55 protein-coding genes and 1 pseudogene (2 of these 56 cut by a window edge) are annotated in these 57,671 nt (G+C 38.3%); 32 read left to right on the top strand and 24 right to left on the bottom strand.

Annotated features, from left to right (window positions below; all coding sequences use genetic code 11):
• Positions 1–5, bottom strand: partial view of a GTPase HflX gene (gene hflX / locus ACE3RB_RS04580; protein ID WP_002982307.1) — the 5' portion only. 1,219 nt of this gene lie to the left of the window's left edge; the window shows 5 of its 1,224 coding nt (coding positions 1–5); the start codon lies at positions 3–5; its stop codon lies beyond the left edge, outside the window.
• A 193-nt stretch (positions 6–198) separates the two neighbouring features.
• On the opposite strand from hflX, the gene ACE3RB_RS04585 reads away from it, so the two are divergent.
• The 4 genes from ACE3RB_RS04585 (at position 199) to ACE3RB_RS04600 (ending at position 4,478) form a co-directional block, all read left to right on the top strand.
• Positions 199–906 (top strand): LytR/AlgR family response regulator transcription factor, encoded by a 708-nt coding sequence (locus ACE3RB_RS04585; protein WP_374463126.1) that lies wholly within the window; start codon positions 199–201, stop codon positions 904–906.
• A 146-nt stretch (positions 907–1,052) separates the two neighbouring features.
• On the top strand, positions 1,053–1,526 hold the full coding sequence (locus tag ACE3RB_RS04590; RefSeq protein WP_374463127.1) for a T9SS type A sorting domain-containing protein: 474 nt from the start codon (positions 1,053–1,055) through the stop codon (positions 1,524–1,526).
• Positions 1,527–1,532: 6 nt separating this feature from the next.
• Positions 1,533–4,055: a beta strand repeat-containing protein gene (locus tag ACE3RB_RS04595; RefSeq protein WP_374463128.1), complete on the top strand. Its 2,523-nt coding sequence runs from the start codon at positions 1,533–1,535 to the stop codon at positions 4,053–4,055.
• A 6-nt stretch (positions 4,056–4,061) separates the two neighbouring features.
• Positions 4,062–4,478 carry a hypothetical protein gene (locus ACE3RB_RS04600; RefSeq protein WP_374463129.1) on the top strand — a complete coding sequence of 139 codons (417 nt, stop codon included), beginning with the start codon at positions 4,062–4,064 and terminating at the stop codon, positions 4,476–4,478.
• A gap of 103 nt (positions 4,479–4,581) precedes the next feature.
• On the opposite strand, the gene ACE3RB_RS04605 is transcribed toward ACE3RB_RS04600, so the two are convergent.
• Positions 4,582–5,016, bottom strand: coding sequence for an META domain-containing protein (locus tag ACE3RB_RS04605; protein ID WP_232722592.1), 435 nt, complete (start codon positions 5,014–5,016; stop codon positions 4,582–4,584).
• Between the two features lie 86 nt (positions 5,017–5,102).
• Between ACE3RB_RS04605 and ACE3RB_RS04610 the strand changes: the two genes are divergently transcribed.
• The 3 genes from ACE3RB_RS04610 (at position 5,103) to ACE3RB_RS04620 (ending at position 9,219) form a co-directional block, all read left to right on the top strand.
• The gene (locus ACE3RB_RS04610; protein WP_050791163.1) at positions 5,103–7,307 is read left to right on the top strand and encodes a S46 family peptidase; all 2,205 of its coding nucleotides are present in this window, start codon (positions 5,103–5,105) and stop codon (positions 7,305–7,307) included.
• A gap of 77 nt (positions 7,308–7,384) precedes the next feature.
• The gene (locus ACE3RB_RS04615; protein WP_374463130.1) at positions 7,385–7,861 is read left to right on the top strand and encodes a DUF1905 domain-containing protein; all 477 of its coding nucleotides are present in this window, start codon (positions 7,385–7,387) and stop codon (positions 7,859–7,861) included.
• Positions 7,862–7,992: 131 nt separating this feature from the next.
• Positions 7,993–9,219 (top strand): spondin domain-containing protein, encoded by a 1,227-nt coding sequence (locus ACE3RB_RS04620; RefSeq protein WP_374463131.1) that lies wholly within the window; start codon positions 7,993–7,995, stop codon positions 9,217–9,219.
• 71 nt (positions 9,220–9,290) lie between these two features.
• Here ACE3RB_RS04620 and ACE3RB_RS04625 read toward each other — a convergent pair whose 3' ends face one another.
• Positions 9,291–12,395: an amino acid adenylation domain-containing protein gene (locus ACE3RB_RS04625; protein WP_374463132.1), complete on the bottom strand. Its 3,105-nt coding sequence runs from the start codon at positions 12,393–12,395 to the stop codon at positions 9,291–9,293.
• A 543-nt stretch (positions 12,396–12,938) separates the two neighbouring features.
• Here ACE3RB_RS04625 and ACE3RB_RS04630 point away from each other — a divergent pair.
• Positions 12,939–13,871 (top strand): MBL fold metallo-hydrolase, encoded by a 933-nt coding sequence (locus tag ACE3RB_RS04630; RefSeq protein WP_374463133.1) that lies wholly within the window; start codon positions 12,939–12,941, stop codon positions 13,869–13,871.
• 30 nt (positions 13,872–13,901) lie between these two features.
• On the opposite strand, the gene ACE3RB_RS04635 is transcribed toward ACE3RB_RS04630, so the two are convergent.
• From ACE3RB_RS04635 to ACE3RB_RS04655, 5 genes are all read right to left on the bottom strand, one after another.
• Positions 13,902–15,437 (bottom strand): YifB family Mg chelatase-like AAA ATPase, encoded by a 1,536-nt coding sequence (locus ACE3RB_RS04635; RefSeq protein WP_374463134.1) that lies wholly within the window; start codon positions 15,435–15,437, stop codon positions 13,902–13,904.
• A gap of 417 nt (positions 15,438–15,854) precedes the next feature.
• The gene (locus tag ACE3RB_RS04640; RefSeq protein ID WP_374463135.1) at positions 15,855–16,817 is read right to left on the bottom strand and encodes a T9SS type A sorting domain-containing protein; all 963 of its coding nucleotides are present in this window, start codon (positions 16,815–16,817) and stop codon (positions 15,855–15,857) included.
• A gap of 43 nt (positions 16,818–16,860) precedes the next feature.
• Positions 16,861–18,252 (bottom strand): porin family protein, encoded by a 1,392-nt coding sequence (locus ACE3RB_RS04645; protein ID WP_374463136.1) that lies wholly within the window; start codon positions 18,250–18,252, stop codon positions 16,861–16,863.
• On the bottom strand, positions 18,245–18,856 hold the full coding sequence (locus tag ACE3RB_RS04650) for an RNA polymerase sigma factor (protein ID WP_374463137.1): 612 nt from the start codon (positions 18,854–18,856) through the stop codon (positions 18,245–18,247). Before ACE3RB_RS04650 ends, ACE3RB_RS04645 begins: the two co-directional genes overlap by 8 nt.
• A 56-nt stretch (positions 18,857–18,912) precedes the next feature.
• A complete protein-coding gene (locus ACE3RB_RS04655; RefSeq protein WP_374463139.1) occupies positions 18,913–19,491 on the bottom strand; it encodes a DUF4840 domain-containing protein in 579 nt (192 codons plus the stop codon).
• Positions 19,492–19,814: 323 nt separating this feature from the next.
• On the opposite strand from ACE3RB_RS04655, the gene ACE3RB_RS04660 reads away from it, so the two are divergent.
• Complete coding sequence (locus ACE3RB_RS04660; RefSeq protein ID WP_374463140.1) at positions 19,815–20,297, top strand: hypothetical protein; 483 nt, start codon at positions 19,815–19,817, stop codon at positions 20,295–20,297.
• A gap of 140 nt (positions 20,298–20,437) precedes the next feature.
• Here ACE3RB_RS04660 and ACE3RB_RS04665 read toward each other — a convergent pair whose 3' ends face one another.
• From ACE3RB_RS04665 to ACE3RB_RS04690, 6 genes are all read right to left on the bottom strand, one after another.
• Entirely contained in the window at positions 20,438–21,853 is a 1,416-nt protein-coding gene (locus tag ACE3RB_RS04665; RefSeq protein WP_374463141.1) for an efflux transporter outer membrane subunit, read from the bottom strand.
• Complete coding sequence (locus tag ACE3RB_RS04670; protein ID WP_374463142.1) at positions 21,840–24,911, bottom strand: efflux RND transporter permease subunit; 3,072 nt, start codon at positions 24,909–24,911, stop codon at positions 21,840–21,842. Before ACE3RB_RS04670 ends, ACE3RB_RS04665 begins: the two co-directional genes overlap by 14 nt.
• A gap of 29 nt (positions 24,912–24,940) precedes the next feature.
• Positions 24,941–26,059: an efflux RND transporter periplasmic adaptor subunit gene (locus tag ACE3RB_RS04675; protein WP_374463143.1), complete on the bottom strand. Its 1,119-nt coding sequence runs from the start codon at positions 26,057–26,059 to the stop codon at positions 24,941–24,943.
• Between the two features lie 223 nt (positions 26,060–26,282).
• Entirely contained in the window at positions 26,283–26,693 is a 411-nt protein-coding gene (locus ACE3RB_RS04680) for a LytR/AlgR family response regulator transcription factor (protein WP_374463144.1), read from the bottom strand.
• Complete coding sequence (locus ACE3RB_RS04685; protein ID WP_374463145.1) at positions 26,653–27,042, bottom strand: LytR/AlgR family response regulator transcription factor; 390 nt, start codon at positions 27,040–27,042, stop codon at positions 26,653–26,655. The genes ACE3RB_RS04680 and ACE3RB_RS04685 overlap by 41 nt, the downstream gene beginning before the upstream one ends.
• A complete protein-coding gene (locus ACE3RB_RS04690; protein ID WP_374463146.1) occupies positions 27,039–28,157 on the bottom strand; it encodes a sensor histidine kinase in 1,119 nt (372 codons plus the stop codon). Before ACE3RB_RS04690 ends, ACE3RB_RS04685 begins: the two co-directional genes overlap by 4 nt.
• Positions 28,158–28,385: 228 nt before the next feature.
• Here ACE3RB_RS04690 and ACE3RB_RS04695 point away from each other — a divergent pair, with 228 nt between their 5' ends.
• The 7 genes from ACE3RB_RS04695 (at position 28,386) to ACE3RB_RS04725 (ending at position 34,344) form a co-directional block, all read left to right on the top strand.
• Positions 28,386–29,210, top strand: coding sequence for a universal stress protein (locus ACE3RB_RS04695; protein WP_374463147.1), 825 nt, complete (start codon positions 28,386–28,388; stop codon positions 29,208–29,210).
• Positions 29,211–29,527: 317 nt separating this feature from the next.
• The gene (locus ACE3RB_RS04700) at positions 29,528–30,073 is read left to right on the top strand and encodes a hypothetical protein (protein WP_374463148.1); all 546 of its coding nucleotides are present in this window, start codon (positions 29,528–29,530) and stop codon (positions 30,071–30,073) included.
• A 10-nt stretch (positions 30,074–30,083) separates the two neighbouring features.
• The gene (locus ACE3RB_RS04705; protein WP_374463149.1) at positions 30,084–30,728 is read left to right on the top strand and encodes a hypothetical protein; all 645 of its coding nucleotides are present in this window, start codon (positions 30,084–30,086) and stop codon (positions 30,726–30,728) included.
• 13 nt (positions 30,729–30,741) lie between these two features.
• Positions 30,742–31,512 (top strand): sensor histidine kinase, encoded by a 771-nt coding sequence (locus ACE3RB_RS04710; protein WP_374463150.1) that lies wholly within the window; start codon positions 30,742–30,744, stop codon positions 31,510–31,512.
• A complete protein-coding gene (locus ACE3RB_RS04715; protein WP_374463151.1) occupies positions 31,509–32,153 on the top strand; it encodes a response regulator in 645 nt (214 codons plus the stop codon). Before ACE3RB_RS04710 ends, ACE3RB_RS04715 begins: the two co-directional genes overlap by 4 nt.
• A 267-nt stretch (positions 32,154–32,420) precedes the next feature.
• On the top strand, positions 32,421–33,263 hold the full coding sequence (locus ACE3RB_RS04720) for a caspase domain-containing protein (protein WP_374463152.1): 843 nt from the start codon (positions 32,421–32,423) through the stop codon (positions 33,261–33,263).
• A gap of 70 nt (positions 33,264–33,333) precedes the next feature.
• Positions 33,334–34,344 carry a serine protease gene (locus ACE3RB_RS04725; protein ID WP_374463153.1) on the top strand — a complete coding sequence of 337 codons (1,011 nt, stop codon included), beginning with the start codon at positions 33,334–33,336 and terminating at the stop codon, positions 34,342–34,344.
• A gap of 119 nt (positions 34,345–34,463) precedes the next feature.
• On the opposite strand, the gene ACE3RB_RS04730 is transcribed toward ACE3RB_RS04725, so the two are convergent.
• Positions 34,464–35,954 carry a 3-coathanger stack domain-containing protein gene (locus ACE3RB_RS04730; RefSeq protein ID WP_374463154.1) on the bottom strand — a complete coding sequence of 497 codons (1,491 nt, stop codon included), beginning with the start codon at positions 35,952–35,954 and terminating at the stop codon, positions 34,464–34,466.
• A gap of 163 nt (positions 35,955–36,117) precedes the next feature.
• Here ACE3RB_RS04730 and ACE3RB_RS04735 point away from each other — a divergent pair.
• Together ACE3RB_RS04735 and ACE3RB_RS04740 are read left to right on the top strand one after the other, a co-directional pair.
• Positions 36,118–36,626 (top strand): annotated as a pseudogene (locus tag ACE3RB_RS04735) (hypothetical protein).
• Positions 36,623–36,970 carry a tRNA-binding protein gene (locus ACE3RB_RS04740; protein WP_002982221.1) on the top strand — a complete coding sequence of 116 codons (348 nt, stop codon included), beginning with the start codon at positions 36,623–36,625 and terminating at the stop codon, positions 36,968–36,970. Before ACE3RB_RS04735 ends, ACE3RB_RS04740 begins: the two are co-directional and overlap by 4 nt.
• Positions 36,971–37,026: 56 nt before the next feature.
• Here ACE3RB_RS04740 and ACE3RB_RS04745 read toward each other — a convergent pair whose 3' ends face one another.
• Entirely contained in the window at positions 37,027–37,797 is a 771-nt protein-coding gene (locus tag ACE3RB_RS04745; protein WP_374463155.1) for a DUF4382 domain-containing protein, read from the bottom strand.
• A gap of 79 nt (positions 37,798–37,876) precedes the next feature.
• Between ACE3RB_RS04745 and ACE3RB_RS04750 the strand changes: the two genes are divergently transcribed.
• The gene (locus ACE3RB_RS04750; protein WP_374463156.1) at positions 37,877–38,578 is read left to right on the top strand and encodes a 3'-5' exonuclease; all 702 of its coding nucleotides are present in this window, start codon (positions 37,877–37,879) and stop codon (positions 38,576–38,578) included.
• A gap of 3 nt (positions 38,579–38,581) precedes the next feature.
• Positions 38,582–38,908, top strand: a complete 327-nt coding sequence (locus ACE3RB_RS04755; protein WP_002982214.1) for an SUF system Fe-S cluster assembly protein — start codon at positions 38,582–38,584, stop codon at positions 38,906–38,908.
• Positions 38,909–38,961: 53 nt separating this feature from the next.
• Here ACE3RB_RS04755 and ACE3RB_RS04760 read toward each other — a convergent pair whose 3' ends face one another.
• Together ACE3RB_RS04760 and ACE3RB_RS04765 are read right to left on the bottom strand one after the other, a co-directional pair.
• Positions 38,962–39,798 (bottom strand): sulfurtransferase, encoded by an 837-nt coding sequence (locus ACE3RB_RS04760; RefSeq protein WP_374463158.1) that lies wholly within the window; start codon positions 39,796–39,798, stop codon positions 38,962–38,964.
• Positions 39,799–40,021: 223 nt separating this feature from the next.
• On the bottom strand, positions 40,022–40,870 hold the full coding sequence (locus ACE3RB_RS04765; protein WP_374463159.1) for a hydroxymethylglutaryl-CoA lyase: 849 nt from the start codon (positions 40,868–40,870) through the stop codon (positions 40,022–40,024).
• 186 nt (positions 40,871–41,056) lie between these two features.
• On the opposite strand from ACE3RB_RS04765, the gene pepT reads away from it, so the two are divergent.
• The 7 genes from pepT to ACE3RB_RS04800 all read left to right on the top strand — a co-directional run bounded on the left by pepT (position 41,057) and on the right by ACE3RB_RS04800 (position 47,359).
• Positions 41,057–42,304: a peptidase T gene (pepT, locus tag ACE3RB_RS04770; RefSeq protein WP_374463160.1), complete on the top strand. Its 1,248-nt coding sequence runs from the start codon at positions 41,057–41,059 to the stop codon at positions 42,302–42,304.
• A gap of 5 nt (positions 42,305–42,309) precedes the next feature.
• Positions 42,310–42,876, top strand: a complete 567-nt coding sequence (locus ACE3RB_RS04775; protein WP_374463161.1) for a hypothetical protein — start codon at positions 42,310–42,312, stop codon at positions 42,874–42,876.
• A 231-nt stretch (positions 42,877–43,107) separates the two neighbouring features.
• The gene (locus tag ACE3RB_RS04780; RefSeq protein ID WP_374463162.1) at positions 43,108–44,343 is read left to right on the top strand and encodes a hypothetical protein; all 1,236 of its coding nucleotides are present in this window, start codon (positions 43,108–43,110) and stop codon (positions 44,341–44,343) included.
• Between the two features lie 153 nt (positions 44,344–44,496).
• Positions 44,497–44,748 carry a hypothetical protein gene (locus ACE3RB_RS04785; protein WP_374463163.1) on the top strand — a complete coding sequence of 84 codons (252 nt, stop codon included), beginning with the start codon at positions 44,497–44,499 and terminating at the stop codon, positions 44,746–44,748.
• Between the two features lie 153 nt (positions 44,749–44,901).
• The gene (locus ACE3RB_RS04790) at positions 44,902–45,495 is read left to right on the top strand and encodes a porin family protein (RefSeq protein WP_374463164.1); all 594 of its coding nucleotides are present in this window, start codon (positions 44,902–44,904) and stop codon (positions 45,493–45,495) included.
• A gap of 78 nt (positions 45,496–45,573) precedes the next feature.
• Complete coding sequence (locus tag ACE3RB_RS04795; RefSeq protein WP_374463165.1) at positions 45,574–46,635, top strand: sensor histidine kinase; 1,062 nt, start codon at positions 45,574–45,576, stop codon at positions 46,633–46,635.
• Positions 46,625–47,359: a LytR/AlgR family response regulator transcription factor gene (locus ACE3RB_RS04800; RefSeq protein ID WP_374463167.1), complete on the top strand. Its 735-nt coding sequence runs from the start codon at positions 46,625–46,627 to the stop codon at positions 47,357–47,359. Before ACE3RB_RS04795 ends, ACE3RB_RS04800 begins: the two co-directional genes overlap by 11 nt.
• A 58-nt stretch (positions 47,360–47,417) precedes the next feature.
• On the opposite strand, the gene ACE3RB_RS04805 is transcribed toward ACE3RB_RS04800, so the two are convergent.
• The 5 genes from ACE3RB_RS04805 to ACE3RB_RS04825 all read right to left on the bottom strand — a co-directional run bounded on the left by ACE3RB_RS04805 (position 47,418) and on the right by ACE3RB_RS04825 (position 52,367).
• Positions 47,418–48,326, bottom strand: coding sequence for a DUF6268 family outer membrane beta-barrel protein (locus ACE3RB_RS04805; RefSeq protein WP_374463168.1), 909 nt, complete (start codon positions 48,324–48,326; stop codon positions 47,418–47,420).
• A gap of 85 nt (positions 48,327–48,411) precedes the next feature.
• A complete protein-coding gene (locus ACE3RB_RS04810; protein ID WP_374463169.1) occupies positions 48,412–49,647 on the bottom strand; it encodes a multidrug effflux MFS transporter in 1,236 nt (411 codons plus the stop codon).
• Between the two features lie 167 nt (positions 49,648–49,814).
• Positions 49,815–50,636, bottom strand: coding sequence for a helix-turn-helix domain-containing protein (locus ACE3RB_RS04815; protein ID WP_374463170.1), 822 nt, complete (start codon positions 50,634–50,636; stop codon positions 49,815–49,817).
• Positions 50,637–50,731: 95 nt separating this feature from the next.
• Positions 50,732–51,784: a thiamine-phosphate kinase gene (gene thiL / locus ACE3RB_RS04820; protein ID WP_374463171.1), complete on the bottom strand. Its 1,053-nt coding sequence runs from the start codon at positions 51,782–51,784 to the stop codon at positions 50,732–50,734.
• Between the two features lie 91 nt (positions 51,785–51,875).
• Positions 51,876–52,367, bottom strand: a complete 492-nt coding sequence (locus ACE3RB_RS04825) for an acyl-CoA thioesterase (RefSeq protein ID WP_374463172.1) — start codon at positions 52,365–52,367, stop codon at positions 51,876–51,878.
• A 114-nt stretch (positions 52,368–52,481) separates the two neighbouring features.
• Between ACE3RB_RS04825 and ACE3RB_RS04830 the strand changes: the two genes are divergently transcribed.
• Genes ACE3RB_RS04830 through ACE3RB_RS04845 form a run of 4 tightly spaced genes read left to right on the top strand, consistent with a single transcriptional unit; the run spans position 52,482 to position 56,600 of the window.
• Positions 52,482–53,684, top strand: coding sequence for an NAD(P)/FAD-dependent oxidoreductase (locus tag ACE3RB_RS04830; protein WP_374463173.1), 1,203 nt, complete (start codon positions 52,482–52,484; stop codon positions 53,682–53,684).
• A 32-nt stretch (positions 53,685–53,716) separates the two neighbouring features.
• Positions 53,717–55,018, top strand: coding sequence for an alpha/beta fold hydrolase (locus tag ACE3RB_RS04835; protein ID WP_374463174.1), 1,302 nt, complete (start codon positions 53,717–53,719; stop codon positions 55,016–55,018).
• Positions 55,019–55,044: 26 nt separating this feature from the next.
• A complete protein-coding gene (locus ACE3RB_RS04840) occupies positions 55,045–55,683 on the top strand; it encodes a DUF2306 domain-containing protein (RefSeq protein WP_374463175.1) in 639 nt (212 codons plus the stop codon).
• On the top strand, positions 55,680–56,600 hold the full coding sequence (locus ACE3RB_RS04845; RefSeq protein WP_374463176.1) for a YARHG domain-containing protein: 921 nt from the start codon (positions 55,680–55,682) through the stop codon (positions 56,598–56,600). Before ACE3RB_RS04840 ends, ACE3RB_RS04845 begins: the two co-directional genes overlap by 4 nt.
• Before the next feature lie 17 nt (positions 56,601–56,617).
• Here the strand turns inward: ACE3RB_RS04845 and ACE3RB_RS04850 are convergent, their stop codons facing one another.
• Positions 56,618–57,019, bottom strand: a complete 402-nt coding sequence (locus ACE3RB_RS04850) for a DUF2809 domain-containing protein (protein WP_374463177.1) — start codon at positions 57,017–57,019, stop codon at positions 56,618–56,620.
• Between the two features lie 122 nt (positions 57,020–57,141).
• Between ACE3RB_RS04850 and ACE3RB_RS04855 the strand changes: the two genes are divergently transcribed.
• Positions 57,142–57,671, top strand: partial view of a hypothetical protein gene (locus ACE3RB_RS04855; protein ID WP_374463178.1) — the 5' portion only. Its footprint extends 301 nt past the window's final position; 530 of the gene's 831 nt are visible here — the first part of the coding sequence; it begins with the start codon at positions 57,142–57,144; the stop codon falls past the right edge of the window.

The raw sequence follows: 57,671 nt of genomic DNA on the forward strand, positions 1-57,671 counted from the left end.
AGCATTAAGTTCTGTCTATGTTTATGATTTTTACAAGTTAATATTTTTCAGAAAAAAAACAAAATCAATTTTTATTTAATAACAGATTTTAATATAAATTTAAGTTAACTGATGGAGGATGTATAAAAAATCAATAACTTTATATAATAAATTTCTGATTTTTAATTATTTAAATCAAAAACTAATCTCCGGAATATCATGATTACGCATATCAGATGTATGATTATTGATGATGATGAACTGGACAGGCTGGTTCTTCAGCATTATATCAGGCAATATCAGAATATTGAAATTGTTGCCTCTTTTGACTCTGCAGAAAAGGCTATTCCTTATCTTGACCTTCCTGTTGATTTTCTGATTACCGAAACTAATTTAAATGGTATGAACGGGCTTGAATTCCGCAAACTGGCCCATAAAATCCCTGCGTGTATTTTTGTAAGCTCACATCCCGAACTGGCTGCAGGGGCCTTTGAAATCAACACTTTAGATTTTATTACCAAGCCTCTTACCGCAGAACGATTCCATTATTCTATGGAGAAGCTTTTTGATTTTTTTGAAGTAAAGGAAAAATGCGAATGCTACGATGCCATGACAGGTGAAAACTGCCTCAAGATAAAAGAAGGCGGACATGTTTATCAGATTAAGATGAAAGATATCCTGTACCTGGAAGCTCTGAAAGATTATACGAGGATCATTACCCTGGAAAAAAATCACTGCATTTTAAATTCCCTGGGAAGTCTTCTGCAAAAAAACTGTTTTGATTCCTTTGTCAGAATCCACAGAAGCTATGCCGTCCCACGCCATCTTATCCGTGGGAAAAGCTGTCATGAAATAGAGCTTGCCCATCAAATAAAGCTACCTATCGGCCGAACCTACAAGGATAATCTTTCCTTTTTTAATCCTTAAAAGTTTATACAAAGATTCAGCTGTTATTCATACGATTATTTCTGCCGTTGGTCTATTTTCCTGTCATCTGATTGAGATTCGTGGTAATTTAGTCTTCCCAAATTCCCCTCAGAAAACACATCTATTAATCACCAAAACTGTTATCCATGGAAAGAATATCTATTTACTGTATTATTCTGTCTGTCTTTTCCATCCCTATACTGCACGCTCAATCTGCAGTTCTGGCAACCGGACTGGATACATCAGCAGCTAATGGTTTTGTTTCTTACAGCGTAGGCCAGCTGGCTTATCTGGAAAAAGGAACAGGACAAGTGCTGGAAGGCGTTCAACAGCCTTACGAAATCATCACCCTTACCACCATTGAAAATTCTTCTGAATTGTCTGGCATTTTGCTCTATCCCAATCCTTTCAGAGATTATCTGTATCTGGATTTTACCTCAAATAATTTTAAAGGATCAGAATATCAGCTATTCGATGGCCAGGGAAAACTGGTAAAGAAAGATAAGATTTCACAATCAAAATCTGAGCTTAATTTCTCCTCACTTCCTTCAGCCATGTACATCATCAGGATTACTCAAAATGGAGAAAATATTAAAACTTTTAAAATCATTAAAAAATAAAACGCCATGAAAAAAATATTATCACTGTTCTGGATCCTGGCCGGTTTCTTTATGGGACTTTCTCAGGCTCCGGAAAAAATGAGCTACCAGGCTGTCATGAGAAACGGTTCCGGACAACTTTTAGCCAATCAAGCTATTGCTGTGAAAGTAAGCATTTTACAGGGATCTCCCGCCGGAGCCGCAGTCTACTCTGAAAGGCTCACCGGGAACACCAATGCCAACGGGCTTATCAGTCTTGAAATAGGAACGGGAACTGTACTTACCGGAACATTCTCTACCATTGACTGGCCCGCAGGAAGCTATTATTTAAAAACGGAAACAGATCCTGCCGGAGGAATCAACTATACCATAGCAGGAACCAGCCAGCTGCTGAGTGTGCCTTATGCTATGTATGCCAAATCTGCAGGTGGCGGAGGCGGAAGCTTTGTCATTCCTTACAGCACAAGTGTTAATAATGCTTCTACTTTATTTTCATTGATCAACGATGGAGATGGTGCTTCCCTTGAAGGAGTAAATAATACGACCACATCAAATATTTCTGCAGTAAGAGGAATTGTAAACAGTGCTTCTCCCGGTGGATTTTCCAGTGCTGTACGTGGTATTAATAACGGAACAGGAGGACTTGGAGTCGGGGTTTACGGAAGCCAGGCCGGAAGCGGATGGGGTGTATACGGAGTTACCCCAAATGGATTAGGGGTATATGGTAATGCCAGTGCTAACGGAATCGGGGTTTATGCCAACAGTAATACAGGAACCGGTCTTACTGCTACCAGTAATAACGGAATTCCTGTAAGCATCTCAATTTTCAACAACGCGAATAATAATGTTGCTCTCAGTGCATCCAGTGTAGGGAATGGTACGGTTGTAAATGTTACCACTTCAGGAAACGGAGCCGGAGTAAGAAGTTCTACAGCAGCTGGATTTGGGGTACACGGAATGACTTCTGCAGTTACTTCAGCCGGGGTAGTAGGAGATAACAACGGAGGCGGCGAAGCAGTAGTGGGCAGAACTACCAGTGATATTGCAGGAGCTGTGGTAGGCAGAAATGACGGAGGTGGATATGGTGTGAGAGGTTTTGTAGCCACCAATACGTCCGGAACCGGTATCGGTGTTTACGGGCAGGTAGGTATCAATAACAGTACAGGACGTGCCGGACGATTTGAAAACTTTAACCAAACGAATATCACGGGAAATACCGTTGAAGTAGAAACCAATGGAAACGGGAACATTCCGGATAACACTCAGGGAAATGCAGCTTCTTTCCGGGTCAATAATACCAATAGTGTGGGAGCAGCCGTAAGAGGAGAGGTTAATACTATTTTCGGGAATTTTGGTGCGGCCGCTATTTTTGGAGTTTCTTCAGGTACAGGAGGACGTGCCGGTTTATTTTATGCATCAAATCCTGCAGGAAACGGAGCTTCATTAATTGCGCTTACAGATGGTAACGGAAATGCAATTACCGCTAATGCCGGTAAGGACGGAAACGGAGTCGAGACCAATATTGATGGGGCCGGAAATGCTCTTTATGCTTGGGTACCTTCTTTTTCTACAGGACGTGCCGGAAGATTTGAAATTTTCAATGACGCTAATACAAGTGATGTAATAACAGCGAAGACGGTGGGAAACGGTATTGCAGGTAATTTTAAAGTAGATAAGGTTACCGGAACTTCGCCTGCGGTGAGAGGAGAAGTCAATTCACAGTTTGCCAATTTCGGTACGGCAGGAATTTATGGAATATCTTCCGGTACGGGAGGATATGCAGGGTTATTCCACGCCAGTAATCCGGCAGGTAATGGACCTGCACTGATTGCCATTGCAGATGGTAACGGTAATGGTATCACCGCCAATGCTTCCAATAGCGGAGACGGAGTGGAAGCCACAGCAGACGGAACAGGAAATGCCATTTTTGCATGGATTCCTAATTTCGGTAATGGCCGGGCTGCAAGATTTGTTAATTTCAATACAGCCAATACAAACCCGCCTCTTACAGTAGAAACCCATAGCAACGGATCTATTGCGGTATTTAAATCTGGAAATCCGGGAACAGTAAATGTGGCCAGAATCAATTCTGCCGGGCAAGGATTTTTTAACGGAGGTACACAAAACAGTGGTGCTGACGTTGCCGAAGCATTTGATGTCAATGGGAAAATTTCTGAATATGAGCCCGGTGACATTCTTGTAATATCAACAAAAACAGACCGGACTGTTGAAAAGTCTTCAACTCCCTATTCAAATCTTGTTGCCGGAGTGTATGCCACAAAACCTGGTGTACTTCTCACAGAGGAAAATATAGAAACTGATATTTCCAATAAAGCTCCCATGGGAGTCATTGGTGTCATTCCTACCAAGGTATGTCTTGAGAACGGAAAGATAAAAAGAGGTGACTTATTGGTAACTTCATCTATGCCAGCTGTTGCAATGAAGGCCAGTATTAAAAAGGTAAAAATAGGGCAAGTCATCGGAAAAGCGCTTCAGGATTATGACCAGAAAGAGATCGGAAAAATTCAAGTATTAGTCAACATAAAATAAACCGTCATGAAAATAGCATATATTATCCCGTTATTATTTTTAAGCACCATTATCTATGCTCAGGAAAATAAAAAGGTCGCTCCTAAAGAAGAAGATCAGACACTGGTTGTAAAGCAGGCACAGGAACAGCAGGCTAAACTCATGCAGGAAGCTAAAGAAAATAATGAAAAAACTACTTTAAATACCGGACTCCCTTCTGATCATGGGCTAGCTGTTAAAAAACAGGATTCCAAACCCAAAGCTTCTTCCGGTAATTCGGAAAATCTTCTTCCCAATACGGCAAGTCTTGAAGACATCAAAAAAACAATTCCCAACAGACAGGCATATCACAATATAAATTCTAGGAACACAAAAGCGACTGTTACCGGGCTGCCCAACACAGCAACTCTGGAAGAAATAAAGAAAACTATCCCTAAAAACTAATAACTCTCAAAGCTAATAACCGCAAAAAAGCTGATAACCAAACTAGATTTTTCAAACAAAGAAGTCCGCCAAAGAGCGGACTTTTTATATTAATGTCTGGCTATTAATCCCAATCAGCAGCTACAAATCTCATTGTATGACCGTGATCATCGGACAGAGTAAGGAAATGTCCTTCGACAGAATACCTGGTCATGGTTTCAATTTTTTTCTGAAAAGATGTTTCAAGATCCATATCCTGACAGGCTTTCATCGTACTGACTCCTTTTGAAATCTTTACCTTTCCTCCTTTTTTAAATTCAGATATAAAAGACATTTGATTACATCCCATATAAGCACTCCCCTGAATTTTACCATCAACAATAGCAGCCGTAAGATTCATTTCTGCTTTGTGGGCAATAAGCTGATCTTTTGAAAAACCATCTAAAGAAATCAACATCCACTGTCTTTGGAGAGATGGGTTTTTATCCGGTATTGCAGAGCAATTCAAAACAACTCCTAAAATTAAAACTGCAAAAAGTGGTAATAGTATCTTTTTCATGCGGACTATCATCCCATTTTCGTACCATTCCGGGACAGAATCTCGTAAAAATTAGTAAATTAGCGACACAAAAATTATTTTATAAAATGAAAAGACTATTTCTACTATTCACTTTCTTACTGGGCTTTGCTCAGATGAGGGCGGATGAGGGGATGTGGCTGCTAATGCTCATCAAAAGACTTAACGGTGTTGATATGCAAAAAGAGGGTCTGCATCTTACGCCTGAAGAAATTTATTCAGTGAACAATTCAAGCTTAAAAGATGCGATCGTAAGTTTCGGTGGTTTCTGTACAGGAGAGATTGTTTCTGATAAAGGACTTATATTCACCAACCACCACTGTGGCTACGGTGCTGTTGCTGCGGCTTCCACACCGGAAAAAGATTATCTGAAGAACGGTTTTTGGGCAATGAAACAGAAAGACGAATTCAATGCAAAGGATCTTTATGTAAGATTTTTAGTAAGAATGGATGATGCTACCAAAAGAATCACATCCAAGCTAAACAACAATATGACCGGAGCAGAGAGAAAAGCTGTTATTGATGCTGAGACTAAAGCCATCCAGACAGAAAACTCTGAAAACGGAAAATATACTGTAGTAGTTAAAGATTTCTTCAACGGAAATGAATTCTACTATTTCGTGTACCAGGATTATAAAGATATCAGATTGGTAGGGGCTCCGCCTTCATCATTAGGAAAATTCGGAGGAGATACAGACAACTGGGAATGGCCAAGACATACTGCGGACTTTACGGTTTTCAGAGTGTACGCAGATGCTGCAGGAAACCCTGCTGAATATTCTCCAAGCAATACTCCACTGAAGCCTAAGCATTTCCTTCCGGTTTCTCTTAAAGGAATTAAGCCTGGTGATTTCTCAATGATCTTAGGATATCCTGGAAGAACAAACCGTTACCTTACTTCTTACGGAATTCAGCAGATGGTTACTAAAGATTATCCGGCTTGGGTTGAAGCTTCTAAATTGGCTATGGATGTCATGAAAAAGTACATGGATAAGGATAAGGCAACTCAACTTAACTATGCTTCTCAATATGCTTCAGTAGCTAACTACTGGAAAAACAGACAAGGAACTATTGACGCTGTAGAGAAAAACGGAACTATTTCTGACAAGCAAAAAATTGAGGAAACTTACAACAGATGGGCTGCAATGCCAGGAAATGATGAGTATAATGGCGTTTTAGAAGATATCGCTATCTACTACAAACAAGTATCTGACAGAAATGTTGAAAGAAACTATGCTACTCAGTTTACAAGAAATGCCAAATATATTACCCTTGCGGCTCAGGTAGGATCTGTTCTTAAAGCGTATGCTGCTCAGGATATGCAGGGAAGATTAGCAATGAAAGCTAAAACTGAAGCGGCAATAAAAGCGGCTTATGAAAACTTCAATCCAGCTTTGGAAGGAGAAATGCTTGCTGCTATGACAAGCCTTTACCAGGCAAGAGTTAAAAACCCGGACGTTGCTTCTGCTACTATTTTAGGATTGGATGCCAAGACTGTTTCTAATCTGGCATATTCTTCAATCTTCGCTAATAAAACTTCTGCTACGAACTTCTTATTGAATCCGGATGCACTGAAGCTTGATGCTGATCCGCTTTGGAAGGCAGCTAACGGAATTGTTGCTGATCAAAAGATAAGTACAGAAAGATTCGTTAAAATAGATGACAACTTTGCAAAAAACAACCGTCTGTTCTTAGCTGGTTTAATGAAAGCTATGCCTGAGAAAAAATTCTATCCGGATGCCAACTCTACAATGAGATTAACTTACGGTACAGTAGATAAGTTACCTATCAGAAATGACAGAAACTATTTCGGGATTACTGATAACTACTATACAGATATGACTGGTCTTGTTGGAAAATACAAGAAAGGTGATGAAGAGTTTGATCTTCCTCAAAGAGTGATCGACCTTTACAACCTTAAAGATTTCGGACAGTATGCTGATGCTGCAGGGTATATGCCTGTAAACTTCCTTTCTAACAACGATATTACAGGTGGAAACTCCGGTTCTCCGGTAATTGATGGTGACGGAAACCTTATCGGTATCGCTTTCGACGGAAACAGTGAAGCATTAAGCGGTGATATCGTTTTCGAGCCTGAATGGCAGAAAACAATTAACGTAGACGTTCGTTTCGTTCTTTGGACAATTGATAAGTTTGCAGGAGCAAGAAGATTAATTGATGAGTTGAAACTTGTAAGAGGAGAAAACACTCCTGCTGATACAAAAACTAAAAACTCAGGGACAACAACAATGCCTAAGAAAACTAAAAAATAATCTTATCTGATATATTTTTAAAAACCGTGAAATTACTTTCACGTTTTTTTTATTTTTGACTATTAAAATATTTCATCATGAATCCTAAACCTATTGAATTTACAGCTATTATTCAGCAAAACGGAGAAATGAATGCTGCGTTTGTAGAATTTCCGTTTTCTACGGAAGAACTGTTTAATAAAAAAGGACAGGTAAAGGTTAAAGTCCTGTTTGATAATAAAGTTGAATACCGTGGAAGCCTGGCCAAAATGAAATCCGATTGCCATATTTTAGGTCTGACGCAGGAAGTCAGAAAACAGCTTGGTAAAACTTTCGGAGATGAGGTTTCTGCTTCTCTTATGGAAGATAAAGAAGAAAGAGTGGTTGAAATTGCAGATGATATTGTCTCTGTTTTTAATGAAAACCCTGAAGCAAAGGCTTTATTTGATAAGATGAGCTACACCCACAAAAAAGAATATATCCGCTGGATAGAAGAAGCCAGGAAGCCGGAAACCAGAGAAAACCGGAAGGTAAAAATGGTTCAGATGATTCTGGATGGGAAAAAGGGGATATAAACCATTCTGCTTCCACTCCCGAAAGCTGTACACTAAAAAAAATTGAATAAAGAAAATATTTTTTGTCAGGTTCTTAAAAAGTAGCCGACTATAGTTACAGATATCAATTATAACTATAAAAATTTACTTTTATGAACAAGTTTATTTTCAGAACATCGGTTTTAGCGGCAGCTACTCTAGCTGCATTTACTCTTTCTTCGTGCAGTGATTCGGATAATGACACGATGACAGAAATGCCTTTTCAAAAAACTATCACTTTTGAAAATGTGGTAACTCCTAAAGATTTTGTAGAAAGCGGAAGTTTTCAGGGAACAGGAACCCCTCCTATTATTCTGCCCGGACAGTCTGTTTCTGTTACATTCAGTGCAGGAAAAACACAGGCTTTAATGTTTGCCACCATGTACGGGGCTTCAAAAGACTGGTTTTTTGCTTCCCAGCAGCCAGGTATCAAACTGTTTGATGCCAACGGAAATGCTATCACCGGAGATGTTTCTTCAAGTGTCCGATTATGGGATAACGGAACGAAAGATGATATAACAGGACAGGCAGAAAGCAAGCCTATTATGCAGGTTCCTAACGTAAATGCTTCACAGCTTATGAAGCTCAATCTTGCTTACAATGATGTAACCTCAGAATTTACGCTCACCATTACCAATACATCTGGCGGAACGGCTAATGAAACTCCTTTTTCTCCCGGAGTATGGGCAGTTTCCAACTACAATGGCTCCCAGTTGCTTAACAACGCTCCTTTTTTTACTCCTAATGCTTTATCAAATCCGGAAATCACAGATATTGCCCAGATGGGGAATATCAGTAAAATGATGGCGAAACTGAATGCCAACACAGGAATTATGACCGGCCTCTCTCCTGCTTTGGTAGTTGTTTACCGTGGTGACAAAAATCCTATTTATGAATTAGGTCAAACTGACAGCGGAATGGGATTGAAAGATATTGCACAGTTTGGAAATGTAAGCAAGCTTCAAAACAGCCTTAAATCTCTCTCTGCCGTAAGAGGTGTATATGTTGCCGGGAACGCTCCTGTAGCACCGGGAAGCAAAGTAACAACAAGCTTTAATGCTGAACCAGGGGACAAAATAGCTTATGTAACCATGTTTGGGTTTTCCAATGACTGGTTTTATGCCAATGAACAGAGCATTGATGCCAACACCAAGGGAGACATCAGTTCAAAAACTTCATTATTTGATTCCGGAACAGGTATTGACCAATATCCGGGAGCCGGAAATCATCAGGCATTATTCGGCGGCACTCCGCAGAGTGAAAATAAGATTATTTCAAAAGTAGGAACCCACTATCCTGTTCCCGCTGTTCAGAATGTGATTAAAGTAACCGTTAATTAATTTTCAGGCTTAAAAGATCATACAATTAAAAATTCCAGGCAGCTGTGCCTGGAATTTTAATATCAGTAATGTTATTCAACCGGAATTCCCAGATATTTTAAATAGGAATCCAGTATTTTTTTATCAAATACCGGCTCCTGAATTCCGGAACCTTCCAGAAATCGGATCACATTGGAACAATCCCATATATAGGTATTCTGATAAAGCTCTACTGTTGATAAGCCTTCATGCATATTGTCCCTGAAAAGGCTTGTTAGTGGGTACAAACGGTTTTTACTGTCATCCTCCCATTGTTTTCGCCATTCTTTGTAAGGAAGACCTTTCAGTGTAAACGGATAATACTGTTTCATCAATCCGAAGAAATCTTCCAGCGTAAGATTTGTTTCCGGGCGGGCAATTAAGTTGAACTTCTTGCCTATCGCTTCTTTATTCTTTGTGATATGAGCCATTGCTTTGGTCATATAATCTACCGTGATGAGTCCTTCTCTAAGCTCTGTTAAAGCAGGATAAGATTTGAATTCTATACAATTTTTCACTAATCCCGACCACCATTGATAGGACGCACTTGCACCCGTTTCGCTGTGACACATTGCATATCCCAAACGATAGGTGATTAACGGAAGGCCTTCTTTAGCGGCTAAATCTGCTACGGCCTCCATCACCCATTTGCTTCTTACATACCCTATATCTTTACTTACGGACATTAAGTTCTGTTCGATATCATCAGACTCAAGCATCACTGTTTTTCCTGTAAATATATGCCCCCAGCTGTATACTGAGATTGTGGACAACAAAGCAAGACATTTTGTTCTTTCTGCTCCTGCCAGCTTTATGATTTCTCTTAATCCTTCTACATTCGGGGCTTTCATATAGGAATAGGGTTCAATGAAATTTACTGAGCTTCCGGAATGGTAGATCACATCAACCTGTTTTGCCAGCCTGGTGAATATTTCTTCTGATAACCCTAAAGAAGGCAATGCCAGATCTCCTATCACAGGAATAATCCTCAGTTTCTGTTCTTCTTTATGAGGAATGTGATATCGTTTAAAACATCTTTCAATCTTTTCCATTGCAGCAAACTCATCCTGAGCTCTTACAAGGCAATAAATATCTGCATTGGTAGTATCCAGAAGTTCCTGTAAAAGATGAATCCCTACAAACCCTGTAACTCCCGTTAAAAATATTGTTTCTGGATTTTCTACCTGCCCGGGATCAAACCCTCCCGCAAAGACAGTTCCGGGAGCCAGATAGACATCTTTCTGTAATTCAACATACGGCTCCACATCTTCTGCCGGAACCGCATCTCTCATTTCTCTGGACCTGGCTATAAGAACCTCTGACAGTTGCTGCAGTACCGGATACTGATAGATATCCCGCAGATAAACCTTTACATCAAGCTTTCTTTGTAAAGTGACAGCAACGGTTGCTACCAACAGGGAGTTTCCTCCGATATCAAAAAAATTATCTGTAATATTAATAACAGGACGTTCCAGAGCAGAAGACCAGACATCCACAATGATCCTTTCGGTCTCATTGGTTGGCGGCTCAAATGAAATTACGTCTTTTACTTCCTGATCAGCCAGATCCTTTAATGCCCTGGTATCTGTTTTTCCATTGGCTGTTAACGGAATGGCATCTATAAAAATAATCTGTGCAGGGATCATATAACCCGGAAGCTCTTCCTTCAATGCATTACGGATTGAAGAAATATCTGTTACCATTTCAGGTTTTAACACAATAAAAGCAATCAGATATTTGGTGCTGCCTTCCGTTTCCTTTCCAATGACCACAGCTTCTTTGATTTCTTTCTGTCCGATCAGTGACCGTTCTATTTCTCCCAATTCAACTCTGAATCCACGAATTTTCACCTGATTATCAATCCTTCCCAGAAATTCAATCTCACCATCCGGTTTCCATCTGGCCAGATCTCCGGTACGGTAAAGCTTTTCTGTTTCCCTGAACGGGTTCATAATAAATTTGGAACGAGTAAACTCTTCGTTATTAAGATACCCTTCTGCTAAAAGATTTCCACCGATACATAATTCTCCGGCAGCTCCTACCGGCAGCAATTCCATATTTTCTCCCAAGATATATGCTTTTGCATTGGCAATAGGCCTGCCTATAGAGGAAACATATTTCCCGTTGATATCCTTCACTTTTTTGAAGGTAGCATATACGGTACATTCCGTAGGACCATAATAATCTATCAGCTCATAGCTTAATTCCGTAGTAAGCACTGGCTTCAGCTTTTCCCCTGCCGTAAAGAGATATTTTAGTTTCACGTTATAATTCCGGGTAAGATCTACTACAGAAGGAGCAAGAACCGTGGGTACAAAGCCGTGGGTAATATGATTCTTTCTATAATAATCTACCAATGCCTGAGCACTTGTCCTATCCTCATTGTCTGCAATAAAAATGGTTCCTCCTGAAGTAAGCGCAGACCAGACCTCCCATACGGAGATATCAAATGCCAGTCCTGCAACAAGAGTTAGTTTTGAACTGTGATCCACATGAAAATGATGATTATGCCACGTTACCAGATGCTGTATAGCCTGATGGCTTATCATTACTCCCTTCGGCTTTCCCGTTGATCCTGATGTATAAATTGTATAGGCAAGGCTTTTCTGGTGAATTTTAATCTCAGGATGATGCGAAGGTAAATGATTGAGATTTTCCATGCTGCTCAGGTCAAATACTTTTTCTTTTCCGGATTCAGATAAAAGATCTTTAAGGTTTTGATGGGTAATAATAAGATCTGAAGAAGTATCGGAAAGAATATATTCTACTCTTTTCGCAGGATAAGCAGGATCAATAGGGACATACGCAGCTCCTGTTTTAATAACTCCAAGAACAGCAATAATCCATTCTAAAGAACGATCAAGCCAGATAGGAACATATTGTCCTTCTTTAACACCTTGTTTTAATAAGAAGTTTGCTACCTGGTTGCTTCTCTGGTCCAGATCTCTGTAGGTAATTTCCTGTTCCTGATAAACAGCAGCTGTTTTATCTGCATGAAGGATTGTCTGTTTCCGGAAAAGGGATTCCAATGTTTCTTCATGATGATAGTCCCAGCCGGTTTTATTGAATCCGTTTAAAAGTTTTTCTCTGTCTTCAGGTGACAGCAATACCGCCGAACCTATTGATTGGGCTTCTGATGAGGGAATTGTGTTTGACATCGTAATAAATTTTTGATTGGTTTAAAAAATTAGTAATCAATGGCTTTCATCCTCTGTAAAATAATTTTAAATGAAATGAAATAAGGACACAACAGGGTATAAGGTATAACCACAGTTTATGTACTAAATGTGTTTCATTATAGTTGTAAAATTGAATGATACAGAGTCTTAAGCGATCTACTCCGTGAGCAGAACGTAAACAGCGTTCAAACGTTATTTATGACAGTCGGGAAAAGGAAGGAATATATTGTGGATATTCTTCAGCAATTCAATGCAAATTTCTATTCAGTATTTAAAAATTTGATTTTCATAATGTAATATTTTTAATAATATGGTAACCAAACTTAACATAATAATTTAACCTATGTGTTACATAATTATTATCATCTACCACATTCCGGAATTGACATTCTAAAAGAAATAAAATCAAACAGCTGAAATTCAATCAATTCAATATTTACAAAACAAAATTATTCTGTACTCCTGTTTAATAAGATCAATAATTTCTACATTTGTAAAAACAAAACACCATTCATTTTTAATATGGATCAAAAACTGAAGCGAGACCATGGATTCATACATATTCCATGCAATGAACTGGATATTTTTATACTTTCTGACGGATATTTTGGTATTGGATACCATCAACCTATCTTAGCACCCGGCATCCCCCAACATCTTGTAAAAACCGAACTCCGGAATCTTTATTTATCTGAATCTTATTATGAGGCTCCTATTAATGTAATGCTTATTAAAAAAGATGACCGAACTATTTTAGTAGATACAGGAGAAGGATTTTATGATGGTGAAAATGCAGGAAAGTTATTATACAGCCTTAATGCTGCAGGATTCACACCGGAGTCTGTCACTGATATTCTGATTACCCATGCTCACAGAGACCATATCGGAGGAATACTTTCTAAAAATGGTGATTTTGTATTTCCGAATGCTCATTATTATATTTCCAGCCATGAATTTGAATTCTGGACAAGCGATAATCCGGATTTTCAAAAAAGCAAAAACCCTGAAGGAGGAAAACCAAGCATTCCTTTGGTTAGAAAAGTCCTTTCTGCCATAGACAGCCGGCTTACAAAATTTGAGATGGGAGATCAGTTGTTCTCATGTATCCAGACAGAAGCAGCTCCGGGACATACTCCTGGTCATATTATGTATACAGTGAGTAATGGAGGATTGTCAATTACCAACGTGGTAGATATCTTTCACTCTCCCCTGCTTATTGCAAAACCTGACTGGGGCACTCAATGGGATATTGACTTTGAAACAGGAGTTGAAACCCGCAAAAAAGTACTGGAAAACTGTTATGAAAACAGAACACTTATCTGTTCCGCCCATCTTCCATGGCCGGGAATAGGATACATAAATAAGGTAAATAACCAGTTTCAGTGGGTTCCTAAAGTATACAACAGTCCTTTTTCCATCAATTTAGAAACAACCATGGAACCAGGTACAATATAAAATTTTCTCAAAACAAGAAGTCCGGATCGGTTATCTATTCCAGAACTCCCGGTCCAGGCTTCTGTATTGTATGGCTTCGGAAATATGGTGAGACAAAATATTATCAGATTCTTCAAGGTCGGCAATTGTTCTGGCGACTTTCAGAATTCTGTCATACGCTCTTGCCGAAAGATTTAGTTTTTCCATTGCTGATTTGATAAGGCCGAATGAGGTTTCATCCAACTCACAAAATGCTTCAATTTCCTTTGGTCCTATCTGGGCATTACTGCTGATATTAAGGTTCTGATACCGCTTATTCTGAATCTCCCGGGCTTTCAGTACGCGTTCTCTGATGTCTTTGCTTTTCTCCCCTTTTCTTTTTTCGGAAAGCTGTTCAAATTCTACCTTCTGAACTTCAATATGAATATCAATTCTATCCAGAAGAGGTCCGGAAAGCTTATTCATGTAGCGCTGCATTTCATAAACCGATGAGGTATTATTAGGATCATCGGGAAAGAAACCGCTTGGACTGGGATTCATGGAAGCTACCAGCATAAAACTTGCGGGATAGTTTACGGTAAACCGTGCTCTCGAAATGGTTACCTCACGATCTTCCAGAGGCTGTCTCATTACTTCCAGCACTGTTCTTTTAAATTCAGGCATTTCATCCAGAAATAAAACGCCGTTATGGGCAAGGGAAATCTCCCCAGGCTGCGGGTAACTTCCGCCACCCACGAGAGCGACATCAGAAATAGTATGATGTGGAGATCTGAAGGGGCGGACAGTCATGAGTGAAGCTTCTGTTCCTATCTTTCCGGCAACAGAATGGATTTTTGTTGTTTCCAGAGCCTCTTTCAATGTTAAAGGAGGTAAAATACTGGGAACTCTTTTGGCCAGCATTGTTTTCCCACTTCCGGGCGGACCGATCAGAATAATGTTGTGTCCGCCGGCAGCAGCAACCTCCATCGCTCTTTTGGCTGTTTCCTGCCCTTTAACTTCAGAGAAATCGAAAGGAAAGTTGTTAATCTTCTCATGAAATTCTTTTCTGGTATCCAAAGTTATTTTTTCAAGAGGTTTACCTTCATTAAAAAAATCAATAACCTCTCTGATATTTTCTACCCCATATACTTCAAGGTCATTAACAATGGCTGCTTCTCTTGCATTTTGTTTTGGAAGAATGATCCCTTTGAATCCCTCTTCCCTGGCCTGAATTGCAATGGGGAGTACTCCTTTAATCGGCTGCAGGCTTCCATCCAGAGAAAGCTCTCCCATAATGATGTAGTCTTTAACGTCTTCTGCCAGTATCTGGTCTGAAGCGGTTAAAATCCCAATGGCAATACTAAGATCATAAGCCGAACCTTCTTTTCTGAGATCCGCAGGAGCCATATTAATCGTAATTTTCTTTCCGGGAATTTTATATCCTACATTTTTCAGTGCAGCCGATATTCTGTAGCTGCTTTCTTTGATGGCATTATCGGGAAGTCCCACCAGGTGGTATCCCACTCCGCCGGTGTCTACATTTACTTCAATGGTAATGGTCTGTGCAGCCACTCCATGAATGGCACTTCCGTAAATTTTGATCAGCATGGTGTGTTTTTGAGGTAAAAATAATCAATATACTATTTTAAAAATCTGAGGTTTACGTTAATGGCATTCTAGTCATACAGAGATATTTAAAAAGAAATTCAGAAAATTCAGAATAAAAAAAACCGGTACAAATTTCTTTGTACCGACCCAACCATTATTAAAAACTAACGAATAGATTATTTCATCTGAGTTACAGAAAAATTAAATGTAAGTCAGGAAGCCGGATGCCGGAAAGAGAGAACTCCTTTTGGGGTAATTATGACGTCATTAGATTAACAAGGATGAAAATTTTATCTATTGAGCGTAAAGTATTAAAATAAATTACTCTAGTTCTTCTTCAATACAAGGAAACCCTCTCCTCTGACATCCATTCTTCCTGCCACAATCAATATTTTAGCATCATCAGATTACGTAATCCTATTTTTTTATAAATCTATTTTTGTATTCAATTCCCGCCGCGCTTTTAGAAACAATAATATAGTTCCCCGGCACCAGCTGGCTTACATCAATGGGCTGATTGTATCTGTGATCTGTTTTTTTCAGAACCAGCTTTCCGGACATGTCTATAATGGTAACTTCTTTATAAACCTTGCCCGATTCTTTTCCGATATAAAGATGCTGTGCTGTAGGATTAGGATAGATTTTCAGATTATTATCTTTAATTTTTGTCTCTCCTGTCCCCAAATTGCTGCAGAATTCCCAGTTCCCGAAATTCACCTCAACAAATGCAAAAGGATCTAACATCTGGCATTGGTCCGGACAGTATTCAGTACAGGCATAGAACCCATATTTTCCGGAAGTGGTTGCCACATAAGTATCTCCTACTACACCAGGAATGATACAAGGATCCCCTGCCACCGGAGGATTACTGCTTGGGACACATTTGAACCACGTATGCTTGCCATACACTACAGGGAATATATCGTCAAACTGAACAGAAGCACCGTTGCAGACATTTACTGTTCCCATATTTTCTTCATAGGTTCCCGGAGTATAAGTAGTCATCATAGCGGGAAGCCCATATACGAAGCCATCTGCAAATACTGTCGGGCTTTCTGCTGTACAGTCTCCATCGGTAACAACCACTTTAAAATAATTCAGCTGCTCGTTGCCGCTGATGGTCAGCTGCTGTGACGTAGCTCCCGGAATAGCAACCCACGGATTGTTATTAGGAGTCTGCCAGGTCCACGCCTGTTTATACCACTGATAAGTTGTGTAAGTCTGTGTGGTAGAAAGCACCTCATCTTCCGTATCGCAGAACAGAACGGATCCGGGATATTTCTGCCCAAGTCTGGGACTGGTAACTGTAGGGGTACACTGTGCTTTTAGATTCAAAATGCTGAATAATAAAAACATCAAAAAGATTAGTTTTGTTTTCATATATAAATAATTAAGCTTGGTTTTGTGTTAAAAATCTCCGGCATTAATCCAACAGCACTCTTACACCGAACTTCATATTAAAATGAAGTGGTTTTTCTTTATAAATTGTATTGGGAGCGTTTTCTTTTTTAAAATGATATCCTATTCCCGGTTCCGCATAAATTCCAACTTTATCAATAATCTTCAGCTGAAGGCCGGCCGCTGCGTTGACAGAGAACTGTAAAGGTTTTGGTTCCAGACTTTCTTTTGAAGATTCTTTTATTTCATCATTCACTACATACGTTGTTGTGATACTTCCTGCTACAGGTTTTTCCACGAGCGCTCCCCCTGTAACATATCCTGTAAATTTGCCTTTCTGGATGACATTGTAATTGACCTGCACAGGAATTCCTATATAATGAACGGTCTGATCTCCCTTAATATAATTGTTATCACTCCCGGAATGCAGCTCAGAAGACAGTTTGGTATAATTTACTCCCGTTCCTATTCCCCATCTTTTACCCAGATTATAGTAAACAGAAAGCCCGAAAGTAACAGGTACCTTATGTCTGATTCTTGCTTCTACCGGCTGGCTCTGATTTGCCAGCAATATGGCTGTCAGAGGATCATCATGGAACTCTGAAGTAGTCCATACCTGCTCAACATTCATGGCTTTTCCGGTAATTGAAGCATACCCGGGAAACTGCTGTTCTGCGGAGTTGGAAGCCATATTTCCTGTCAGCATACCCAGCATCCAGGACTTTTTATTTCCGGATTTTCTGGCAGTATGTTTTGTATTTTCTGCGTATATCTCCTTCAATTTTTCCTGTTTAAAAAGAACCTCATCTGATTCTTTTTCTTCCGCCATTTCTTTCACAGTATCATCAACAGGCGATATTTTCTGAGCAATTTTACTTTCCTGCTGAAAGGCCTCCGAAGCAGTAGGAAGCTTTATAATATCCTGAATTTTCCCGGCGTCATTTTTTGTCCCGTTATCAGAATATCTTTGAGTCAATATCTTCTTCAGAGTTGCTGCATTGGATATATTTTTGACTAAGGAGACATTTTTTCCTGATTTTACCTCACTGCTTACAATATGTTCAGCTTTTCCAGCATTTAAAGAGCCTTTTTCCTTTTCTTTTTTTACATCTGCCGGTTTCTGAGACAGAACTTTTTCCTTGTCATTATGAGGCAGTATTTTTGTCAGTAAAAACAGCAATGCAATGGCAGCAGCAATACCTCCGATGCGATAGAATAAAGATTTTTGTCCCGCACCTGCAATTCTTTCTTTCTTTTCCGCACCGCCTTCATGAATTTCAGGAATAAACCCAGGAACGCTGTTGTTTTCTTCTCCCGAGAATAATTCATCCCTGATGTCATCCCACAACCCTTCCGGAACCTCCTCTTCATGGTCATCCATTCTGCTTCGCAGGTTATTTAGCCATTCATTATTCATATTGTGCTTTTTTTGACATTTTAAATTCTTTTATTTTCTGAACAAGCAATCCTTTTGCGCGGTGAAACTGAGATGCAGAAGAGTTTTCTGCAATTCCCAGCAGCCCGGCAATTTCTTTATGGCTTTTTTTCTCAAATACAAACAGGTTAAAAACAGTTCTGTATCCTTCAGGAAGAGATCTTATCATTTTCATAATATCATCTCGTGGAATTTCTTCAAAATCTGGTTCTTCTTCATTGGGAATATCCGGAAGATCATCTACTTCAACCGCCGATTTGAAATCTCCTTTCTGCTTTATATGTTTCAAAGATTCATTAACTGTGATACGTGTCATCCAGGCTTTTAAAGACCCGTTTCCTCTATACTCAAAGGATTCTATCGAACGGAACATTTTAATAAAACTGTTTTGCAGCACATCATGAACATCTTCTTTTTCTGTCACGTAGCGGGAACATACATAGCTCAGATTTCCGGAATAAGCTCCAAAAAGCTCTTTCCAGGCAGCTTCCTCCTTCTTCAGAAGGTGCTTTACCAAAATCTGTTCTTTACTTTCTTCCATATATGCTACTTCTGCCGTACCCGTCAGGATGTTATAAACTGTCAAGCAAAAATAGATTGCATCTTATTAAAGCGCAATCCATTTATGATAATATCTATTAATTAATTTTTTATACAGAAAGGAAAATTATAATCGATCACTTCATAAGGAGTAATCAATGTCCCATCTACTGTAATTTTTTCTGCTGTAAGAGCATATCTAAGTGTTCTATCCATACCGACATAATATCCTTTCTGCTTTGCTGTAAATTCCACAACGGTCTTTTTATTAACGCCATCTACCGGAATCTGAAGTTCCATTGTCTTAGGAGCCAAAGTTAATTCTATCACGTTATTTGCTGTATTGATCACTGCTGCATATTTAAGATCATACTTTACTTTTCCAAGAGCTTTTATAGCTGTTTCTGCTTTTGCAGGGTCTTTCACCACTGTTTTTACAATTTCGGTAACAGGAAATTCTGCAAATGAGATCGTATCTTTTTTTACTTTGAATTCTTTTATTCCTTCTCTTTTACTATTTCCCTGGATAATAATCAGCTTACCTTTATAGTTTCCTGGTAATTCTTCCATTTTTACAGGTGGAATATCCTGTGCATCACTATCATTACATGAGTATAAGGCCAATCCTGCCAAAACCATTAAAACTGTTATAAAAAATCGGGGTACTGTCAATTTTTTCATTGCATTACTTTTTCGTTGAACATTAATTATTTTCGAGTACTCATCTATATAAATCCAGCTTTTCAAAAATCTTGCATATTTTTTTTCGAAAAAAGATAAAAATTTTCATAACTGACTGATTTAATGCATGTAAATTTTCACCCATTTTCATTTATAGCTATAAAGTTCATGTTCAAAAATCAGAATTTTTCATTGGGAAAGGAGCTATAGCCTATCTTCTACCTGATTCCCGGTAGAAAAAAAACATGGTTTTTATGTATTGCAGGTATTATACGCCTCAGACTACATTTGTCCCAACAATAAAAGGCAAAATATTAACTGTTATGAAAAAACCAAGGACAAAAAAAATTATTTCGACTTTTTTAATGATCGCAGCTGCCGGTATTATTTTTTCGGCCTGCAGTAAGGATGATGATCCTGCTGATGCAAAAGCAAACATGAAATTTACCATTACTGTAAACGGGGCCGATTCCAATGATCAGGTTGATTTTCTTGTAAGTGCAGGAAATCACGATGCCAGCCAGTACGGAAGTCCTGTATGGAAAAAGAACGGAGCCACTGAAGGGAATGCAAATACCAGTTCATTGGAGGTAAGTGATTTTACCGGCAGTACAAAAACCTATGTGTTTGAGACTGTAAAACCATTCAACTTTTCAAGTCTTCATGTTGTTATATCCAATCTTGATGGTGCTCCTATTTCTGTAAGCTATAAAGCTGAGGTGAATGGAAGTGTAGAGACTGATGAGAATAAAACTTACTCAGCCGGGCAGACTTTCATCAAAGATTATTCATACGTAGCAAAATAGATTTATCATATCAAATATTGTTGATCGGTGGGAAATAAATAGTCATTCTGGCTATTTATTTTTTTATTGGAGCAACCAATTATTTTGGACATAAAAAGGAAGCTGCATCGTGCAACTTCCTTTTATTTTTCATTTACATTTTACTCAACTCCTCCTCCAAGTACCCTGTACAGATCAACCTCAGCATTTAATCTTTCCAGTGTAACATTAATAGCTTCCAGGTCATTCTGCAGTTTGTTATTCTGTGCAGTGATCACTTCCAGATAAGTTGCCATTCCGCTTTTATACAGCTTCAGTGCATCATTGATTCCTTTGTCCAGAATAGCAGTTCTCTGTTCCAGAAGCAATAATCTTTCTGAAGAACCTTTGGATTTGGCCATGGCATCAGACACTTCTCCAACTGCGGTCATTACAGACTGTTTAAAGTTGATCGCTGCTTTTTCCTGCTCAATCAATGCTGTTTCGTAAGCTGTTTTCAATTGCTTTTTCTGAAAAACCGGAGCTGCCAGGTTGGCTGCAATTGCTTTGGTAATAGAGCCCGGAATATCAAACCATGAGCTGAATTTATTGGAATTCACTCCTATCTGCGGACTAAGACTGATACTCGGATACATGGCTGCTTTTGCCAATCCTGTCTTGGAATTCAGGCTGATAACATTAAATTCTGCCATTTTCAGATCCGGTCTCCGGCTCAATAATTGTGCGGGTAATCCTTCTGATAATTTATTTTCAGGAATCATTGTTTTAAGATTACCTTCCGTCTCAATCCTCGTCGGATATTCTCCGCAAAGAATGCTCAATGCATTTTCCTGAATGGAAATATTCTGCTTTGCCAAAGGAATCAGCAGTTCTGCTGTTTTCTTTTGGGCCTCAGCCTGCTGAACGGCCAGAGAATTAATCTGTCCTGCTATAAACTGCAGATTCATCATTTTGAGCGTATTGTCACTCAATTCAATATTCTGCTCCGCTATTTTCATCTGTTCATCCAGACTGACAAGATTGTAATAAGCCTGTGCTACCTGAACAACTATCCTGCTTTTTATGGCATTTAAGTTTTCTTTCTGTCCAAAATATTCTGCAGCGGCAGATTCTTTCTGCATTTTTGCTTTTCCCCAGATATCTACTTCCCAGGAAAGCCTTAATGCAGCACTGAAGTCATCCATGTATTTTGTCCCTACAAACTGTTCATTCAGGGAACCGTTAAGTGTATTTTTGGAAGCCCAGCTTCTGTTGGCTCCTGCACTGAAATCCATTGTTGGCATGAGGCTCAGCTTGGCCTGTTTATAAGCAAGATCCAGCTGTTCTATGTTTTTCAGAGCAACGTTTACTTCATTGTTTCTGGAAAGGGCTTTATCTATTAACCCTATCAGTTTAGGATCTTTGAAAAAAGTCTTCCACGGAAGCACTACCGTATCACCTGTTACCTGTAGAGATTCTTTGTAGTTTCCGGGAATCTGAAGGTCTGTTCTTGAATATTTTTTTCCTACGGCACAAGACATCAGCAGTGATGCCATTGCGCCTGAAATAAGGAAATTCTTTATATTAAATAGTCTCATTTGTCAATTGATTTTCTATCGTATTGTACTTCTTTTTGGCAGAGAACTTCTCATCGAGATACTGAAAGAACATGTAGAGGACAGGAATTACAAAAACTCCCAGAACCACTCCGCTCAACATTCCCATTGCTGCACTTGTACTGATTGATTTGTTCCCGGAAGCCATTCCTCCCGTAGAGATCATCAGCGGGACCATCCCTACAATAAAGGCTAATGAAGTCATGATTATCGGGCGTAATCTCGCCTTTGCCCCTTCCAGTGCAGAATCAAGGATCGAAAGTCCAGCTTTTCTCCTTTGGATGGCAAATTCAACAATCAGGATTGCATTTTTGGCTAATAACCCAATAAGCATGATCAATCCTACCTGTACATAAATATTGTTATCTAGACCAATGGCTTTTATTCCCAGGAAAGCTCCCACAATTCCAGTTGGGATGGAAAGCATAACTGCCAGAGGAAGGATATAACTTTCATATTGAGCTGCCAACAAAAGATATACGAAAAGCAGACACAATCCGAAGATGGCAATGGTTTGATTTCCTGCTGACTTTTCTTCCAGACTCAATCCTGTCCATTCGTAGCTGTAATCAGACGGTAATTTGTTTAAAGTCTGTTCCAGTTTACCCATCAATTCTCCGTTACTTACGCCTGGTTTTGGAGACACGTTGATATTTAACGAGTTATAAAGGTTATAACGCTGAACGGATTCCGGACCGTAGACTTTTTTCAAAGTCATCAGTGTATTCACCGGAACCATATCTCCTTTTTCATTCTTTACGAAAATATCATTGAACGCCTGCTCATCCATTCTGAAAACACCGTCTGCTTTAATATTCACTCTGTAGAATTTCCCGAATCTTGAGAAATTCTGGGACTGGTCTCCGGAGAAATATGTCTGAACGGTTCCCAACAGGTTTGAAATGCTTACTCCTAATTGTTTTGCTTTATCTTCATTTACTTCAAGCTCCATTTGGGGATAGTCTGCCCTGAACATGGTGTAGGCAAATGCTACTTCCGGAACCTGCATCAGCTGGCCGATCAGTTCATCCGCTTTTGCTTTCAGCACCTGAGGATCTCTTCCCATACGGTCCTGAAGCACGATTTCTGCATCATTCGTCATTCCGTATCCTTCTACCGGAGGCATTCTGAAAGTCATTACGCTTCCTTCTTTTATCACTCCCAATTTTGCAGTAGCCCTATCTACCACCTCCTGGATATCCTGAACTTCTCCTCTTTCTTTTTTAGGTTTCAGCTTAACAAATCCCATGGCGTAAGCCGGTCCTGCGCTGTTACTGAGCAGATTATATCCTGTAATGGAAGTGTTTTCCTGTACCGCTTCCACCCCTTTTAAGATGTCATTGATCTTATTGGAAACTTCTGTAGTTTTTGTCAATGCAGTTCCCGGAGGCATACTTAGCGTATACATAAAGAACCCGTCATCTTCCATAGGCACAAAGCTTTTAGGTGTGCTCGACATCAGCCATCCTGCAACTCCGATAACGGCTACGATTAATCCACCTGCAATCCATTTTTTTCCAATTAAAAATCTTACTCCTTTTGCATAACGGTTGGTCATATTATTAAATCCTGCATTGAATGCCACAGCAAACCTTTGCCCGAATCCTTTTGGTTTTTCTCCTTCTCTTGCATGGTTGTTTTTCAAAAATACAGCACATAAGGCTGGAGTTAAAGTCAATGCATTAACGGCTGAAATAATAATGGCTATGGCCAGGGTGTACGCAAACTGCTTATAAAATAATCCTGCTGAACCGGACATAAACCCGATCGGGATAAATACTGCTGACATTACCAACGTGATAGAAATAACCGCTCCTGTGATCTCGCTCATCGCTTTATGAGTGGCCTCTCTCCCTGAAAGGTCTGTCCCTTCCATATTACTGTGAACGGCTTCTACTACAACAATAGCATCATCCACTACGATACCGATCGCCAGTACAAGGGCAAAAAGGGTCAGTACATTGATGGTAAATCCTAAGACCAGAAGGAAGAAGAAAGTACCAATAATTGCTACCGGAACTGCCACCGCAGGAATAATCGTAGATCTGAAATCCTGCAAGAAGATAAATACTACAATAAATACAAGGATAAATGCTTCTATTAAAGTAGACTTCACCTGTCCTGTTGCCTCATCCAGTCTTTCTTTGGTGCTCATTACCTTTGTGTATTTGATACCCGGAGGGAATGATTTTGATAACTGATCAAGGGCTTTGTTTACGCCTATTTCAATCTGATTGGCATTGGATCCTGTAGTCTGCATGATCGCTACAGTAACCGCATTTTTACCATTGGACAGGTTATCTCCCGTATTTGAAATGGCTCCGAATTCCACACGGGCCACATCTTTAAGCCTGATGACCTGGCTTCCGGTATTTTTAACAATAATATTTTCATATTGTTCAGGCTTGTTCTTTTTTCCTTTATAACGGATCACATATTCTAAAGCGGCATCAGATTCTTCTCCCAATTTACCCGGAGCAGATTCCAAACCGTGGTCCGCAATGGCTCTGGAGACATCTGCCGGTTCAAGTCCATAGGATGACATTTTCTGAGGGTTAAGCCATATTCTCATGGAATAATCTTTAATTCCGAAAACCATGGCCTGCCCTACTCCTTTTACCCTTTTGACCTGTGGAATAAGGTTAATATTCGCATAGTTCTGAAGGAAGGTTTCATCATATTGCTTATTGTCCTCTGTATAGATATTGAAGATCAATACCATACTGTTCTGCTGCTTGGAGGTAGTCAATCCCTGCTTGAATATAATGGAAATGGAGAATGTACCGTCATTACTGGCCGTAGACTTCATGTATTCCATATCTTCCACTCCATTGATCTGCTCTTCCAGCGGCGTTACCACTGAACGGATCACGGTCTCACTGTTTCCGCCGGGGTAAGACCCTGAAACGGTTATCGTAGGCGGAGAAATATCCGGGAATCTGGTCACTGCCAGCTGGTTTAATCCTATGATCCCTAAAATGACAATGATAAGGGATATTACCGTCGCCAGCACCGGACGGTCTATTATCTTTTTTAACATTTTTGAATTTTCTGATGGTGGTTATACAACTATTTCAAAGGAACGGTATGCGCAACAACCTGTGCCCCGTCTGTAAGGGCATCGATTCTGTTGATGGCAATTTTATCTCCTGCATTCACTCCTTCTTTGATAAAATAATCCTGGGATGTACTTCCTGAAACCGTAATCTGAGTCATTTTTACTTTGTCTTTACCATTCAGCTTGTAGACAAAAAATCTATCCTGAATATCTTTTACAGAGGTTTTCGGAAGTTTGATTACTCCATTCAGAGCGTTATGAATCATCACTCTGGCTGTTCCTCCGGCTCTTAATAATTGATCAGGATTCTGAAAAACAGCTTTCATCTGGATACTTCCGGTATTTCTGTCGAAGTTTCCACTGGCGTTTTCAAGTTTTCCCTTAAGAGCATAGGTGGAACCATCTGCAAGAATGAGCTCTACATTTTCTGCAGTATTTCCTGACGCTGAAGCTCTGCTGTGCGCAATGAAATCCGCTTCATTCATAGAAAAATACACATTCACAGTGTTTATGCTGGAAAGTGTCGTCAACGGTGATGCATCAGACGGACTGATGAGATTTCCTACCCTGTTCGGAATTCTTCCTATGTATCCGCTAACGGGTGCTTTAATGTAAGTAAAATTAGCATTGATCTTTGAAGATCCTAATGAAGACTGTGCCTGAGCAACCTGAGCTGATGCTGCTTTATAACTTGCCTGTGCCGTTTTCAGCTGCATATCGGAAACTACTTTCCCTTCTACAAGGGGCTTCAGTTTTTCCACTTCAAGCCTTGCTGTTTCCTGTGCTGCCAAAGCTGATTTCAAAGCAGCTTCATTGGTATTTACCTGTTCATTGTAGACTGATGGGTTTATTCGGAAAAGGGTCTGTCCTTTACTTACGTACTGTCCTTCTTTCACATATACTGCTTCCAGATAACCCGTCACCTGTGCTTTAATATCTACATTATCCTGTCCTTCTATGCTTCCCGGATAACCAGTGGAAACATCCGCATCTCCCGATTTCACCTCTATAAAATCTGTAGGCAATGCCTGCTGCATCTGCCCGGCATTTTCCTGGCCATTCCCGGAGCCGCACGAGTAAAGCACCGCAACAGCAAGTGAAAGTACCAGATATCCTTTTCTGTAATTCATAACATTGGTTTTTAAATTTTACAGCAGCAAAATAACTTCATATAATAAGGATGTAAGTGCAGAAATTGAGTGAAGCGTCGTTAATTGCAGGTGAAACGTAGGATAGCAAAAATGAAAGGGAAACCAGTTATTTTCCTCTATAAACAGGACAAAAAGGATGTATACGGCAGAAAAAGACCGCTTCTGTAAAAAAGCAGTCTTGTATATTTTTCAGGAACAAATATTAATAATCCATCCAGGATTTGAAAATGGAAGCTTTTTCTCGGCTTACAATCACGTCCATCTCCGGATGTTTTCTTAATTCCAGCTTCAGTTTTCCGTTAAAATGATTAAAAATATGCTTTACAGAATCAATATGAATGATAAATTGTCTGTTGGCCCGGAAAAAGAATTTCGGATCCAGCTGTTTCTCAAGCTCTTCCAGGGTCTGTGGCACATTCTCTACAACACCGGTATTCAGCATGGCTTTACTGATTCCCAATTCGGTATAAAAGTACAGGATATCCTCTGCCAGAAATGTTTTATACCCGTCTTTGTGGGCAATCAGAAAACGTTTTCTGTAATCTTTTGGCTGGATATAGTTCAACAATCCTTCAATAGCGTACCACCGGAACGGCTTCCATAAAGGTTTCATAACGTTTCAGAGCGGCTTCTAGTTCTTCTTCTTCAATAGGTTTCAGAAGGTAATCCACACTGTTGTATTTGAATGCCTGTACTGCATATTCATCGTAAGCTGTGGTGAATATGACCGCACTTTTAATGTCATGTTTATTAAATATTTCAAAGCTGAGCCCGTCTGCAAGGCGGACATCCATCATGATAACATCAGGAACAACATTATTTTCCAGCCAGTGCACCGTTGAAGTTATGGAGTCTTCTACAGACAAGATTTCGATATGGGGTCTTAATTTCAGCAACAGTCTTTTCAGCCTATCTGCATTGGGTCTTTCATCTTCAACTATTAAAATCTTATTAATCTTCATATCAATGGAAGTTTTACAATAAATTTATCTTCAGTTTTTTCAATCACAGGTTTAGGATATCCTAAAATTTCATATCGTGTAATGATATTGGTAAGACCCACTCCGGAGGAATCCGGCTTGTTGATTAAAGGCAGAAATGTATTAGAAACTACAAGTTCTTCTTCAGGATTGGTATAAACATGAATTTCCAGGGGATGCACCTTTGAAGTCTGGTTGTGTTTAATGGCATTTTCAACCAATAACTGCAGAGACAGCGGCAGGGTAAACCTGGATCTGTACTCTTCTTTAATATCAATTTTAAACACAACACCTTCCCCGATTCTTTTTTCAATCAGAAAAATATAAGATTCCAAAAACTTAAGTTCCTCTTCTACTGCAATAATATCTTTTCTGGAATTGACCAACAGGTACCGGTAAACTCTTGCAAACTTCTCTGAATATTCATATCCTAACTGCTGATCTTCCAGAATGAGTTCTGACAATACACTCAGATTATTAAAAATAAAATGAGGATCTATCTGAAGCTTCAGTGCCTGAAGTTCTGCTGCCATGGCAGCTTGTTTATGTTTGGATGCCCGGAGTTTATGCTGGGCAGCTTCTACCGCTGTTTTCTTCCAGTTTTCAAGCAGATAGTCCACTGTATTAAATGCACTGATAATCAAAGAGATTACAATATTGGTTGCAATCCATTGCCCAAGTAATGTATATTCTTTCCTTGAATCCATTTCAGGTAATGTTACTGAGGTACAGTCTACGATCGCATTAATGATAATCACAATCATAACACTTCCCACAATCTGCAGCAAACACTGAATGAGCAGCCGCTTTACAGTTCTGTTTCGCCAGGGAAGCAGTTTATTAAGAGTTCTGTCAATAAATATACTGACCTCTGAAATGATTACAGAAAATAAGATAATCCATGAGGCATCTTCCAGGATCATTTGCAGCGGCGTGTTCAGATACCCTTTCCAGACCGGATCAAACGGATCTATCAGATAGGAGAAAACACAGAAAGTAACCACTGCTACGGCCCAGATCACGAGCCTTCTTTTCATAGTGGAAAGAATCTTTTTATTTCGGACTATATTTTTCCTGATGGCGGAAATCCTATTCATGGGCGAACTTTGTGATTGTAAATATAGAAATAGATTTTATATGGGTCCTGTCCGAAATAGACGAGACCGCCAAAACGGGAGCTGAAACGTAAAATAGCAGCGTTCAAATGAATCTGACGGTTCATCACCTGAAAAAGACATTTCATCATCATTTTATGCAACATCGCATTATTTTTATCATTAGCTCATGATGGTCTGTCCTAGTTTTGCAATACTAAATCCGGTACAATGAAAACAATAATTGTCTGCACAGATTTTTCTCATGAAGCTGAAAATGCCACTCATTATGCAGCTTCTATAGCTAAAGAAAATACATACAGGATTGTGCTTTTCAATCTTCAAACCGTTTCCATACATGCTTTGAATGCACAGGCTTCGGCTGATTTTTTCTATACACAAACACTTAAAAATCAAAAAAAACTGGAGGACAAAGCAACTGAGCTTACAAGATTATATAGTATTAAAACAGAGCATCATCTGGCATCCGGTAATTTCATTGAAGAACTTGAAAACTGTATACAGGTACACACCTGCGATTTCCTGGTCATGGGAATGGCAGAGAAAACTTTGGAACAAAAGCTTTTGGGTAATACTGTAACAAGGGCAATTCACAGAATAAAAAAGCCAATATTAATTGTCCCTTCTCATATAGAATATACAGGAATCAGGAAAATACTTTTTGCTTATGACACGCATAAAAACATGACCTGGTCTGCCCTGAATGATATTTATTATTTCATTAACGAATTTAATGCTGAGGTTGAAGTCTTTAATGTAAATGAAAGACTCGAGGATTTTGCTGAAGTTATTCATGATATTGACCTGAATTCCGGTTACGACATGGATGACATTAAATACAGTTTTAAAATGATTCAATCCATCGAAGTGATTAAGGCAATAGAGGAGGAAATAAAACTTACCAACCCTGATCTTCTGACCATGGTTCCTTATAAATATAACCTTATAGAATCACTTTTCCACCGAAGCAAAACAGCCATAATGGCCTATAAGAATAAAATACCATTACTGTCAATTCCCTTAAACATAGATTAAGATCAATAAAAATCTGTTCACATTGAATTATCCTTTTTTGCCTTTAAAGGCTAAATTTTACACTTAATCTTGTTTAACAGGCCCGGGAAAGTTTCCCGGGCCTGTTTTTTTACGTATTTCCGGACTCAAATCCATATTGCCATTTTAACAATCATAATTAATATATCTTTCAAAAAAAACAAAAACAAATTAACAATTCATACTGATCTTAATATCAAAAAGTCGTAAATTTAGTATAGGATAAAAACAGTGTTTTCACCCTTTTTTATAGTTGTGCCGTTAGCTAATTTTGTTCCATAAAATTAAAAACCATAAAAATGAAAACTTCCTTTTTTACTAAGATTTTAAGTACGCTCTGCACAGCATTTATTCTTATTTTCTGTTTGCTGAGCTGCAATGAACCTCCTAAAGAACCTGTAAGTAACAGTTATAAAAAGAAACTGATCAGCTACCGTGAAGGCCGGGTCCTTTTTGATGAGTACACCAGAACCAACCATGAAATTCTTACCAGATACAGAAACGGAGAACCTGATTCCAGATGGTATTGGTTTTCGATGGAAGACATGGAAGGGTATATTAAATATGTAAAAGAAAACGCAAAAAAACAAAAATTAAAAAATCCGGGAATCAGAATCTATATGGGAAAATATCCCCTGAATCATCCTAAAAACAGAATGGCAAAGCCTGAGTATGCAGGTTATCAGACCATATTTCTGGTGCCTACTTCACAAAAAAGAAAGAGAGACAATGCTATGGCCAGAACGGAGGCCACCGAGGAAAATACAGATGTACAATCTATAGAGTCTATGAATATGACCAATCTGGCTCCTCCTCCAAAAACACTGTCCGGAACAATGCCATAAAAACAAGATCATGAACTGGAATATTGAAACAGGGAAACAGATATCGATGGCCATATCCATTGTAGTGATGATTCTAATGGTCATAAAATATAGAAAAACCGGAAAGGAAAATTTATTTTTCATCATAGGATATCTGTTGTTTTCCCTGATTGATATCTCCTGTTATTTCTATTTCAAGCTGACAAATCTGCCTACGGACATCTTCTATATAATTGGTTTTCTTATGATTGTATTCTTTTTGTATTTATTTTACTATTACCAGTTATTGTATGTTCCGCTGCTCAAAAAGATACAGGCTGTCATCCTGGTTCTTTTTGTCCTCAATATTGCTGTTATGTTTTACACGGAAGATGATCTGCTTCACCATTTTTCTTTTAATATGCTCTATGCAGATATTCTTTTGTTGCTGTTTTCAATTATTTTGTTCCTGTACCAAACCTTTAATTCTGATAAGATACTTGAAATCAAGAATTATTTACCTTTCTGGATTTCAGTGGCTTTACTGATTCTTTTTATCGAAAGCATTCCGATACTTTTTTTCAGAACTACTGTTTCGGAGACGATTTATTTCTTCATTTTATTTATGCTGAATCTGATCAGTAACGGCATACTCATACTGGGTTTAATCTGGAACAAACAGGAAAGAATAAGATAAATGCCTTGCAGATATGGAAGAAAATAATCTGGTCATCATTTTTACGATTACTTTATTTATCGTTGTTTTGACAATGGTCTTCATCTATGCGGTTTTTATCAAGAAAAAAACAACACTCTTGATCGAACAAAAGGAAAAAGACTTACGTTTTGAAAAAGAGCTGGCCACTTCACAAGTGGAAATGAAGGAGCAAACCCTCAATTATATCGGGCAGGAACTGCATGATGATCTGGGACAGAAACTGTCTGTAGTCCGATTACGCCATAACCAATTGATTACCAAATTAAAAAATGCAGAAAAAGAAGACCTGATTGAACTCAACGAATTATTAGGAGAATGCATACAGGATATAAGAAACCTATCCAAAACATTAATCACTGAGCAGATCATTCACTTCGGACTGGCAGAATCCATTGAAAGGGAAGTTCAGAGGATCCGGAAACTGAAATTATTAAAAATCGAATTCATCACCCAAAAACATGATATTGATATCTCTCCTAAACATGGTCTTATTCTTTTCAGGATTATCCAGGAAAGCATTAACAATATTCTGAAACACTCCAAAGCCAAAAACGTTTCCATCCAACTGGAAGATGACTGTGAAAAATTACATATCAGTATTTCTGATAATGGAAAAGGCTTTGATACAAGCATTATTCAGGACGGCTCAGGATTAAAAAACATGGAATTGAGAGCCAAGCTGATTCATGCCGAACTGTCTATACAATCACAACTGAATAAAGGAACACAAACTCTGATAACCTATCACAAAAATTTATTATGAAAACTATTCCCATAGCGATCGTTGATGATCATACTTTAATCTCCAAGGCTTTGGAAAATATGATCACAGAGAATACTCAATACAGGGTCATTATGAATCATCCCAACGGAGAAGAATTTATTGCAGGAGTGGAAAAAGCTTCTGAATTACCTGCCGTAGTCCTGATGGATGTCAATATGCCTTATAAAAACGGTATAGAAACCACAGAATGGCTTACAGAACATTATCCTGATATTAAAGTCATTGCCCTGACAATGGATGATGATGAAAGAATATTGATCAAAATGCTGAAGGCAGGTGCTAAAGGTTATCTGCTGAAAGACATGCAGCCTTCTATCCTTTTCCAGGCCATTGAAACGGTATTTGAGAAAGGCAGTTTTTACACTGATTTTGTGGCCCAGAAATTACTGAAAGTAAAAACAGAAGAAGCAAAAAACGCATCCTTACTTTCGGAGCTGAGAGACAGAGAGAAAGAATTTATAAAATGGGCCTGCAGCGAACTCACTTATAAGGAGATTGCTGACAAAATGTGCCTCAGTCCTAAAACCATTGACGGCTACAGAGATTCGGTTTTTGTAAAACTGGATATAAAAAACAGAGCAGGGTTGGTACTTTTTGCTCTGAAACATAATCTGTGCTGACTTAAAACCTCAATTTCTAACTTTAATTATTATCTGAAAAAATAAGCATCTTTACATTCTATTTATGGATTCGGCGGCTTGAAAAGCCGCCGAATCTTATTTATAACATCCTCATATACAGTCAAAAAGGTGTTTTTCCTTTTTCAAAATACGGTTTTCTCCTCTGTTTTCGTCACACAGAATGACGGAATTTTGTCATAGAAAACACAAAAAGGCAGTACCCGAAAAGCCGGAACAGAGTAGGGAATATTTTTTAAAACTAATACAATGAAAAAAGCACTTATCGTAGGTATTAATGATTATGCACCCATCGGATACGGAGGTCCGGATCTTAACGGCTGTGTAAATGATGCGAGAGATATGGCCAATACACTGGTAATCTGTGGTTTTAGTCCGGCAAAGATTAAAATCCTGACCAATCAGAATGCCACAAGAGCGAATATATTAAATTATCTGAAATCAATGATCACCACCAGCGTGAAAGGAGATTCTCTTGTTTTTTATTATTCAGGGCATGGAACCAGAGTGGCCAATATCGGTTCAGATCTTGAGCTTGATGGTTTGGACGAAGCTATTTGTCCACATGATTATGCCAATGCAGGGGTCATTCGTGATGATGATTTTAAATCGGTTCTTGATAAATTAAAGGCTGGAGTGAATATGGAAGTGATCTTCGACTGCTGTTACTCAGGAACCGGAACCAGAAAAATGGATCTGGGTCTGGAAGCTGATCTTCTCAATGAAACAGCCCGTTATATTCCTCCAATGCTTGAAGATGAATTTTACCTGACCTATGCCAATGAAATCGGAACTAAAAATGCGAAAAAATCAACCGTTCTTACCAAAGCGCTTGTCCCGGTTACAGGAATGAATCACACATTATGGGCGGCTGCAAAAGACAATCAGGTATCCATGGAAGGAAATATCAGCGGACAGATACGTGGCTATTTTACCTATCATTTCTGTAAAATATTACGTGCTACCAATGGAAATATCGTCCGAAAAACACTTGATAAGCAGGTTGCCATTGCACTGGCAGCTATGGGAGCGGCCCAGATCAACCAAACAGAAAGCATGACTACAGAATTTTCACAAAAAATATTCACTTAACCAATAACCATTAGGCGGAATCCGAAAAGCCATAAAAGAGTAGGAATATACCAGATTAAAAATAATAATCATGTCAAAAATTGAAAACAACAACCCAATGACCGCTGAAGAAGTATCAAGACTCAGAACGGTTAAAGCAAAATCAACTGAAAAACCGGAAGTTATTCAGAAATTATTCAGCCAGGCACCCGCTATGGAAACGATTAACGGAAGAACTTTTCCTAAAGGGATGAAAACAATAGGAATGCCTATGGACGAAAAAACAGCAGAAAACCGGGCACTGGAAACCGACCATTTCTATCCTACCCATGCTGATTTTGAATACAGCCCAAAACTGGAACCTAAAAGAGACCGTAAACCCAAATTCATTGACAGGGATTCTTTCCTGACTCCTGAGAATGCAAGAACCATTTTTGGAGTTGACCAGAGAAAAGTATACAATTCTACAGCCTATCCATGGAGATGTGTCGGCAGAGTAGAAAGTTCTTTGGGTTCAGGAAGCGGCGTAATGATCGGGCCAAGACATCTTCTTACCTGCTCACACATTGTAGACTGGCAGCCTAATAATACCACAGGATGGCTGAAGTTCACTCCGATGTATTACAACGGAAGCGCTCCTTACGGAACGGCCTGGGGTACCTTGACGTATTACAAGTATAAAGTTGCAGGACCTTCTATTGATTCAACAGAAATACAATACGATTATGTAGTGATTGTATTGGACAGACCTATCGGAAACAGCACAGGCTGGTTAGGCTCAAAATCCTATTCCGATTCATGGGACGGAGGCGCTTACTGGACTCACGCAGGATATCCGGGAGATCTTACCGGAACCCAAAGGCCTACCTACCAAACGGGTATCGCACTGGATGGAGATTTCTGGAGTGCTGATGACAACGAAAGCATGAGCCATAAAGCAGATATATGGCCTGGACAAAGCGGAGGCCTTTTCTGGGGATATTGGGACGGCTCTCCGTATGCTGTAGCGACTCAAAGCGCGCATAATCCAAGTGATAATTTTGCAAGTGGCGGCTCAGATTTAGTCAATCTGGTCATCAGAGCAAGAAATGAACATCCTTAATTTATTTTTTAGTTTAAATCACCCGGCCGCCTTTAAAGGCGGCCGGGTTCTACATATGTATTTAGAATAATTAACTAAAATATTACGCTTATGATTCTATCCATAAAACCCATACTAAGTTAATGTTTTACAATTATTTTTCTTGACACTTTCCTGTTTTCAAAAGTAATATTTATAAGATAGTTTGAATCAGAAATAGAACGTACATTTACTCTATTTGTATTCCCTTTTTGTATCAGTTTCCCAGCTAGGTCATACATTTCCCAGTAAATTACTTTTTCATTACCCGCATTAATATCGAAATACGTTGATGCAGGGTTTGGGTAAATCTCAAAATTTGAATTTGAAATTATTTTTTCGTCATTAATTTTACCAAAATAGTTTTCAATTTCTGAAATTGCTGCCTTACGTTCTTCGCTTTTTAAATCTAAAGAATCTAAACCATTTTGTCTCTGAGAAGAAGTAGGAGATCCAGTGCAATCACCGTTATAGGCATGAAACAAGCTATTACTATCTGTTGCTTTTACACTAAATCCTGGTTGGAGAGATACATAATTTTTTGCTTTATACTTTACCAGTAATCCATCACTAATATTTGACGATGCTACAATAGAATTACTAGCCTGATAAATATTATTTTTTATTACCGGATCATTAATTATCAAATCAGGAGTACATTGAGTTCTAAAACTAATTGCTTTAACATCATTATTTTCATAATTATTTAAACAAGCATGAGCAACTGTAAAAGTATAAGGAGTATCAGGACTAAGAGCGGTATAATCTTTTTGTAAAAAATGATAATTATTGCTATACACTAACATCCCAGTTGAATTATTATATAACCTAATATCATACCATAATCCTGTCCCCACGGCTTCGTTCCATTCTAATCTCACCGAAGTATCTGTTAAATTTGAATATTTCAGCATAGTAGGTGGTGGTAAGTTACAATCATTAGAGCCTGAACCTGAATTCCCATCATAATACATTTCAATTTTATCTATATCTACATATTCTCTAAGGTTTAAACTTGTATTCAGATTGGATGTAATCCACAGATATTTATAGGACTTATTAGGAATTATTTGTCCTTGCTCTTTAGATTTTACTTGACAAGTATATGTATCCTGCAAAACCTCTCCATTATTAAAAGTAAGAATTTTCATCTTTTCTGATACACTTGGGAATGTTTCTTCATCACAATTATTATTAGATTTTTCAGTCATACCATTGGCAAGATATACATCAAAATTAATGGCTCTATTAGGGTTATTAGGTAAGGAATAACGATAGGAAACGATTATTTTATATTTTTTAGAAGTATCAATATTAACCCCTATATTATTTAAATCAATAAATACCCCCTCTGATTTTCTAGTTGTAATATTATCATTTTTACTATATAATCGAACCACTTTATTACCACAGCCTAAATCTATAACATTAGGACTCCCATGACTGGGCTTCCACTGATTATTATAGTTTCCCATTAGGTTATTACATTGAGAAGAAGCAAATGGGACTGGCATAAAAGCTGGAAAAGCTTGAGACTTGGCAAAATAAAAGTATAAAAAAAGTAGAATTACGAATAATCTTTTCAGCTGCATTTAGGTTATGTTTTTTTCAAAATTAACGTTTTCTTTTGTAATAGAGGGCTAATTCAATGATCTCTTTATTATAAAATATCATATCCCTTTCTTAACCCTTTAAGCTTCAAATATTTTCATAATCTCTCAATATTTTAATACATTTGTTTAAAACATACTCCCGATGAATTTCGAACAGATCAACTTACACCTTGAGGCTTACAAAGAACATAATCAGATTCTGGATGCAGCAAAATACCTGATCCATTCTTTTAATCTGGAACATGAAAACTTTGCGGGATTCGGGTTCAGGGAAGAGCTTTCTCCCACCTCAATGCTTCTTACGGCAGAAGGCGATCTGGGAGGTCCGCAAACCGTGATGATCCCACGAAATTTATTTGATTTTGACCTGAACCTTGTCCTGAATATGGTTGCCCACGAAATGCTCCACGTAAGACAAAAAGCGCCCGGACAGGTCATTGAAGATAAAAATGAAAGAGAATTCCAGGCGTATTATGAAATGCTTTTTCACAAGGTGTTTCCGCAGATTCCTGAGGTTTCGGATTTCCATAAAAAATTCTTTGGAGGAAAAGCGTTGGAATACTACAGAAGAATGGGTGAAGGTTCAGTATACAGCAAAAATATGCAGAACAGAAAACAGAAGTTGAACATTTAATTAACGAATTGCCATGACAGTAAAACCAGACATCACCTGGGCAGATTTTGAAAAAATAGACATCAGATGCGGAACTATAATTTCAGTGAATGATTTTGAAAAAGCAAGAAACCCATCATATCAGCTTGAGATTGACTTCGGAGATTTAGGAATCAGAAAGTCGTCCGCACAGATTACTTCTCTTTATACAAAGGATGAATTGATCGGTAAACAGATTTTAGCAGTAGTAAATTTTCCTAAAAAGCAGATCGCCAATTTCTTCAGTGAATGTCTTGTGTTAGGATTATATGGTGAGGACAAAAAAGACGTCACCCTTTTAACGCCATCATTACCCACAAAAAACGGAATGCAGGTAGGATAGCCGTCTGTTAAGTATAAAAAAGCCTTATAAATTATAAGGCTTTTTTAAATTAATTATTATTGATGAAGGGTCTTTACTCCAAGATTCGTAACCTGACCGAAGTTTACCGATACATTAGACGTATTCTCATCCACATATCCCGTATTATTTCCCGCATCATAAGAAACAGTATAATTTCCCTGTGGCAGCCCTGAAAACATGAAAAATCCGTCAGGGTTAGGTATTGCTGTAGAAATCGTATCTGAAGCCATAATGGCGTGAACAACTGCCTGCGCCGCCTGAGGCTGTACATATCCTTTAATCTGGCCGTTGGTAAGCTCAGAGAACGCCTGTATCACCGGTTTTAAGATATAAGATCCGTTCCCTGTAGTAACAATAGATCTTCCCGCATCGAAATCGATCCATACAGTATAAGCTCCGTTTGCTGATAATGTCTGATTCCAGTTGAATTTCAGCCCGCTTTGCTGGGCCGAAGGAGTTTGCAGAGGATGGGTAATTCCATTAACAACCACACTGTTGTTAGGTCCAAGGACCATTCTCATCTGAGAAACATTTCCTTCAGGAAGTGTGGCCTGTCCCAAAACTACATCTGTTCCGTTTTTAAAGTTAAGAAGATTATAAACGCCTGGATTTGGAAAGTTTAACGCTGTCCATTCTCCATTACTGTTAATTTCAATTCGTTGAATATCAATATTAACAGCATTATATGCTGCAGGGCCGTCAGTAAGCCTTACATTCACTGTAGCAGTACCGTTTTCGTTAGAATCATTACATGATGCCAGAAATAATAGGCAGATACCGCTTCCCATAATGAATAACTTCTTCATAAGCTAAAATTTAGGTATAATAAAAACGTTTTGGATAATTGGTTTATTATGTCATATATTCGGTTATAAAAAACAAAAAATGATCCAAAGTATACCTTTAGAAAGAGTCTTATTTCTTGATATCGAAACAGTTCCACAGGCAGGTTCCTGGAGCAACTTATCCGAAACAGAACAGTATCTGTGGGATAAAAAAACAAAATTCCAGAGAAAGGAAGATGTAACTGCAGAAGAATTTTATGAAAGAGCCGGTATTATGGCCGAGTTTGGAAAAATCATCTGCATCACCATCGGAATGGTCGAAAAAAATGAAACGTTAAAAATAAAAAGCTTTTCAGGTCACGATGAGAAGAAAATGCTTCAGGAATTCGGGGAAATCTTCAACAGTCCAAGGCTTTATAATGTGATTCTCTGTGCCCATAACGGAAAAGAATTTGATTTTCCATGGATTGCCAGACGATACCTCATCAATGGAATGCAGCCCCCGGCTCCTTTTCAGATGTTCGGAAAAAAGCCCTGGGAAATACCTCACTTAGACACAATGGAATTGTGGAAATTCGGGGATTATAAGAGTTTTGTATCGCTTGAACTGCTGGCTCATGTCTTTGGAATTCCTACTCCGAAGGATGATATAGACGGCTCAATGGTTTCATCAATTTACTACATAGAAAAAGACTTGCAGAGAATTGTTGACTATTGTGAAAAAGATGTCTTAACTTTGGCAAATGTTTTCCGGCGCATGCGTCAGGAAGATTTGTTGAAAAGGAATATCAATCTAGATTAAAAAATGAAATTTACAGACGATCAAATTGCTGACATTGGTGAGGAAATCATTGGTGTGCTGAAAACCGTATATGACCCCGAAATTCCGGTAGATATTTACGAATTAGGACTGATTTATGATGTCCAGATCTCCGATGATGCTGATGTAAAAATTATCATGACACTTACTACTCCCAACTGCCCTGTTGCAGAGACACTTCCACAGGAGGTAAAGGATAAGGTGTCTGAAGTAGAGCATGTAAAAAGTGTAGATTTAGAGCTTACTTTCGAACCGAGCTGGAATAAGGATATGATGAGCGAAGAGGCGAAGTTTGAGCTGGGAATGCTTTAATCACCCTTAACAATATAAAACCCCGAAGAATCATTTTTCGGGGTTTTTGTTTTTTAAATATCTTTTGCTATTTCCTTTCCTTCCCTCCTGCTCCATTCACTCCATGAGCCTACATAAAGATCCGGAACCGGAAATCCTGCATAGTCCAGCGCCAGAATCGTGTGACAGGCTGTAACGCCTGATCCGCAGTGAATAATAAGATGCCCAGGTTTATCTTTTAATAATTGGCTGTATTTTTCTTTTAAAACTTCCGGGCTCAGAAAATTTCCGTTTTCATCAAGATTTTCAGAAAAAGGAATGTTGATCGCTCCGGGAATGTGTCCGGCAACCAGATCAATGGGTTCAGATTCTCCTTTATAGCGATAAGCATCTCTTACATCAATAACTGTAGAAGAATCGTTTTTCAATTCATTTTCAACAACTTCCAGACTTGAAACCGGAAGAATCCATTGCTTTTTTTGAATTAAAGGCGCTTTATCAAATTTCTCTTCTTCTGAAGAAAACTCTAAGCCTGCTTTTTCTGCAGCCTGTATTCCGCCATCAAGAACCTGTACTTTTTCAAATCCGAAAGATCTTAACATCCACCAGGCACGTGCTGCTGCATTTGAAGCATTTTTGTCGTCATACACAATAATATGAGCCCCTTCTTCTATTCCAAGACCTGAAAGTGTTTCTGCAAATTTTTCTACAGCGGGAAGCGGATGTCTGCCACCAAAAGCAGCATTTTCTCCAATCTCTGCCAGATCTTTGTCCAGATCTATGAACCGGGCTCCTTTAATATGCTTTTCAAGATAGTTTTGCTTTGCATCTTTTCCGGTTCTCGCATCAAGAATGATAAGATTTTCTGCCGGAATATTTTTGAGTTCGGAGGATGAGATTATTGGTGACATTTTGGTGATTTTGGAATTAATACTAAATATGACTATGGACACAATCCATTATATTTGAACACATTAAGATGATAAATAATTCAGCGTATTTTTGTCATTCCGTAGGAATCCGGATTATTTTTTTCAATAATGAAATTAAGATTCCTACGGAATGACAAATTGAACCTTATACCATCTTAAGATCTATTTAAGTTGATAGATCAGTGAAATTTATGATTTATTCTTAAAAATGAAAGATATCCTTCGCTTTATTATAAGAGCTTTCAAAATTCAACAGATTCAGTTTATGTTCTACTTTTTCCACGCTCATAAAATTGATAACCTGTTCAGTAGGCATATTTCCTACAAGATCATCTTTAGCCATAGGACAACCTCCTATTCCTTTTATCGCACTGTCAAATCTTCTGCAGCCTTTATCATAAGCTGCTTTCAATTTGGAATAAGAATCTTCATAGCGGTTATGGAAATGTCCTCCGAAGTTAATTTCAGGATATTTGGAAGGTATTTTTTCAAATAAAAGTGCAATCGTTTCCGGAGTTGCCACGCCTGTAGTATCCGAAAGTAAAATATCTTTCACTCCGATATCTGAGAACCGCTGAGCCCACTGGTCTACATCCTCCCATTTCCACATTTCACCGTATGGATTTCCAAAAGCCATCGAAAAATAAATGTTAAGCTGTTTTCCCTCACTCCTTACAAGATCAAGCATTTTAACAATCTCATCAAAAGCTTCTTCCTGGCTTTTATTGGTGTTTCTATGCTGAAAAGTTTCAGAAATAGAAAACGGAAAGCCCAGAATATCTACCGACTGATGTTTCAATGCTTTTTCGGCACCTCTGTAATTACCGATGATTGCAGAAACTTTCGTTTTGGAACGGGATTTATCAATATTCTCCGCTACCTCATTGGAATCTGCCATCTGCGGAATTGCTTTCGGAGAAACAAAACTCAGACAGTCCAATACATCAAAACCAACATCCATCAAGGAGTTGATATAATCAATTTTTTTATCGGTAGGGATAAATTCTCCCCATCCCTGCATAGCATCTCTAGGACATTCGGTAAGAAACATTGTTACTTTTTGATTTTCTCAAATATAATAAAACTAAACTATTTGGTATACTGTACATACAAAGCTAGCACTATTTTGATTTTCAAACTTTTATATCCGATTTATAATTTCGATAACTGATATTAAATCGCAAATAACGTATTCTCAGCATCAAATTTGCTAACTTTGTTAAAATTTTGATATCTGATGAGTACAATAGAATTCAACCCTTTGTGGAAAGAAAAATTACTGAACCGCTTTCTTAGCTATGTAAAAATATATTCAACCAGTGATGCAGAAAGTGAAACAACACCTTCTACTGAACGCCAGTGGGATATTGCCAATTATATTACTGAAGAACTGAAGACTATTGGTCTGGAAGACGTTTCTATAGACAGCAACGGTTATATTATGGGTTATATTCCTTCTAACCTTGAAAATGATGACAGACCTACCATCGGATTTATTTCACATTATGATACTTCACCGGATTTCAGCGGAGAAAATGTAAAACCTCAGGTTTGGAAAAACTATGATGGAAATGATCTTCTTTTGAATCAGGCAACAGGATTCACATTATCTCCTTCAAAATTTGAAAGTTTAAAAAAATACATCGGCCAGACATTAATTACCACTGACGGAAATACGCTTCTTGGTGCTGATGATAAAGCAGGCTGTGCAGAGATTGTAACAGCCGCAGAATATCTTATCGCTCATCCTGAAATCAAACATGGAAGAATTGCTGTAGGATTTACTCCTGATGAGGAGATTGGAAGAGGAGCACATAAATTCGATGTTGCTAAATTTGGTGCAGAATGGGCGTATACGATGGACGGCGGAGAAGTTGGAGAACTTGAATATGAGAACTTTAACGCTGCTGGAGCGGTGGTGAAAATCCATGGATTAAGTGTACACCCTGGTTATGCGTACGGAAAAATGATCAATGCCGCTTTGTTAGCTGCTGAATTTGCTCAAATGCTTCCTGCTAATGAAACTCCGGCCACTACAAAAGGCTTCGACGGATTCTACCATTTAATGGATATCACAGCTGATATTTCTGAAGCTAAACTTCAATACATCATCCGTGACCATGATGCAGATAAGTTTGAAGCCAGAAAGAAATTCATGGAAGAAAAAGTAGCTGAATTCAATCAGAAGCACGGTGAAGGAACTGCCGAAGTGGAGATCAAGGAACAATACAGAAACATGAAGCAGCAGTTTGAAGGAAAAATGCACATTGTAGATCTTGCAGCAAAAGCAATGACTGAAGCAGGTATTGAGCCTAAGATCAAAGCTATCAGAGGAGGTACAGACGGTGCACAGCTTTCTTATATGGGACTTCCATGCCCGAATATCTTCGCGGGAGGAATCAACTTCCACGGACCATATGAGTATGTAGCTTTGGAAAGTATGGAAAAAGCAACTGAAGTCATTATTAATATTGTAAAAGCTTAATAATCATGAAAAAGGTCTTAGCATCAGCATTCATTTTCACTTTTATTTTCAGCAGTGCCCAGGTTTCTGAATTTCAGAGGGCAGACTCACGCTATGAAAGAAAGAAAACGGCTCTGTATAATAAATATCCTAAGCCTAATGATTTAAGAACAAAGAAGGAATGGCTTTTGACAGAGGATAAAATAACAGCATACAAGACGGCTTTGGAGAAAGCTTCTCTTGAGGATCAGAAAATGATTGCTGCCGACCCTCCTGTAAAAGCAAAAGTCACTAAAGAAGCTGAATATGATAAAGGTAAGGCAGCTTTTCAAAAGCTTTTATCTGAAGCCGTAGATCTTGATTTTCTCAACTTTTCGTCGGATTCATACAAAGCTGCAATCAGTTTTGTGGTAGACTCTAAAGGAAATGCTCTTAACCCTAAAGTAAAAGGTAATAATGAAGATGTAAATGCATTCATTGAAGCTGCTTTTTACAGGATTAAAGATAAAGGCAGGTGGAAACCGGCAGAAGACAAAGGGAAGCCAGTCTCTACCAATGTTTCAGTCCCTTTAACATTAAATTTTAAAAAATAATATACAAACCCCGCTGCCATGGCAGCGGGGTTTCTTTTTCATATAATAAAAACATAATTAAAGATCATTATGTTGTTGATATTAATTTAACACAATTCTTTTGTAAGTTTTAAATAATTCACCTAATTTTGATTAAAACTTAAAATCACTTTATATGAAAATGAAATCCAACCCTTTCAAAATCAACAGAAATTTTTACTTTACTTTACTTTTCTTTTATCTATTTTCTGTTTGTTTCTTTTAACGTCTTGTTCTCAGGATGATTCTGCGGATCTTCCTTCTGAAAAACCTGCCGAGTCTGTTCAGATGAAGACTTTAGGCAATCTGACTTTACAGAAGAATGTTATTATTCTGAATGATGAATCAGTCAACGCAATTACCACCCATAATGATGGAAAAATTACGTTTAGCCGTATGACTCCTCAAACGGACAGTATTTCGGTAGGAACTGTTATTGTAGGAACCAAGGTAGAAGGTGATCAGGTGAGCACCATTCTTTCAAAAGTAAATTCTGTTTCAAAATTGAATAACCAATTCACAGTACAGACTTCCAGCGCCAAGCTTGAAGAATTTATCTATAGCGGAACACTGAGCGGAGTATATGATCCACAAGGAAAAGCTCCCGTTAATATTGATGGAAAAATGGTTAATTATATCCCTGTAGAAGGCATGGTTTCTGAACAAATCAATCAAAGAATACTTTCTATTGAAGCTAAAAATCTTCAAAATCAGAAACTAATTACCTTCAACCGTTATAATTTTAATAAAACTTTTTCATTCCCTTTATCTTCGGCAGGAACATCCAATGTTAATGTACAGGGAGGCTTTACACCAAAGATTGATTATAATATTACATTCTCGTGGGGTCATTTGTCCAACTTCTATGTAAACCTCATTATGGATGACATCAAGCTTCAGAGCTCCGCAACTATTACAGGAAGCCTGGGTTATACAGCCAGTACCACAGACTACCTGAATATTCCTATTGTTCCAATCGTATTAGGTCCTACTGGACTGATCTTAAGTCCTACTCTTTCTGCAGGCCCTTTCCTGGGTGTACAGGCTACAGGAAAAGTACAGGCCCAGCTTTTGGATCTTGAAGGAAATGCCAACTTCTTGGTAAGCAAAACTCCGGAAATTAATATCAACCTTCAAAAAAAATCAGAGCCTTCCATTACAAGTGCAGAAGGAAACTTATCTGCTGAAGCTGGTTTGGAAGCAAAAGGAGCTGTAGGATTAATGTTCCTTACCATTCCTATTGCTAATTCAGGATTGAAAGGAAGAGCTTCTGCCCTTTCCTCTTTAGGATTAACATTTGTTCCTCAAAGAAAAGGTGTAATTTCTGTAAAAGGTAAAATTCAGGCTGATATGTTCTATGGTTTTGGAATTGCTCCATTGCGATATGAAGGAACTATTCCTCTTTTCAAAAAAGAACGTCTGCTCTATCAGAAGGAGTTCAGCTTCTAAGACAACTTATCCATTTATTATAAAAAGCCACTGTAAAAGTGGCTTTCTTTATTAAAACCCCACATAAAATTCATTTACAGCACATTAAGTCAATTTTATTATATTTACAAGGAAGTACAATTTTAAACAATAACATTTTAATACCGGATTATCATGAAAACAATGAAAAAACTTTTGAGAAAAGACTTATCTGCCATTCTTGGCAGCGGGGGAAATGAATGCCATATGGGAGGAGATTCCTATAACTGCCAGAGTGACTGTGAGTGTGCCTGGGGAAAAGCCTGTGAAATGTATGAAGACGGAACACCCGGACAATGCATTGCTGTGGGTGGAGGCGGAAATCCCCGCGGTGGAGGCACTGGCGGATGCATTCCACCTTCCATTTGTGAAGAACAACCTTATTAATGAATAGAAAACCGGGAGCATCTATGTTTCCGGTTTTATTTTTTCATCGGGAAACAGATCCTTGTCAAAGTATCCCTGCCGTTCATCAAATAAAATTTCATTCTCACCTTCATAGTTGTTGTTTTGCACCAGATTTTTAACAATAATAAAATTATGAAGCAGCAATTTTTAGCACTTAGTACTCTGTTATTATGCATCTTTTGCACAATAGAGACTAAAGCACAACAGACTCCGGCTTTTCACATTGGGGTAAAGGGAGGGGCAAACTTTACAAAAACCTCCACGGAATCTTCTCTGGAAGGGAAATACGGATTCGGTTATCAGGCAGGAGTAATGACAAGAGTGGATCTCGGAAAACTGTATGTGCAGGGAGAAGCTCTGTTCAACAAAAGAAAGACATCGTTCCAGTCCCAAGACGGAAACTCTTCCAAACTTTCCTGGAACGCTATTGATATTCCTGTGGTAGTAGGATACAAATTCATTAAAACCGAAGATTTTAATGTAAGAGCTTTTGCCGGAGGTGTTTACAGCTATGCCTTTAATAATAAATTATCCACTTCTCAGGCTCTTCAGGAAGGATTTAAAAAGTTTGACAAATCCAATATCGGAATTACGGGAGGTATAGGAGTAGATTATAAGAACTTTACAGTAGACCTGAGATATGAGACCGGTCTTACAAGCATCAGTAAAGAATTTAAGTCCAAACCCCACAGTTTTTCCCTTGGGATAGGTTATTTCCTGTTCTGAAAAACTTAAATTATCTTTACCATTAGAAACTGTTTTCCCTGCAGTTTCTAATTTTTTTATCAACCTATTTCCTGTTCCATGACAAAATCTTTTGTTTTAAAAGAATACATATTTACCTTTATTTTCTGGCTTGTACTGGCCATTGTATTATGGTTTAACTTCCAGAGTACAACAGAAAGCTATCTGGCGATGACCCAGGCTGCAATTATTGCCGCATTTTCGTTTGCATTCACTCATTTTTTAACCAATAAACTTTTGCCGAAAGCTCTCCGGGAAAAGAGAATGAAACTGTTTCTGGTACAGCTGGTAATGGTTATTTTCATGCTTAGTTTGGTTTTCTCCGTTATATTCACATACCTTGAAGTAGAGCCCAAAGAGCAGCTTCCGGAAAACTTCAGAGATCAGCTGCCTTTTTTGTGGAAGGGCTTTTATATGTCCCTGCCTGCCTCATTCCTCATCAACGGGGCAGCCTGTGGTGTAAAATTTTACAATGAACATGGAAGAATAGAGCGAGATCATATTCTCCTTCAGCAGGCTCACCTGGAAAATCAGCTTAAACTTTTACAGGATCAGATCAACCCGCATGTAGTATTCAATATCCTGAATCATATCCATATTCTGATGAAAACGGATACCCAGCTTGCCGATTTTTTACTGATGAAATTTTCAGACATTCTAAGATATCAGCTGTATCACTGTAATCAGGCCATGGTTCCTTTGGATAAAGAAATTGAGTATCTCCAAAATCTTGTTGAGGTAGAAAAACTGAGGTGGGGAAATGAACTGGATGTAAAAGCCCAATGGCAGATCAATAACAGAAAAGCTTTTATTGCTCCTTTACTTTTGGTTCCTTTTATAGAAAATGCGTTTAAATACGTTTGCAGGCTTCCGGGACATAAAGGTTATGTGAAAATCTCCTGTAAAGAAAAAGACAATCAACTCTATTTTTATGTGGAAAATTCCTACTCGGATATGGCAACCTATAAAAAGAAGGACGGAACTGGTGGAATTGGTCTTCAAAATGTAAAAAAACGGTTGAAATTACAATATCCGGACTTCCATGATCTGAATATAGAATCGGATAATCACATCTTTAGAATAATATTAACACTAACACTATCTGACAGTTATGAGCTCTAATATTCCTAAAATGAAATGCCTTATTATTGATGATGAACCTCTGGCAAGATTTCATCTTAAAGAACTGGCTGATCAGATTGATTTTTTATCCGTTGAAGGAACATGTGCAACAGCACTGGAAGCTGACGCGAAGGTAAAGGAAAGCGAAATAGACCTTCTTTTCCTGGACATCAATATGCCTTATCTTACCGGCCTGGAGTTTCTGGAACAGCTTGAAAATCCTCCTTTATGCATCCTTACCACAGCCTATTCCGAATATGCTTTAGAAGGATTTCGGCTGCAAGTGGTGGATTATCTTTTAAAACCCATTGCCTTCAACCGGTTTTATCAGGCTGTAAATAAGGCACAGCAGCAATTTATCATCAGTGAAAAACTAAAAAAGAATACATCTATTGATGACCCGTTCCTCTATGTAAGGCAGTCTGATACTTTCATTAAAGTTTCATGGGTGGACATTCTGTACATTGAAAGCATGCAGAATTATACCAAGCTTCATTTTAAAGATAAATCACTGGTCATTCACCAGACGATGAAAGCGATTGAAGAATCACTTCCTTCGGATCATTTTTTCAGGATTCATAAATCATACCTCATCAATATTACCCATATTGATATGATCTCCGGCGGACGACTTTTTATCAATAAAACAGAACTACCCATTTCTCGTAACCGAAAGGAAGAATTACTTAATCAGGTAGTATATAAAAAGCTGATCAGTAAATAGAAAATTGATAAATATTAAAGGGAAGGCAGTAAAAAATATTACTCCTTCCCTTTATTTTTTATGGCAGATTCCAGCGTAATGATATTGCTGCGTAAAATGTACTGGAGAATCTCGGGTCAGCTATTTTTTTATCTCTGAAAATGCTGCTGATTTTCCGGTCATTTTCACTAAAACTTCTCAATATCGCTGTCCCTCCTGTGAGACGCAACGTCAGTTTGTTATTGATTTTTAATTCCGGTCTGAGTCCCGCAGTGATCTGCTGATAACCCAGCAACATCGATTTTCCGTTTATATTTCTCTCTGCTGTCATTCCGTTCAGCTCTACAACGGCTTTTAAGGCAAATTTATCCGAGAAAAGATATCCGGCTTCCATTCCTTCGGGGAAATTGATATTGAATTTAATTTTCCCGTTTGTTTTCCAGTCAAAATAAATCCACGGTAAAATCATAGGAACACCGAAAGCCGTGGTAAGTACCGGCCCGGCACCTAGGGAAAGATTAGGATTAAAATGCCTGATAAACAAAATACCTCCCTGCCCCAGCACATCATCAAAGTCTACCTTTTCAAGGTCTGTATATACTCCTACAGACGCTGTCATCATCATGCTCCACTTTTTACCCAAAGGTCTCATATGCTGTATTCCGACCTGTGCATTCAGCATCTGATCCGGAAACAGCTGAGTTTCATAATTTTTGTGCGCCATTTTTGCGTAAGATCCGCTGAGCAGCATAGACCAGGCTCTTACTTTCCCATCGGTATCTTTTTTTACAGATAGCGGAATGCTGAGGTTCAGATCTATTCTTTTAAAATCACTTTTAGAATTGGTCTTTGTACTGTCTTCAGGACGGATGTAATTGGATGCAGGGATATATTCGGTTTTAAGCTCTGCGGAGAGCCCGGACTGTGCATTCACCCAATATCCTAATGGCAATATACAGCATAAAGCTGCCGAAAGGGTTCTTTTCATATTTTAAATTTTATGCAAAGAGAACCCTTTAGCTATTTTTTACAAAAATTACTTGATTAAGTGTCCGGATTGTGTGACAACAGGATCAAATAGCAGGATTAGTTTCTGTGGAAAATTGTGTATTTAAGCTTTCCTTTTTCTGGGTCTTAAAAATGCGATATCCGAACCACACTGCGATCAATGCCATTGCAGAGCGGGTTACCACCATTGGAATTATAGAATCTGCTTCTAAAAAGCCCAGCAATGCTGACATTAAAAATGTAACCATCAATTGCATAAAGCCCAGTAATGCAGCGGCTGTTCCCCTTCCTTCTTTAAACGGAGACAATGCGTGGGCTGATGTAATCGGAAACAAAATACCAATAGCCAGCAATGACAGATAAAGCATGGCGATCTCCAATGCTACGGATAAATTTTCTGCCGCAACAAGAATGTGAAGCGTACATACCACCAGTAAAATAACTGTAGCTGCAAATAAAAGTGTTGAATTGCTTATTCTTTTAATCAGCTTAGGGGTAATGTAGGCCGCGGTAATCAAAGCCATTGAGTTAAAGGCAAATATAAAGCTGAACACGCTGCTTGAGAAACCATGAATTTCCATGAATAGAAACGGAGCATTCGATATATAAATGATCAAAGAAGCAAAAGCTATACTTCCTACCATGGTACTGCTGATAAAATCTCTGTTGGAAATAATCATTTTCAGCTGATCTTTTAACTTTTTTTCATCCGCTGCTTCATCATCAGGAAGATTGATTCTGGTATTGGTTTCGGGGACATACTTATACACCATAAAAAAGGTTATAAGCCCCATTATGCATAAAAAGGCAAAAGAACTGTTCCATCCCCAGAATCTAAGGAATACACTCCCCAGTAATGGCGCAACAATAGGAGCGATACCACTGATCTGCGACTGTTGGGAAAAGATAATAACTGCTTTGTGCTTGTCATACAGATCAATAATGATTGCCCTGCCTACGACAATTCCGGCGCTCCCTCCAAATGCCTGCAGGAAACGCATGGCCCATAATACATAGATGTCCGAAGTAAAATAGATGGCTGTAGCTCCTGTAATAAAAAGTAAAAGGCCGCAGTACAGCACAGGCTTACGTCCTTTCTTATCAGATAAGGGTCCCCATAACAGCTGCCCAAAGGCAAATCCGGCAAAAAACACAGAAATGGATATCTGGATATGCCCGATATCGGTATTAAAAATCTTCGCCATATCAGGAAAAGCAGGAAGATAAAGATCTATACTTAATGACTCCAGCGTGTTGAGCAGTGCAAGAATAAACACTACAATATTCAAATTCTTCTTCATAAATAACGGTAAACCTTCACAGGCATTTTTTCAGCTGCAAAGTTGCTGTAAAAACAATCGTTTTTCAATAAAAGAATTGAAGGAAGTATAGGACAAATTGAAGATTCAAACAGAACAATAAATAGAAAATATCATTTTAAACTTATTGCTATAGTAAATACTGAAGATTACCTTTTTTCATTATTCTTAAAACAATCTGGTGTCTGGCCGGTATGTTTCTTGAAAAATCGTGAAAAATATGAAGCATCATTAAAACCAAGTTTAAAAGCAATTTCCTTCACCGTAAGGGCTCCGAAGCTAAGCTCTCTTTTGGCTTCCAGGATGAGACGCTGGGAAATCATCTTTTTTACAGTTGTCCCTCTCAAAAGGCGTACAATATCATTAAGATGATGGCTGCTTATTTTCAGCTGATCAGCATAGAAATCTGTTTCTTTATGTGCAATATAATTCCGCTCAATAAGTCCCACCAGTTCCTGGATACGCTGACGGTCATTCTGTAAAGGTTCCTGAGGAATAATCTGTTCCCCGATGATGATACAGAATGCTTTCAGATAAGCCTTCAAAAGTTCCGTCCTTGCTGCGGTTTTATATTCCTGTTCCATCAGGGAGATAATGGTGATGCAGGTCTTTTCATTTTCCGGATTCAAAAGAAAGGGAAACTCTCCTCCGTTGAGTACCGATTCTATATCACATGCTTCAGTGAAAATTTCCCTGCTTATAGCCATTGCATATCCTTCCTCCCCTGCCAGTTTCATATTGAATGCCTGCCCTGGTGCAATGATACAGATTTGATTGTTTTCAAGTCTGTAGCTTTCAAAGTCCAGTTCCAACCGGCTGTTTTCAAATACTTCCCTGAACCAGATAATTTCAAAAAAATTATGCCGGTGCACATCATGGAAATTTTCAGGACCTGCTGCACTCAGGGTACTCATCTGAAACTCTTCAGAAGTCAGATGATGAACCGGGATTTCTTTTTCAGACGTAATCATCACTATAGTGTAAAATAATTAACTGGAAACAAAAACCACAGCAAAAAAGTGCTGCGGTTTTCTTACAATATTTAAAATTAAATATAATTTTTCGGTTATTGGTTCAGGAAAGCATCCCACCCCTGGGCAGTAAGTGCTACCAGTTGGTTAGATCCTCTGGCTACCATAAAATTTCCTTCTTCTTTTTCTACAGCATGTCCTATAATGGTAAAGTCCGGATGATTTTTAATCTTATCAAAATCGTTGGGAGAGATCGTGAACAAAAGCTCGTAATCTTCACCGCCGCTTAATGCCGTCATTACCGGATTCAGGTTCATTTCATCCGCAGTGGAAATCGTAAGGCTGTCCAGCGGAATTTTTTCTTCATATAATCTGAAACCTACTTTCGACTGATCTGAGAGGTGAAGGATTTCAGAAGCCAGACCGTCTGAAATATCAATCATGGAAGTTGGTTTAATATCCAGCTCTTCCAGAATCTTTTTGACATCTGTTCTTGCTTCAGGTTTCAGCTGTCTTTCCAGAATATAATCATAACCCTCCATTTCAGGCTGCATATTTGGGTCAGCAAGGAAAACGGCGTGTTCTCTTTCAAGAATCTGCAAGCCCATATACGCTCCGCCCAGATCTCCGGTTACTACAAGAAGATCATTTGGCTTCGCACCGCTTCTTTTTACTATATTCTCTTCGTTTTCAATTCCTACAGCGGTAATACTCATGACCAATCCTGAATTGGAACTTGTGGTGTCCCCTCCGATCAGATCGACTTTGTACCTTCCGCAAGCGGCCTGAATTCCTGAATAGATTTCTTCCAAAGCCTCCACCGGAAAACGGTTGGATACAGCAAGAGAAACCAGAATCTGCGTAGGAGTTGCATTCATAGCAGCAATATCGCTGAGGTTTACCACCACTGCCTTATATCCCAAATGTTTTAAAGGAACATAGCCCAGATTAAAATGTACCCCTTCTGCCAGTACATCTGTTGTAAGAACTACTTTTTTGCGGTCCGGATTAATTACTGCCGCATCATCTCCTACCCCAAGCTCCGAGGATTCATTGGATAACGGAAAATGCTCCGTCAAATGTTTAATAAGACCGAATTCTCCTAATTTTGAGATGGGTGTAAGTTCCTGTGATTTATCTTCAAACATGATTTTTTGTATTAATGTCCAATGTAAAAAGTATGAATGAATTTAAAATTGCTTCTCCAACATTGAACCTTTAATTTTAAACTTTGAATTATTAAGTAAGTTCTGCCGGGTCGATATTATGTGGGTGGAAAGGCAGCTTTTTAAAGTCTTCTTTCGATAGTACCACCGTTGCCGGGCTCTTATATTTATTCATTGCTTCCACTACGTCATCCGGCGGAGTGGTCATTTTTCTAAGCATCATATCTATCCATACCCCTGTAGCTTCTGCTGTAGCACAGTGCATTCCGTCCGGAGTATAAAATTTGTGTACGAAACGGTAGATGGAAGAATCTTCTGCACATCCGTCTATTTCCACACTTACGATCACCGTCTGGTCTGCATAGATCTCTTTGAAGAAAGAATATCTCTCATGCAGGATCACCGGGCCGATTCCCCATCTGCTTAACTGGGTAACTCCCATTTTCTCTTTGGTCATGAAAGCCATTCTGGCTTGCGCACAATACTGTACATATGATGAATTGGCTAAGTGCTTGTTGGCATCAAGGTCGCTCCATCGCACTTCAAATTTATGGTAGAAAATCATTTGAAAATCGTTTTTGGTATCACTAAAATTATAATCTTCAAAAATACTCAAATAAGATGGTTTATAAAAATTGTACTTTTGAAAAAATAATCTTCCGCATAGGATTACATATACATGAAACAGATCATTATTATCGGAGGCGGTGCTGCAGGCTTTTTCTGTGCATCCAACCTTGACGAAAAGAAATATACAATTACGATTTTGGAACAGAATTCTGATGTCCTTCAGAAGGTTAAAATTTCCGGAGGCGGACGCTGCAATGTAACGCATGCCTGTTTCGATCCAAGAGAACTTGTTCAGTTTTATCCCCGTGGAAATAAAGAACTGCTGAGTGTTTTTACTAAATTCCAGCCCGGCGATACGATGGAATGGTTTGACCAGCGCAATGTTCCGTTAAAAATTGAAAATGATAACAGAACTTTTCCGGAAAGTAATTCTTCTCAGACCATCATCAATACTTTTCTGAATGAAACACAAAAGAAAAATGTTGCTGTAAAAACAAAATGTACGGTAAAAGAGATTGAAAAGCAGGGCGAAAAATATATCGTAAAAACCAATTCCGGAGATTTTGAGGCAGATTATATTGTGTATACTACCGGAAGTTCTCCAAAATCACTTAAAATTGTTGAAAATCTTGGTCATAAGATTGTAGACCTTGTTCCTTCCCTTTTTACATTTAATATTAAAGATGAACTCCTGAAAGAGCTTCCGGGAACAAGCTTTGAAAATGCAGGAATTTCAATTCCGAAGCTGAAAACAGAAGAAAGCGGGCCTTTGCTTATTACGCACTGGGGACTTTCCGGACCTGCTGTTCTGAAAATTTCTGCCTGGGAAGCGATAAGTCTTGCCAGACTTAAATATAACTTTGAAATTGAGGTTAATTTTATTTCGAAAGAAATGGATGAGGCAGAAGAAATCTTCCAGAACTTCAAACAAACCCATCCTAAAAAAACGATCGGGCAGTCTAAAATTTTTGATATTACCAACAGATTCTGGCAGAAGGTTGTAGAGATATCAAAGGTTGATCTAAACAAACAGGTAGCCAATGTTTCCGGAAAGGAAATGCAGAAAATACTGGAAAATCTTTGCAGGAGAAAATTTCAGGTAACCGGAAAGTCCACTTTTAAGGATGAGTTTGTAACAGCCGGAGGCGTTGATTTAAAAGAAATTAACTTCAAAAACATGTCTTCAAAACTGCTTCCCAATTTCTATATTGCCGGAGAGGTTCTGAATATTGATGCGGTGACCGGCGGGTTCAATTTTCAGGCTTGCTGGAGTGAAGGGTGGCTCATTGCCCAGGATCTCAACAGCTTATAAAAAAGTATTATTTTTACGAAAACTATAAAAACATGAAAAAAAATTTCGGCTTCTTTCTTTTATTCTGGATCTTTTTAGGATATAGCCAGGAAAGAACAATTGTTTCTGACTGGACTTCACTTACCCAGGCCGTCAATATAGAGAATAAACCCAACTGGAACTTCCGCATCACGGCAAAAATCAGGAAAGAAAATGAGGATAATGGTTCCAATTGCGGGCTGTGGTGCAGAATAGACAATAAAGATGAGTCAACAGGCTTTTTTGAAAATCAATATTACGGAATCAAAGTAACCCATGAATGGAAAACATATGAAATAAAAGGGACCATCAATCCCTCCGCAAAAACCATGAATATCGGTGCTTTTGCACAAAACAACGGAGATTTTTATTTTGACGATTTCAAGCTGGAAGTCAATGACGGAAAATCAAAAAAATGGATTGAAATCCCTTTGGAAAACTCTGGTTTCGAGAAAGATATTACAGCATCTGGTGGTTGGTTTGAAGGAATCCATTCTCAGAAGGTAACACATGTAAAGCACTTTACAATTGGAGCCTCTGATTATAAGCCATTCAGTGGTAACAGATCATTGCTGATGAAAGGGCATGATATTATTGGTACAATGCCGCATGGAAAATTTATGGATGTTAACGGCATCAAATTATATTATGAGGTTTATGGAGAAGGTGAACCTGTACTTTTACTTCATGGTAACGGCCAATCTATCAGTGCTTTTATGAACCAAAAGGATGCGTTTGCTAAAAAATATAAAGTCATTATCGTTGATTGCCGTGAACGTGGAAAATCTACATACGATAAAACAAAAGAACTTACTTTTGATATTCAGACAGAGGATCTTAAGCAGTTTTTAGATAAACTCAACATCAAAAAAACAAAGATCCTGGGCTGGAGTGACGGCGGAATTCTTGCACTCTCCATGGCAATGAAATATCCTCAGATGGTAGATAAAATAGCTTGCTCGGGAGCCAATATTTATCCGGAAGGCGTTAAAGATGATGAGCTAAAATCCATGAAGGAAATGCTTGCCAGCCTTATTAAAGAGAATAAAGACCATAAAAATGATATCCTTATTGATCTTTTGAACCTGGACCTGAAGTATCCGAACTGGAAATATGAAGACCTGAATAAAATACAGTGTCCATCATTGATTATGGCGGGGGATAAAGACATTATAAAAACAGAACATACCGTAAAAATAGCAGAATCAATCCCACACGGGCAATTGGCTATTATTCCTAATTCAGGCCATTTTGTTCCTGAGGAAAAACCGGAATTATTCAATGAATTAGTGATTGATTTCTTTGAGAATAAATAAACGTCAATATTCAGATTTAACAGACAATGCTCTCTGCCAAAAGAAATACCTCTTCTTTCTTTAAAATCCTTCTTATTGCAGGGTTTGGGTATTTCTTTTGGCTGATGCTTAAAATTACCTTAGAATATATCCCATTTAATCCCGAAGTCAGTTTTTTAATGATCAAACAGACCGAAGTTACCGAAAGGCCGGAATATCTTACATTTTTTTATACTCACGTTTATACAAGTGTTTTTGTGCTTCTTTCAGGTTTTCTGGCCATTCTCAGAAAAGATTTTGGACTGAAAAACTTTCACCGGAATACCGGAAAAGCGTATATTCTTCTTATTCTGGCCTTTTCAGCACCCTCGGGAATCTATATGGGACTCTTTGCCAACGGAGGTTTTTTATCAAAGATTTCTTTTGTCATATTAGGCCTTTTATGGTGGTTTTCAACATATAAGGCCTATCAGCTGGCAAAACAAAAAAAGTTTAAAGAACACAAGCAATGGATGTGGCGGAGTTTTGCCTTTACATTATCTGCCATTACCCTGAGAATGTGGAAAGTAATTATTGTATATTTATTTTATCCCAACCCTATGGATGTTTATCAGATCATTGCATGGCTGGGTTGGATTCCTAACATCCTCATTATTGAATATTTAATCACAAAAAAACATATATGAAAATTGTAAAATACACTCTTATTTCTTTACTGGCAGTTGCTCTGGTAAGCTGCAAAAAAGAAGCTAAAACCAATGCGTCCGAAAAAGATTCTCTGACTGCAAAAAAAGATTCTGTTGTTGTTCCTGAAGTTCACAAAGAATATTACGGAATTTATACCGGAGAATTTGCCGGAATGGAAAAGGTAGTTGACGAAGCAGATGGCTCGGAATATGATGTTGATAATTACAAAAGAATTTCTTTAAAAATCAACAGAATTACCAGGGACAGTGTTTACGGGCAAAGTATCGTGAATGGCAATCAGCGCCCGTTCAGAGGAGTTTTCAATGAAGCAACGGCATCTTTCGTTCTTGATGAGCCGGGAAATGATAAAACAGACGGAAGATTTGAAGTAAAACTGAAAGGAGACAGCTTAACCGGAAAATGGAATGCATTTGATAAAACATCCGTTAAAGCCCCTTTAAAAACCCTGAAACTGATTAAAAAAGAGTTTGTTTACAATCCCAACTTTATGCTGGATAAGGATTCTGATCTGGTAGACTGGACAAATTCTAAAGAGTTTACCGAGAAATATACAGATGAGGAAACCGGTAAAACAGAAAGCTATAAAACAACTAAAAACCGTTTCGCTTCCGAAGCCATATTCAAGCTGAATGCATCCAAGCAGAAATTAACAGAAAAAGATCTTAAAAACTTAAGAAAGCTGGATCTTGAAATTATTAAAAATTCTGTGTTTGCAAGACATGGCTACTCTTTCAAAAAAGAAACCTACAGAAATTTCTTTGAGCAGACAGATTGGTATATTCCTGTTTCCAATAATGTAGATAATGATCTTTCTCCACTGGAAAAGGAAAATGTGGCGTTACTGAACCGCTTTACCAAATATGCTGAGGATAAGTATGACAGTTTTGGAAGATAGGTGCCAGGTTGCAGGCGTTAGGGATTAGGGGCCGAGGTTACACCATCATTGTTTGCTGTCCTTACATAAATATAGAGAATCAGGCAGCCTATGGCATAGCACAGGTTATCTATCCATGAAAAAGAATTTCCGATCACAATATACATCAGGCTTCCAGGACGGAAGCCTAGTTTTTCTGCCATATGGAAATACTGTGCAGATTCTACTAAAAAAGAAAAAATCAAAATTCCAAAAATCAGTTTCTGATCATTTACTTTTACAAAACTCTTGACAAAAGTATAAAGGAGCATCACCACAATAACATCTCCGAGATAAGCTCTCACGAAGAAAATATGGCTTAGTTTGGTGGCAATCAGTACTTCTACCAGAAAAATAAAGATTGTGATAAGGAAATATTTCAGACTGAATTGTAATTTCATAACTTCATTCAACAATATACAAAACGTAATTTACTGCTTAAAAAAAATATTTTACAAATAAAGGAGTTATTTCTATCATCAATTCATTTTTTTGATATTTTTACAGCCTTAAAAATTAAACCATGAAAAAAACTTATTTGCTTCTGCCAATCTTCTTTTTGGCTTCATGCTCAAGCAGCAATGATGAAACAGATTCATCCAACAACAATGGAAATAACAGTAACAATGATCCGGTTTTGGTTACCAAAATGACGTTGGACGGGGATGTTTTAACTTTTACTTACAATGGCTCAAAAATTTCTCAGATCAAAAATCTTACTGAAGGAAGTGTAACGACATTTACTTATTCAGGTGATCTGATTTCCCAATCTGTAGTTAATGGTTCAAATACTGCCCTTACTACTAAATTTGCTTATGACAGCAATGGCAGGCTGATCAAAAAAACAATTTCAGGAACTGATTTTGGAGGAGTTTGGAACTCTGAGTCTAACTATACTTACCTAGCCAATAACAATGTAAAAATTGTATACACTGCAACAACTTCAGCGTCCACAAGAAATGAAACCAGAAATGCTATTCTGAATGCTGACGGTTCTATGAGCAGCTGGACCGGCACTCTTTCAAGAACCCAGAATAATACTACTGAGTCAGC

The organism is Chryseobacterium sp., from assembly GCF_041914225.1.
In the GTDB taxonomy this organism is placed as follows: Bacteria; Bacteroidota; Bacteroidia; order Flavobacteriales; family Weeksellaceae; genus Chryseobacterium.

What these genes read in the sequence shown, in the direction of transcription:
- ACE3RB_RS04665 (WP_374463141.1), bottom strand. Translation starts at nt 21,853, where the DNA reads ATGAGACTATTTAATATAAAGAATTTCCTTATTTCAGGCGCAATGGCA.
- ACE3RB_RS04685 (WP_374463145.1), bottom strand. Translation starts at nt 27,042, where the DNA reads ATGAAGATTAATAAGATTTTAATAGTTGAAGATGAAAGACCCAATGCA.
- ACE3RB_RS04600 (WP_374463129.1), top strand. Translation starts at nt 4,062, where the DNA reads ATGAAAATAGCATATATTATCCCGTTATTATTTTTAAGCACCATTATC.
- ACE3RB_RS04725 (WP_374463153.1), top strand. Translation starts at nt 33,334, where the DNA reads ATGTCAAAAATTGAAAACAACAACCCAATGACCGCTGAAGAAGTATCA.
- ACE3RB_RS04700 (WP_374463148.1), top strand. Translation starts at nt 29,528, where the DNA reads ATGAAAACTTCCTTTTTTACTAAGATTTTAAGTACGCTCTGCACAGCA.
- ACE3RB_RS04690 (WP_374463146.1), bottom strand. Translation starts at nt 28,157, where the DNA reads ATGAATAGGATTTCCGCCATCAGGAAAAATATAGTCCGAAATAAAAAG.
- ACE3RB_RS04660 (WP_374463140.1), top strand. Translation starts at nt 19,815, where the DNA reads ATGAAAAAACCAAGGACAAAAAAAATTATTTCGACTTTTTTAATGATC.
- ACE3RB_RS04745 (WP_374463155.1), bottom strand. Translation starts at nt 37,797, where the DNA reads ATGAAGAAGTTATTCATTATGGGAAGCGGTATCTGCCTATTATTTCTG.
- ACE3RB_RS04695 (WP_374463147.1), top strand. Translation starts at nt 28,386, where the DNA reads ATGAAAACAATAATTGTCTGCACAGATTTTTCTCATGAAGCTGAAAAT.
- ACE3RB_RS04750 (WP_374463156.1), top strand. Translation starts at nt 37,877, where the DNA reads ATGATCCAAAGTATACCTTTAGAAAGAGTCTTATTTCTTGATATCGAA.
- ACE3RB_RS04740 (WP_002982221.1), top strand. Translation starts at nt 36,623, where the DNA reads ATGACAGTAAAACCAGACATCACCTGGGCAGATTTTGAAAAAATAGAC.
- ACE3RB_RS04835 (WP_374463174.1), top strand. Translation starts at nt 53,717, where the DNA reads ATGAAAAAAAATTTCGGCTTCTTTCTTTTATTCTGGATCTTTTTAGGA.
- ACE3RB_RS04655 (WP_374463139.1), bottom strand. Translation starts at nt 19,491, where the DNA reads ATGAAAAAATTGACAGTACCCCGATTTTTTATAACAGTTTTAATGGTT.
- thiL (WP_374463171.1), bottom strand. Translation starts at nt 51,784, where the DNA reads ATGTTTGAAGATAAATCACAGGAACTTACACCCATCTCAAAATTAGGA.
- ACE3RB_RS04675 (WP_374463143.1), bottom strand. Translation starts at nt 26,059, where the DNA reads ATGAATTACAGAAAAGGATATCTGGTACTTTCACTTGCTGTTGCGGTG.
- ACE3RB_RS04615 (WP_374463130.1), top strand. Translation starts at nt 7,385, where the DNA reads ATGAATCCTAAACCTATTGAATTTACAGCTATTATTCAGCAAAACGGA.
- ACE3RB_RS04730 (WP_374463154.1), bottom strand. Translation starts at nt 35,954, where the DNA reads ATGCAGCTGAAAAGATTATTCGTAATTCTACTTTTTTTATACTTTTAT.
- ACE3RB_RS04800 (WP_374463167.1), top strand. Translation starts at nt 46,625, where the DNA reads ATGAGCTCTAATATTCCTAAAATGAAATGCCTTATTATTGATGATGAA.
- ACE3RB_RS04850 (WP_374463177.1), bottom strand. Translation starts at nt 57,019, where the DNA reads ATGAAATTACAATTCAGTCTGAAATATTTCCTTATCACAATCTTTATT.
- ACE3RB_RS04590 (WP_374463127.1), top strand. Translation starts at nt 1,053, where the DNA reads ATGGAAAGAATATCTATTTACTGTATTATTCTGTCTGTCTTTTCCATC.
- ACE3RB_RS04625 (WP_374463132.1), bottom strand. Translation starts at nt 12,395, where the DNA reads ATGTCAAACACAATTCCCTCATCAGAAGCCCAATCAATAGGTTCGGCG.
- ACE3RB_RS04710 (WP_374463150.1), top strand. Translation starts at nt 30,742, where the DNA reads ATGGAAGAAAATAATCTGGTCATCATTTTTACGATTACTTTATTTATC.
- ACE3RB_RS04760 (WP_374463158.1), bottom strand. Translation starts at nt 39,798, where the DNA reads ATGTCACCAATAATCTCATCCTCCGAACTCAAAAATATTCCGGCAGAA.
- ACE3RB_RS04645 (WP_374463136.1), bottom strand. Translation starts at nt 18,252, where the DNA reads ATGAATAATGAATGGCTAAATAACCTGCGAAGCAGAATGGATGACCAT.
- ACE3RB_RS04705 (WP_374463149.1), top strand. Translation starts at nt 30,084, where the DNA reads ATGAACTGGAATATTGAAACAGGGAAACAGATATCGATGGCCATATCC.
- ACE3RB_RS04795 (WP_374463165.1), top strand. Translation starts at nt 45,574, where the DNA reads ATGACAAAATCTTTTGTTTTAAAAGAATACATATTTACCTTTATTTTC.
- ACE3RB_RS04775 (WP_374463161.1), top strand. Translation starts at nt 42,310, where the DNA reads ATGAAAAAGGTCTTAGCATCAGCATTCATTTTCACTTTTATTTTCAGC.
- ACE3RB_RS04670 (WP_374463142.1), bottom strand. Translation starts at nt 24,911, where the DNA reads ATGTTAAAAAAGATAATAGACCGTCCGGTGCTGGCGACGGTAATATCC.
- ACE3RB_RS04720 (WP_374463152.1), top strand. Translation starts at nt 32,421, where the DNA reads ATGAAAAAAGCACTTATCGTAGGTATTAATGATTATGCACCCATCGGA.
- ACE3RB_RS04805 (WP_374463168.1), bottom strand. Translation starts at nt 48,326, where the DNA reads ATGAAAAGAACCCTTTCGGCAGCTTTATGCTGTATATTGCCATTAGGA.
- ACE3RB_RS04595 (WP_374463128.1), top strand. Translation starts at nt 1,533, where the DNA reads ATGAAAAAAATATTATCACTGTTCTGGATCCTGGCCGGTTTCTTTATG.
- ACE3RB_RS04605 (WP_232722592.1), bottom strand. Translation starts at nt 5,016, where the DNA reads ATGAAAAAGATACTATTACCACTTTTTGCAGTTTTAATTTTAGGAGTT.
- ACE3RB_RS04825 (WP_374463172.1), bottom strand. Translation starts at nt 52,367, where the DNA reads ATGATTTTCTACCATAAATTTGAAGTGCGATGGAGCGACCTTGATGCC.
- ACE3RB_RS04790 (WP_374463164.1), top strand. Translation starts at nt 44,902, where the DNA reads ATGAAGCAGCAATTTTTAGCACTTAGTACTCTGTTATTATGCATCTTT.
- ACE3RB_RS04680 (WP_374463144.1), bottom strand. Translation starts at nt 26,693, where the DNA reads ATGAAACCTTTATGGAAGCCGTTCCGGTGGTACGCTATTGAAGGATTG.
- pepT (WP_374463160.1), top strand. Translation starts at nt 41,057, where the DNA reads ATGAGTACAATAGAATTCAACCCTTTGTGGAAAGAAAAATTACTGAAC.
- ACE3RB_RS04785 (WP_374463163.1), top strand. Translation starts at nt 44,497, where the DNA reads ATGAAAACAATGAAAAAACTTTTGAGAAAAGACTTATCTGCCATTCTT.
- ACE3RB_RS04755 (WP_002982214.1), top strand. Translation starts at nt 38,582, where the DNA reads ATGAAATTTACAGACGATCAAATTGCTGACATTGGTGAGGAAATCATT.
- ACE3RB_RS04810 (WP_374463169.1), bottom strand. Translation starts at nt 49,647, where the DNA reads ATGAAGAAGAATTTGAATATTGTAGTGTTTATTCTTGCACTGCTCAAC.
- ACE3RB_RS04830 (WP_374463173.1), top strand. Translation starts at nt 52,482, where the DNA reads ATGAAACAGATCATTATTATCGGAGGCGGTGCTGCAGGCTTTTTCTGT.
- ACE3RB_RS04630 (WP_374463133.1), top strand. Translation starts at nt 12,939, where the DNA reads ATGGATCAAAAACTGAAGCGAGACCATGGATTCATACATATTCCATGC.
- ACE3RB_RS04620 (WP_374463131.1), top strand. Translation starts at nt 7,993, where the DNA reads ATGAACAAGTTTATTTTCAGAACATCGGTTTTAGCGGCAGCTACTCTA.
- ACE3RB_RS04765 (WP_374463159.1), bottom strand. Translation starts at nt 40,870, where the DNA reads ATGTTTCTTACCGAATGTCCTAGAGATGCTATGCAGGGATGGGGAGAA.
- ACE3RB_RS04635 (WP_374463134.1), bottom strand. Translation starts at nt 15,437, where the DNA reads ATGCTGATCAAAATTTACGGAAGTGCCATTCATGGAGTGGCTGCACAG.
- ACE3RB_RS04815 (WP_374463170.1), bottom strand. Translation starts at nt 50,636, where the DNA reads ATGATTACGTCTGAAAAAGAAATCCCGGTTCATCATCTGACTTCTGAA.
- ACE3RB_RS04640 (WP_374463135.1), bottom strand. Translation starts at nt 16,817, where the DNA reads ATGAAAACAAAACTAATCTTTTTGATGTTTTTATTATTCAGCATTTTG.
- ACE3RB_RS04610 (WP_050791163.1), top strand. Translation starts at nt 5,103, where the DNA reads ATGAAAAGACTATTTCTACTATTCACTTTCTTACTGGGCTTTGCTCAG.
- ACE3RB_RS04715 (WP_374463151.1), top strand. Translation starts at nt 31,509, where the DNA reads ATGAAAACTATTCCCATAGCGATCGTTGATGATCATACTTTAATCTCC.
- ACE3RB_RS04585 (WP_374463126.1), top strand. Translation starts at nt 199, where the DNA reads ATGATTACGCATATCAGATGTATGATTATTGATGATGATGAACTGGAC.
- ACE3RB_RS04840 (WP_374463175.1), top strand. Translation starts at nt 55,045, where the DNA reads ATGCTCTCTGCCAAAAGAAATACCTCTTCTTTCTTTAAAATCCTTCTT.
- ACE3RB_RS04845 (WP_374463176.1), top strand. Translation starts at nt 55,680, where the DNA reads ATGAAAATTGTAAAATACACTCTTATTTCTTTACTGGCAGTTGCTCTG.